The organism is Orlajensenia leifsoniae, assembly GCF_004570845.1.
GTDB lineage: Bacteria > Actinomycetota > Actinomycetes > Actinomycetales > Microbacteriaceae > Orlajensenia > Orlajensenia leifsoniae.
In genome coordinates this window covers 1-57,671 of sequence record NZ_SPQZ01000009.1, presented here as the reverse complement: position 1 = coordinate 57,671, position 57,671 = coordinate 1, and the positions used below count along the sequence as shown (strand labels likewise).

Here is a 57,671-nt window from a genome sequence, read left to right as displayed (position 1 = left end):
CGCAAGCGCTACCAGACATCCAAGCATCGAAAGCTTTAGCCTGCCCTCCCGGCGGGCTATTCGTCGATTAAGAGGAAAGTCAGCATCATCGACCATGGCGCGACTGCCCCAGAACGCATCCTGCGGCAAAACAGGAGAGGCCGGAAGCGAATTTCTTCACTTCCGGCCTCTTCTGAGCGATTTACCGAGAACTGGAAACCAATTCTCCAATCGCGCCATCGTTGCGGGGACAGGATTTGAACCTGCGACCTCTGGGTTATGAGCCCAGCGAGCTACCGAACTGCTCCACCCCGCGGCACAGGAATCAGCTTACGCCACCGATCGAGCCCACTCGACCACGCTCGCTTCCCAACGCGAGACCGGCGGGCCGGGAGAAGACAAGTCGAGCGGGTCCGGGCAAAGAAAAAGACCCCCGGATCCTTGCGGATCCGAGGGTCTTACTGTTGCGGGGACAGGATTTGAACCTGCGACCTCTGGGTTATGAGCCCAGCGAGCTACCGAACTGCTCCACCCCGCGGCACAAGGAATAACTTATCACGGCTTGGCGCAGAGGACGAATCGGGGGGCGTTGAAGGGTGCGCTTCGGCCGCGGACTGCGTCCGGGCCTCAGCGACCCGGATCCGGAGCAGGGTTCGCCGCGACGAGCGAGTACGCCAGCGGCAACCACTGCTGGTCGGCCCAGCCGAACATGCCCGACTCCTTCTCGACCAGCACCGGGAACATGCGCCACGGCACCTGCAGGTGTTCGCGGAACATGTCGATGCGGAGGCCGGCCTCCCGGAGCGACGCCATCACCTCGCCGAGCGGATGCATCCACTCCCAGGTGCGCGCGTTCTCGAGCACCGCCTCGTCATCGGCGTAGTCGCCCGGGTCGTCGATGATGTCGGGCTCATCGCTCACATACGGGTAGGCGAAAGCCGGCATGCCGTCGGCCGCGGAATCCCCGTCGAAGACGAAGGCGGTCGGATGCCCGTCGGCGAAGTAGAACCGCCCTCCCGGCTTCATGAACCAGGCCACGATGCGAGCCCACTCCGCGACATCCGGAAGCCAGCCGATGGTTCCCCATGTCGTGAACACCAGGTCGAACGACTCGGGCTCGGGCAGGATATGCCGGGCGTCGTAGATGTTCGCTTCGATGAAGCGCGCACGATCGGCGACACCGAGCTCTGCGGCCATGCGCCGCGCCTCCTGCACTGCCGGGCGCGAGAAGTCGAGCCCGACGACGGTGGCACCGAGCTTCACGAGCGAGAGCGAGTCCGAGCCGAAGTGGCACTGCAGGTGCAGAACCCTCGTGCCGTCGAGACCGTCGGGGAACAGCTCGGCGATCTCGGCGGCCACGATCGGGTCGAGCACGCTGCCACCGGCACGCAACGGGCTCGAGTCGTAGAACCCGCTGGCCAGGTGCACGGGCACGCGCTCGTTCCAGTTCGCCCGGTTGTCGTCGAGCCAGTCGCCGTCTCGCAGGTCGACCATCAGTCCTCCGCCGATCAGTCGTTCAGCAGCGCGATCATCTTGCCGACGGTCTGGGCGAGCGCGGCGTCGGCGACACCGTACGCGGCCCAGTCGCCTGAGCTGAGGGCGTCCTGCTTGTCCTTCAGCTGCTGCTTGGCCTGGTTGGACAGATCCTTCAGCTGGGCGTCGACGGCGGGGTCACCGGTCGTCGGCGTGGTGCCGGGATCCGTCTCGGTTCCGGTGCCGGGGTCGGTCTCGGGATCGGTCGGAGTCTCACCCGGAGCCTCGGAGCCCTGGTCACCGGCATCGGCACCGGAGTCTCCACCGAAGAGCACGTCGAGCGACTCGTCGAGGGTGTCCTGGAAGGCGATCTTGTCGCCGAACGCCACGAGCACCTTCTGCAGCAGCGGGTAGCCGTCGCCGCCCTTCGACTTGACGTACACGGGCTGCACATAGAGCAGGCCGCCACCGACGGGAAGCGTGAGCAGGTTTCCGTTCAGCACTGTCGTCTGGCCCTGTCGCAGCAGGTTCAACTGCTGCGAGACGCTGGTGTCGGCGTCGAAGTTGGCTTGGACCTGGCCAGGGCCGGGCACGGTATCGTCCTTCGGCAGCGTCAACAGCCTGAGCTTGCCGTAGCCCGAGGCCTTGGTGCCCTTGTCGGCACCGGCGTCAGAGTCGACGGCCAGGTAGCCCGTGAGCACGTTGCGGCTGACCGAACCCTTCGACTCCGGGATGAAGGTCGAGTACAGGGAGTACGCCGGAGCATCCTGGCCGGGCATCTGCATGGTCAGGTAGTACGGCGGCTGCAGGGTGTTCGAGGCCTCGGCGGCTGTCGGGTCGTCCGGCACCACCCACGCGTCGTTGCGCGAGTAGAACGACGACGCGTCTGTCACGTGGTAGCGGCCGAGGGTGGCCCGCTGCAGCTTGAACAGGTCGGACGGGTAGCGCACGTGGCTCATGAGGGCACCCGACATCGCCGTGAGCGGCTTGATCGTCGACGGGTAGATCTTCTGCCAGCTCTTCAGCAGCGGGTCGGTGTCATCCCAGGCGTAGAGCGTGACCTTGCCGTCGTACGCGTCGACGGTGGCCTTCACCGAGTTGCGGATGTAGTTCACGTTGTCGATCGCGAAGGTCGGCGTGGGCGTCTCGGTGTCGGCGATGGCGTCGCTCATGCTGAGCTTCGTCGAGTACGGGTAGTTCTCGCTCGTGGTGTAGCCGTCGACCACCCACACGATGCGTCCGTCTACCACGGTCGGGTAGGTCTCGGAGTCGAGAGTGAGGTACGGGGCGACCTTCTGCACACGCGACTTGGGGTCGCGCTCGTAGAGGATCTGCGAGCTCGTCGTGACCGAGTCGGAGAGGAAGATCTGCTCCGACTGGAACTTGAGTGCGTAGACCAGCTTCTTGAAGACGTTGTCGAGCTTCGGCCCGCCGTCGCCGTCGAAGGTGTTGTACTTCTGGTCGGCGCCTTGGTCGCCCGACGGGTAGTCGAGCTCGACCGGCTTGCCGCCCTTGGGCGCACCCACGATGGAGTACGTCGGCGAGTTGGTGCCGAAGTAGATGCGCGGCTCGAAGTCGCCGAGGTCGCCGGAGGTCGGGATGCCGGACTCGAGGAACACGGGCTGGCCATCGGCCGAGCGCTGGTTGCCGTAGGCGGCCACGAGACCGTAACCGTGGGTGTAGACCAGCGAGGAGTTCACCCAGGTCTGGGCGTCGTCGAGGCCGGCGAGGTTCAGGTCGCGAACCGCCACCACGGTGTCCTGGCTCTTGCCGTCGATCGTGTAGCGGTCGACGTTCAGCTCCTTCGGGAACTGGTAGTACTGCCGGAACTGCTCGAGCTGCGAGAAGGTGTCGCTGACGATGGCGGGGTCGAGGATGCGGATGCTCGCCGTGGTCTCGGCGTCGGAGCGCAGGGCGCCGGGCTCGGCATCCGTCGTCGCGTTGTACGGGATCTCCTCGACGGAGTCGACGCCGAACGCCTGCCGGGTGAGGTCGATGTTGCGCTGGATGTACGGCTCCTCCAACGTCTTCTCGCTCGGGTCGACGGTGAAGCGCTGGGTGACCCACGGGTACAGCGATCCGGCGATGAGCGCGGTCACGATGAGGAGCGCCGTGCCGACGAGGGGAAGGCGCCAGCGGCCGATGAAGGCCGTGATGAAGAACAGGATGGCGACGAACAGCGCCGCGCCGGCGAGGATGGCGCGGCCCGGGATCGTGGCGTGGACGTCGGTGTATGCCGCACCGGTGATATTCGCGTTGGCGTCGGTGAGCGTGGTGTAGCGGTCGAGCCAGACGCTGACGGCCTGGAGCAACAGGTACAGACCGGCCGTGACGGCGATCTGGATGCGGGCAGCCTTGGCGATGAGCACCTCGCGACCGCTGACCCTAATGGCTCCGTAGAGGTAGCTGGTGGCGACGCCGAGGAGGAGGGCGAGCAGCACGACGGCCGAGGCGAAGCCCAGCACGGCGTGGAAGAACGGCAGGTCGAACAGGTAGAACGAGATGTCGAGGTTGAACTGGGGGTCGGTGGTTCCCGTGGGCGTGCGGTTCAGCCAGAGGGCGGTGAGCTCCCAGCGCGATGACGCGGAGACGCCGGCGAAGAGGCCGAGTAGCACCGGGATGCCCCACATGGCGAGGCGGCGCAGCGGCTCGATGACCTGCTGGTAGCGGTCGAGCTGGGAGTTGAGCTTCGCGTAGACGGGTCGCGAACGATAGGCGACCTGGATGGCGACCCAGACAGGGACGGCCATCGCGAAGAACCCGATGAGGAACATCGAGGCCCCGGCGACCCACTGCGTGGTGAGCACCGAGAGGAATCCGAGGTCGTCGAACCACAGAACGTCGGCGTAGACGCCCGCGAACACGAAGAACGCCACCACGAGGGCGGCGACGATCACGATCGTGATGACGAGTGGTGCCCGTCTGCGGCGATCGGAGGGGTCGGAGGTGGCTGATGTCACGAAAGATGCCTCATTGCTCGTCTGTTGAACTGCTTCAAGGACTCATCCTAGGCACTGGCAGATAACGTTTCCCTGAGGTTACGGCCCTACGGCGTATGCCCAGCCGATACTCAGGATGCCGAGGAACAGGACGGCAATGCGCTGGTGTCGCCGCCATTCGCGATGGTGTCGAGCACGGTCATCGAGTCGTCGAGCGTCTTCACGCTGAACACGGTGAGCCCATCGGGCACGTGCCCGACGACCTCGGTGCAGTTCGACGCCGGCGCGAGGAACCAGTCGGCTCCGGCATCCTTGGCCCCGTAGAGCTTCTGACGGATGCCGCCGATGGCCCCGATGGTGCCCGCAGAGTCGATGGTGCCGGTTCCCGCCACGTTCTCTCCCCCGTTGAGCAGACCGGGAGTGAGCTTGTCGATGATGCCGAGCGCGAACATCTGCCCGGCGCTCGGTCCGCCGACGTTGTCGAGCTGGATGTCGACGTCGAACGGGAACTCGTAGTTCATGCGCACGCCGACGCCGATGAGAGCGGTTCCGTCGGCGTCGATCGGCGTGATCTCGGCGGATGCCGCCACGCCATCGCGCTCGTAGTCGACCGTCGCGGGCTTGTCGGTGCCGTTGTCGGCGACGGCGTCACGCAGCGCCTGGGTGTCGTGCACCTCGGCGCCGTTCAGGGCCGTGATGATGTCGCCCTCCTCGAGCACGCCCTCGGCCGGGGACTTCTCCGTGATTCCGGCGACCGTGACCTCGCGCGGGAAGTCGTAACCGAGCTCGACGAGGGCTGCCGCGATGGCGTCCTGCTGGGAGTCGACCATCGCGGCCTGGCTCTGCTGCTGGATCTGGTCGTCGCTGACGTCCTCGGGGAACACTGCATCGATGGGAAGCACGGCACGGGTCGGGTCGAACCACGACGTGGCCACCTCGAACCACCCGGGCTGCTGCTCGCGGTTGCCCTTCTGCGAGACCGTGAGCAGGTCGAGCGAACCCTCGGTCTCGTAGGTCTTCTCGTCGGGGATGCTGATGAGCGGAACCTGCTCACCGTCGTGCTCGGCCGTGCCCAGAGTGTTGTAGACGGGGCCGGGAAGATCGATCACGTACGGCGCCGGCATGGCGCCGAGAACGATGATGGCGACGAGGGCGACGCCGAGGATGATCCAGCCCGGCCTCGTTCGGCGCGGCGGGCGCGCGCCGTCGTCGGTCGCGGCATCCGTGAACAGTGACAACGGGTTCCCTTCATCAGTACGACCCCGCGCTCTCGCTGTTCGCGACGGGCGGACTCCCAGGCCCGCCTGCGGACGCATTTCCCGACAAGTTACCAAGGTTCCGGGGCTAGCGTAGAGATACGCGACTGAGAGGTGCCTGAAGTGGCCGAGAACCCCGAGCGGGACGACGAACCCGGATCCGAGGACGAACTGCGCGACATGCTGCAGCAGTTCCTGGCTGGTGGGTCCGGCTTCGATCCGAGCCAGCTCGCCGGCGCAGCAGGGCTCCCCAACGACCCTGCATCAATCGCCGCCCTGATGAGCCAGCTGCAGGGAGCCCTGCGCAACTCCAGCGAGGGCATCGACTGGAGCATCGCGCTCAAGGCCGGCGAAGACCGTGCAGCGGCCACCCAGCTCTTCCCCACGGACGAGCAGCGCGCGCAGCTCGACGCCGCCTTCAACATCGCGTCGCTGTGGCTCGACGAGGTCGTCTCCGTGAGTGAGCTCTCGGATGCGCCCCAGCTCATCACCCGCAAGCAGTGGGTCACCAGGACTATGCCGGTCTGGACCCAGCTCGCCGAGCCGGTCGCCTCGAGCATCGCCGATGCCCTGACCCGTGCGCTCTCGGAGCAGGCTCCCGAGGAGATGCGCAGCATGGTGGCCAATGCCGGCTCCCTCATGCGCTCGATCGGCGGCACGATGTTCGCCATGCAGCTGGGCCAGGTCGTCGGTCAGCTCGCCAGCGAGGTCGTCTCCGGCGGCGACGTCGGAATCCCCCTGCTCGGCGATGGCGAGGCCGCGCTTCTGCCGCAGAACGTCGCCGGATTCGGCGAGGGCCTCGACGTCGAGGATGACCAGGTGCAGATCTACCTGGCCGTGCGCGAGCTCGCCCACGCCCGACTGTTCCGGCACGCCCGCTGGCTGCGCCTGCACATGATCAGCTCGATCACGGAGTTCTCGCGTGGGCTGCGCATCGACAACGAGCAGCTGCAGGATCTCGCCGAGCAGTTCGACCCGTCGAGCCCCGAGCAGCTGCGCGACGCCCTCACCAACGGCTCGCTGATCCCGCCGAAGACCGACGCCCAGCTGGCCGCGCTCGCCCGTCTCGAGACCATGCTCGCGCTGGTCGAGGGCTGGGTCGACGTCGTGACGGCCGCTGCCACGTCACGTCTGCCCAAGTCCGTCGCGATCGCCGAGATGGTGCGTCGCCGCCGCGCGTCGGGTGGACCGGCCGAGTCGGCGTTCTCCACGCTCGTGGGACTCGAGCTGCGTCCGCGTCGACTCCGAGAGGCCGCTGCCATGTGGCAGGCGGTGACGGATGCCGTCGGCGGCGAAGCGCGTGACGCGCTCTGGGCGCACCCCGACATCCTGCCGACGTCGGAGGACCTCGACGACCCGATGGGCCTCGTCACCCGCCTCACTCAGACGGCCGAGGGCGGCGAGCCCGCTCTCGACGACATCGATCAGGCCCTCGAGGACCTGCTGCGCAACGACGGACCCGAGAGGCCGAGCGAACCGCAGGTCTAGCTGCGCCTGTGGACGATTCGGCGCGCGCCCGCGCAGACCGGAGCACACTGCTGGGATGTCGCTCCGACTCGACCCCCGCATCCCGCTCGTCTGGCGCACTCCCGACACTCTGCAGGTCGGCGTCGACGAGCCCGTCGCCACGATCAGCGGGGTCACGAGCACCGACGAACGCATCATCGCGGCGCTTCAGGCGGGGCTGCCGCGCAGCACCCTCGATGTCGTCGCAACCCTGGTGGGCAGCGACCCGACCCAGGTCGACTCCCTGCTGACGCAGCTCGCCCCGGCGATCCTCGACAGCGACGTCGTGGCGATGCCTCGCGCCGGCGACGTCATCGTCGACGGCGCCGGGGAGACGGCCGACGCCATCGCCGACGTGCTCGCGGCGTTGGGTCACGGCATCCGTCGCACCGATGGCCTCCCGGATGCCGCCGCCTCGCGGAGCGCGCCCGACGTCGTCGTACTGGTCGCCCACCACGTCGTGCGGCCGGTCCGCTACGGCCACTGGCTGCGCCGCGACGTTCCGCACCTCGCCGTCGTGTTCGGCGACACGACCCTCACCGTCGGCCCGTTCGTGCGGCCGGGATCGGAGGGTCCCTGCCTGTGCTGCCTCGACCTCGCCCGCCAGGATGCCGACCCCGCATGGCAGGCCATCGCCACCCAATTGGCCTATCGGGCGCCGTCGTCCGAGGAGCCCGTGGCCCGCCTGCTCGGGGCGGCCGTGACGGGAACGGCGATCGACCGCTGGCTGCGGACCGGCGACTCGGGGTTGGCCGCTGCTGCGATCGTCATCGACGCGCGGACCGGCGCGAGCTCGCTCCGGACGCTCCAGCCGCACGCGGAGTGCGGGTGCCGAGCTCTGTCAGGAATCTCGACGGTTCCCGGGGTGCGCGCTGATGCTGACCGACCTGCGCCCAGCTCAGGGTGAGCGATCGCCTGGCCCGCGTGATTCCGACGTAGAGCAGTCGTCGCTCCTCGTCGATCTGCTCGAACGACTTGGCGTAGCTGATGGGAACGAGCCCCTCGCTGAGACCCACGACGAAGACGTGATCCCACTCGAGGCCCTTGGCCGAGTGGAGCGTGGCGAAGGTGACGGCCGAGACCGTGGGCTCGTGCTGCGAGCGCTGGCGTTCGAGCAGCTCGTCGGTGAAGGCGCGGAAGGTCGTGTCGGGAGCGGCCACGTCGACGAGGCCCATGATCGCGTCGAGTGACTCCCATCGGTCGCGCACAGCTCCACGCGCCTCGGGCGGACTCTGGCTCCACCCGATCGACCGCAGCACGTCGCTGACCGACTTGAACAGCGGCTCTCCGACGATGGAGACCGACGCAGCACGCAGCGCCAGTACGGCCTGCTTGACCTCGGGCAGGTCGAAGAACCGTTTCGAGCCCCGGATGAGGTAACTCAGCCCGGCTTCGACGAAGGCCTGCTCCAGGGCGGCCGACTGCACGTTCACCCTGAAGAGCACCGCGATGTCCTCGGCCTTGGCGCCGGAGTCGAGCAACTCGAGGATGCGTTGGGCGACCCCACGCGCCTCCCCCATGTCGGTCTGGAAGCTCTTCTCTGCGACCTCCGGGCCGGTCACTGCCCCCTCACCGACGGTGGGCAGCAGGGTGAGCGCCCCCGGGCGCCCCCGCATGAGCCGGTTCGCCGTGTCGATCACGGGCGGAGCCGACCTGTAGTTCTGCTCGAGGCGCACGACGGTCGCATCGGGGAACCGGCTCGGGAAGTCGAGGAGGTACTCGGATCGAGCACCTGCGAAGGAGTAGATGGTCTGGCTCGCGTCACCGACGACGCACAGGTCTCGCCTGTCGCCGAGCCAGAGCTTGAGCAGCTGGTACTGGAGCGGCGAGACGTCCTGGAACTCGTCGACCACGAAGAACCTGTACTGCTCGCGCACCTGCATGGCGACAGCGGGCTCCTGCTCGATCATGCCCGCGACGGCCAGAAGCACGTCCTCGAAGTCGAGCTGCCTGCGGGAGTCCTTGAGGTCTTCGTAGGCCTGCTGCAGGGCGATCGTGCGCTCGAGGTCGAGCTGGCCGGGCAACGACCGGGTGTGCGACACGGCCGCGTACTGCTCGATCGACAGCCCGCTGACCTTGCGCCACTCGATCTCGCCGGCCGCGTCGCGCAGGGTGGCGGTGTCGACCTTGAGGTGCACGGTCTCGGCAGCGTGGGCGAGCACGCGAGCCTTGGCGTCGATGATGGCCGGGGCGCTGCCGCCGACGACCTGCGGCCAGAAGAAGCCGAGCTGCGAGAGCGCCGCCGCGTGGAAGGTGCGTGCCGCGACTCCCCCGGCACCGAGCATCCGGAGTCGTCCGCGCAGTTCGGCGGCGGAGCGGGCCGTGAAGGTGAGCGCCATGACCCGGTTCGGCGCGTACGCCCCGGTGGCCACCCCGTAGGCGATGCGGTGAGTGATGGCGCGGGTCTTGCCGGTGCCGGCTCCCGCGAGGATGCTGACGGGTCCGACGAGCGCCTCGGCCGCGACCCGCTGCTGCACGTCGAGCCCGGAGAGCAGGTCGTCGGGGCTCACCAGCGACCCTCGTGGTCGGGGATCGGCCCGCCGTACCAGTCCTCGAGCAGCGCGCGGGCGATGGACGCTGCGCCGGGGAGGAGGACACCGCTGCCCGGCGAGGCGAGCTGCTCCCGGGTGAGCCAGCGCAGATCGACGATCTCGACGCCGTCGGGAACCAGGCTCTCGGGGTCCTGCGCGTCTGACAGACGCGCGTGGAAGCCGAGCATGATCGAGGCCGGGAACGGCCAGGGCTGCGAGCCGCGGTAGACCGGATCGACCACGTCGACGCCGGATTCCTCCTTCATCTCGCGGATGACGGCGTGCTCGAGCGATTCGCCCGGCTCGACGAAGCCGGCCAGGAGCGAGTAGCGACCCGGGGTCCAGGTGGCGTTCGATCCGAGCAGAACGCGGTCGTCGGCATCCGTGATCAACACGATGACGGCGGGATCGGTGCGCGGGAAGATGTCGATGTCGTCCTTCGGGCAGTGACGCACCCAGCCGGCCTGCTGCGGGATGGTCGCGGTTCCGCAGCGGGGGCAGAAGCCGTGGGACGCGTGCCAGTTGGCGACGGAGGCGATCTCGGCGAAGAGTCCGGCATCGCTGTCGGAGAGCAGCGGTGCGGCGGCGCGCAACGTCGCCCAGCGTGCTGGGTCGGGCTCGATGCGAGCGGCGACCTCGTCGCCGACGATGGCGGCGACGAGTGGGGTTCCGGCGCGCGGTCCATCGGTGCTGCGGCCCAGATAGAGGTACTGCTCGGCACCCGTCGCGGCATCCGGATCGAGAAGCGCGAGTGCAGGAGCCGCGACGGCAGCGGCGCCGTCATCAGCGCCCTGATCAGCGCCCTCGCCTTCGCCGGACAGCAGCGCCCGCCCCCTGTGCACCGCGATGACCCGGGTGATCGGATCGGCCAGCAGCGACTCGAGAAGCCCGTCGCGCGAACGGGAATCGGCGTCGCGGTCGAGCAGGTGGCGGGCGAGCGGAATGCTCAGGGGGCCATCACTCACCGGGCATCTCCTCAACTCATGTGCGCGGTACCGATCCTCCGCGCGGCAGTTCGGTTCGTCGTCATCGCACCGGCCGCGAAAGCCGGTCAACGAGGGTCTCGGCGAAGGCGTGGCGATCGGCCGAGCCGAAGCACGAGGACGTACCCTGAAGGCATGGCCCGAACCCATCTCACTCTAGCCGCGCTGGCCACCGCAGCCGTTCCCGGCCTCGACGTGCAGTCGGCACGCAGCCACAGCGGTTCCGGTCATGGCGAGTTCGATTCAGCCGTGGTGACAGACCGCGACGGCCGCGAGGTCATCGTGCGGATGCCGCGCACGCAGGCCGCCGAGACCGAGCAGGCCGCCGACCTCGTGGCGCTGCGTGCGCTCACGACGGGTGTGCGCAGCCGCCTGCCGTTCGACGTGCCCGAGTACCTGGGCCAGGCGCCCATCAACGGCACCCGCGCTCTGGCCTACGGCTTCCTGCCCGGGCATCCCGTCGGCCTCGACCATCTGACCTCGGATGCCGGCCTCGCTGGCAGCGTCGGCCGCGCCATCGCCGCGGTGCACTCCCTGCCCACCTCGTTCATCTCGGACGCCGGGCTGCCCTTGCAGACGGCTCCGGATGCGCGTGCCGCCGCGATCACCCTCGTCGGGCGCGCCGCGGACACGGGGCACCTGCCGGCCGCACTCCTGCGGCGCTGGGAGGAGGCGACCGATGACGACAGCCTCTGGCAGTTCGCCCCCGTCGTGATCAACGGCTCACTGAGCGCCGCGTCCCTGCTGGTCTCCGACGACGCCATCTCGGCGATCATCGGCTGGTCGGGCCTGCGGGTGGGCGACAGCGCGCGCGACCTGCACTGGCTGCTCGCCTCGCGGGGTGAGGCCGCCGAGACCGCGATCGCCGCCTACACGGCTGGTCGAGGTTCGGCATCCGATCGCCTGATCACGCAGCGCGCCATGCTCTACGCCGAGCTCGAACTCGCCCGCTGGCTGCTGCACGGCGTCGAGACCCACGACGAGGCCGTGATTGCCGACGCGGTGGCGATGCTCGACGGCCTGGTCGACAGCGTGCACGCCGACGTCATGAATCCGATCTCCCCGCTCACAGGCCCGGTGATGGCCGTGTCCGACGTCGAGGCGATGCTGCAGGACACCCCGCGCACCGATCTGCGGCGCGGCGGCGGTGCCGAGATGCACACCGACAGCTACGACCAGTCCTCATTCGAGCTCGAGAGCTACGGCGAGCCCGAGAAGCCGGCCTGGCACACGCTGTCGAAGACCGGCGAGCCGTTCGCCTCTCACGACGAGCTGGAGACCGGCCCGATCGAGTTGTTCTCGATGCCTCAGGACGACGCCGAGCCGTCGGATGCCGCATCCGACGGCGACCCTGGCGACGACCCCGACGCGACGGCGGCTTTCGACGCCGAGCTCGAGGCGCGCTCGGGCTCCCGCCGGGTGTCGGACGAGACCGACGACCACAGCTCGAGCAGGTCCTCCTCCTCGTAGAGGCGCTCGGGGCGCACGACCACGTCGTCGGCCACGAAGTAGAACACGGCGTCGACGGTCGACGGATCGACGTCCTTCCATCGCGCGTAGGCGAGACGGTAGAGCGCCAGCTGGGTCTGCTTGAGCTCGAGGTCGCGGGCGTCGGTCGGAGCACGTCCGGTCTTCCAGTCGACGACCTGGTAGCCGGTCTCGGTGCGGTAGACGGCGTCGAGCTTGCAGATGAACACCTGGCCGGCGAGGGCGAGGTGGATCTCGATCTCGACGTCCTCCGGCGCGCGATCCGCCCATTCCGAACGCTCGAAGGTGGCCTGGAGCTGCGCCAGCCGGTCGTTCTCGGGGGTGGCATCGACGACGTCGAACTCGACGGTGGAGTCGGCATCCGACTCGTCGGCCGAGACGTCGAGGAGATCGAACGAGCCGACGCCCGCCGAGCGGTGCTCGACCCAGCTGTGGAACAGCGTGCCGAGACGTGTGGCGCGGTAGGGGCGCTGCGGCAGCGGCCGGCGCAGGCCCTCGGCGACCTCGCCGGGGCGATCGACGTAGTCCTTGAACCGCGACGCCGGGATGCGCGCCGGGAGCGCGACGGGTTCTGGCTGAGCGCGACGCCTGCGCTCGGCGAGCAGCAGGTCGATGTCGCGACTCCACGGCGTCGCGGGTTGCGCGAGGGTTCTCGAACGTTCGCGGGCGGCTGAGCGCACGGCATCCGCCGCCCGCTCGACGCCGACCCGACGCGTTCCGAGGGGATCGAACGGCCACTCCCCCGTGCGCCCGGCGCGATCGGACGGATTCTCCTCGTTCTCGGGGGCCTCGGGGAGCTCAGCGATGATGCGGACCTCGGCGAGCTCGCGCAGGTAGCGGCTGGGCAGCTTCGGCCGGGTGCCGTCGGCCCAGAACGACCCCGTCAACAACAGCTGTTCGCGGGCCCGGGTGACGGCGACGTAGGCGAGTCGGCGCTCCTCGAGCGAGCTGCGCTCGGCGAGCGCGGCCTTGAACGCCACGAATTCATCGCGGAACTGCTGCTGGGTCGACACCGTGCGCCAGGGCAGCACGGGCAGTTCGAGGCGATCGCCGCGGAACTCGTACGGCAACTGGCCGAACGACACCCAGCCGCCGCCCTCGCGCGGAGCACTCGGCAGACCGGCCTCGGTCATACCCGGCACGACGACGTAGTCCCACTCCAGGCCCTTCGACCCGTGGATGGTGAGCAACTGCACGACGCCTCGCTCACCCGGATCGCTGCGGGGTCCGAGATCGTCGGCCTTCTCGGCACGGGCCAGCCAGGCGAGGAAGCTGCCGAGGGTTCCGCGCTCGTCAGCGGCCACGAAGGCGGCGACCTCGTCATGGAACGCGTAGAGGTTCGCCATGCCGCGCTCGTTGCGCTCATTGGCGCTCACCTCGATGTCGAGCCGGAGTTCCTGCTCGACGAGTCGAACGAAATCGGGCAGGGCGAGGCCGACGCGGGAACGCAGGAAGGCGAGGCGCGCACCCGCACCGCGCAGGCGGTAGAGACCGAGGTCGCTGAAGCCTGCGAGCTGGCGGTGCTCGGCCGGAGCGGTCGACACGAAATCGAGCGCGTCGACGATGGACGCGGCGTCGTCGACGGCGACGGATTCGCGCAGCGCCCGCCGCACCTCGTCGCCGACGTCCTTCTGCTGCCAGTCCCGGCTCTGCAACCAGCCGGCAACGCGTGCGAGTTCGGCGAGGTCGCGTGGCCCGATGCGGAACAGGGCGCCGGCGAGGAGACGCAGCAGCGACGAGCCGGCAGCCGGGTCGTGCACCACGCGCAGGGTGGCCACGAGGTCGACCACCTCGGGCGTCGACAGCAGGCCGCCGATGCCCAGGACGTGGCACGGGATGCCGCGGCGCCGGAGCGCCTCGGCGAAGAACTCCATGTGCCGGCGGGCTCGGAACAGCATCGCCGCGGTGGGCTTCTCAGCGTCGGGAAGCGTGGGGTCGAGCCGGCCGGAGAACCACTCGGCGACGGCATCGGCCTCGTCGGCCATCTGCTCATGGAACGATGCCGTCAGCACGCCGGCTGGGGCAGCCGGCCGCGGGGCGAGGGTCGCGACGCCCACCGTGGTGACGGCGGTCAACGGCTCGACGAGGCGGTTGGCCGCATCGAGGACGATCGTGGGGTTGCGCCAGCTCGTCGAGAGGCTGAGAGTCTCGGCGCTGGTGCCCTCGGCGGCGAAGTCGGACGAGAAGCGACTGAGATTGTCGGCACTCGCGCCGCGCCATCCGTAGATCGACTGGTGCGGATCTCCGACGGCCATCACGCCCTGACCGGCGAAGAGGGTCGACAGCAGCCGGGTCTGGCCGACGGAGGTGTCCTGGTACTCGTCGAGGAGGATGACCTTGTACCGCTCGCGGTAGCCGTCGACCACCCGCGGGCTGCGCTCGCACGCGGCCCGCGCGAGAGCGACCTGGTCTGAGAACTCGACGAGGCCGAGCCTGCGCTTCTCGGCGTCGAAGCGGGCGGCGAGGTCGAGGAGCACGTCGAGCGACTCGACGTGGGCGAGGGCGGCCGTCACGTCGGCGTACTGCTTGGCCGCGCCGGTCTTCTCGTTGTACGGCAGCTCGCCGAGACGGCGGAACTCCTGACCGAAGCGGCGCACCTCGGCGCTGTCGGCCTCGTTCTCGGCGAGGGCGCGGCTGACGCGGAGGACGGCATCCGTCACATCGTCGACCCGCTTGCCGATGCGCACCAGGCGGTCGTCCCCGTGCTCGACCGTCACGCGGCGAGCGAGCAGCCAGGCCGACGACTCGCTGAGCAGCTGCGACTCGGGTTCGCGGCCGAGGATGACGGCGTTGTCGTGGAAGATGCTGTTCGCGAACGCGTTGTAGGTCGACACCGTGGGGCGGTCGAACAGGGAGTTCGCGCCGGCATCGCCGCCCGCATCGCCGCCGCTCGCCACGCGTCGCGGGAGCAGGCCGCTCTCATCGAGACGGCCGATGCGCCGCTGGATGCGCTCCGCCAGCTCGCCGGCGGCCTTCCGGGTGAAGGTGAGGCCGAGCACCTGCTCGGGCCGCACACGCCCGGTCGCGAGCAGCCAGATGACGCGGTTCGCCATCGTCTCGGTCTTGCCGCTGCCTGCTCCGGCAATGACCAGCGTGGGTGCGAGGTCGGCGCGGATGACAGCGGACTGCTCGGCTGTGGGCGAGAACGGGTCGCCGATGCGGCGGGCGAGCTCATCGGGAGCGAGGTCGACCCGCGCCGGGTCGAGAGGAGCGAACTCGTCACCGAGGCCCTCGAGGGTGACGTCTGTCATGAGCTCACCGCTCCCACGACATGGATGCGGCAGGAACCGTGGGAGTACGGGTCGACGCAGTGCGATCCGATCTGGGCGATGAACGTGGTTCCCCCCATGCGGCGGGCATCCTCCTCCACCCGCATGCGGAAGGCCGCGAGCTGCTCGTCGTCGAGCGGAGCCTGGGTGGGCTGCCGCCAGGGCTGGGCCCGAGTGCCGCTGGAGACGACCACGAGTCTGGCGCCGCCGAGAGGCGCGTCGGGTAGCTCGCCGAGGGCTCCGGCCGCGTAGGCCAGCTGGTAGGCGCCGAGCTGCGCATGCTCGGCGACAGCGTCGTCGCTCGTCGGCTCGCTGCGCCCGGTCTTCAGGTCGACGATGTAGAGCTCGCCGCCCCGCAGCTCCACCCGGTCGATCTTGCCGTTCAGCACGGCGTCGCCGACGGGGAGCGAGAAGCCGCCCTCGGCCTGCACCAGTTCGCCACCCGCTGCACGGAAATCGCGCAGGTAGGCCGAGAGGCGCTCGGTGAGGTCGGCTGCGCGCGCGGACTCGAGCCCGGACTGCCACTCGGACTCGAACGGGATCTCCTCCCAGCGCTCGCGCACGCTCGCGAGCAGGCCGTCGGGGGTGATGTCGGACTCGGGCGTGGCGTGCTCGGCGACCGAGTGGATGATGCTGCCGAGGCTCGAGGCCGTGTTCGGTGCCGAACCGCCGAGCTGATCGATGAGCCAGTGCAGCTCGCAGGTCTCGAAGGCCTCCATGCGCGAGGGCGAGACCCGCACGGGTCCGTCTCCGCCCTCCGCGTGGTGCAGAGGGAGTTCGGTCGAGGGATCGGCGATTCCGTACCAGTCGACGGGGTCGGCTCCGGCAACGCCCTCTGCGGCCAGGCGGGCGAGGTCGAAGGCCGCCTGGCGGCTGCGCAGCGGATCGGTCTCGGTGGTCAGGGTGCGGCGCAGCCGTGCCGTGAGTCCTCGGAGGGAGAGCGGATGCCGCTCGGGAGGTGTGTCGTCGGGCTCGGGGAGCAGCGAGAAGAACGCCGACGGCGCCTGGTCCTCGTCGCTCACCGCTGTGACAATGAGCTCGCTGCGGGAGCGGGACACGGCCTGCGCGAACAGCCGCAGCTCGTCGTGCAGCACGGCGGTGCGGGCATCGGTGGTGTCGGCGGATGCTCCCGTGGCCGCGGCGGCGAGATCGCCGGAGCCGAGCAGGGAGCCGCGCACCCGCATGTCGGGCCAGACGTTCTCCTGCACTCCGGCGACGACCACGATCTCGAAGTCGCGGCCGACCACGCCTGTCGGCGTTGAGACCGTGACCGACTGGGCGACGGCGCGCGGGGCGAGGGTGTCCTCGGCGACGTCTCGCGCCGTGAGCTCGTCGAGGAACAGCGCCGGGGGCGCCAGCGGCGCACGCTCGACGAATCGCTGGGCCGAGGTGAACAGGGCGACGACGACGTCGAGGTGGCGGTCGGCCTCATCGGCGGCGATGCCCGGCTCCTTCGCCTGGGCGGTCCAGGTGCGTTCGAGCCCGCTGCGCTGCCACAGGCCCCACAGCAGCTCCTCGATCGTGGCTCCGGCTGCGGCTTCGGCCGAGGCCGCGCGCACGCTCTCGGCCAGCCGGGTCGCACGCCGCGCCGTCGCCGTGTCGATGGTGGTGAGCACGCCGGGCCTGTCGAGCGCCTCGACGAGAAGGTCGTCTGCACCGCGCGTTCCTCCGGCGGCGAGCTCCTCGCGGCGGAGCGCGGAACGCAGACGTCGGAGGGAGATGGGGTCGAGACCGCCGAGCACCCCGGACAGCAGCTCGACGGCCGCAAGGGCGTCGAGCTGTCGACGCCCCATGGCGACGTCGAGGGCGAGCACGAAGGCGCGCACGACCTGCTCGTCGCGGAGCGCGGATCCGGCCGTGGTGACGGTCGTGGGCACCTCGAGGGCCGCCAGCCCCCGGGAGAGCGGCTCGACGAGCGAACCGCTGCGCACGATCACGGCCATTTCTCCCCAGGCGACGCCGTCGAAGACGTGGCGCTCGCGCAGGGACCGGGCTATGAGTTCGAGCTGCTGCGCCGGGCTGCCGGCGATGCGCGCACGCACGGCCGGCGGGGAGGCGGGGGCCGGACCGGCGGCGGCATCCACGGCATCGGCAACGGCATCCGCGGCACCGGCCCGGCGGTGTCGCCCGGTGGTGCCCGCCGTTCCGATGCGACCCGATACTGCGGCCACGATGCCGCGGATGTCGGATCCGTGCCGGTGAACCGTGTCGAGAACGATGGTGTCGACGGAGTCGAGCGCGAGATGCTGCGCGAGCCTGCCGAGAGCGTCGGGATGGGAGCCGCGGAACGATCCCGTGCTCACGTCGGGGTCGCCGACGGCCACGATGGCGACGCCGCGCTCGGCGAACCGGCGCAGGAGGGCGAGGGTCGACCGGGTGAGCTCCTGCGCGTCGTCGACGACCAGCAGTTTCAGCGTGGCGAGGGAGCCGAGGGTGACGGATGCCGCGGCACCGGCGGGCGCCTCTCGCACCGTGGCGGCAGCCTCCTGGGCGAGCGACGCGGAGTCGAAGGCCCGCGATCGATAGGCATCGGTGACGGCCTCGTACTCGTGCAGGAACTCGGCAGCTGCCTCCCACTCGGGGCGGCCGAGCTCCCGGCCCAGCGCTGCGAGACGGTGCGGCGAGACGCCGTACTCGGTGCAGCGAGCCATCAGGTCGCGGAGTTCCGTGCGGAAGCCGCGGAGGCCGCGCACCTCGGGAGTCAGCGGATCGGGCCAGCTCGGACCCGTGCCCTCCTCGAGATGACCGGCCAGCAGTTCGGCGATGATCTGGTCCTGTTCGCCACCTGTCAGCAGCACGGGATTGTCGGCATCCGTCGACGCCCCGCGCACGATCTGGAAGGCGAGCGAGTTGCCGGTGCGGGCCAGGGGGCCGTTCGTGGGAACACCGACGCGCAGCCCGATGCGATCGCGCAGCCGGGTTGCCGATGCACGCGTCGCCGCGAGCACGAGCACCTCGCCGGGTGCGTAGCCGCGCCGACGGATGCGGTCGCGCACGAGCTCGACGACCAGGGTGGTCTTGCCCGAGCCCGGGGCTCCGACGACGGCGGCCGATCGCCCGTCGGGGAGCGCGAGAACGGCGAGCTGGGCGGGATCGAGATCCACATCGTCGGTCGCCGGGACCACTGCGGCTGCGAACGCGGTACTCGCGGCGGTGCTCTGGAATCCCGTGATCGTCACGCTCACAACGCTAAGCGGTTCCGCCGACAGTGAACCCGCGCAGCGCCGTGGTCGATCTGTCGTAACCTGAGCGAAGAACGCAACGAAAGGCGCTTACCTGTGGAAATCCGCATCGGCATCCAGAACTCCCCTCGTGAGATCAGCTTCGAGACCAGCCAGCCGGCTGCAGAACTCGAGGCGGCGGTCGCGTCCGCCCTCGCAGAGAAGACCGGCTACCTGAAGCTGCTCGATTCCAAGGGCACCACGTACATCGTTCCGACGGCGACCATCGCCTATGTCGAACTCGGAAGCGACGAGGCCCGTCGCATCGGATTCGTCGGCTGACATGGAGCTGCTCTTCGTCTTCCTCGGCGGAGCCATCTTCGGCACCATCGCCCGCTACACCCTGCCGCACCGCGATGAGCACGGTTCCGTGCTCGTCCCGGCCATCGGCGCCGTCGTGGCCTCGGTCGTCTGGGTCGCGCTGACCTGGCTGGGCTGGGCGTGGGACGGCGGCTGGATCTGGTGGGTGAGCCTCGGCGCCTCCGTCGTCGCCGTCATCGTGGCCGACCTGGCCATCGGTCGCCATCGCGTGCAGACGGATGCCGCCCTGCTGACGAAGCTCACGGGCTCGGCCGCCACGGCGACAACGCACTGACGCTCACCCGAGACGTAACGGCTGTCCCACCGACCGGTGGGACAGCCGTTCGCGTCTGAGTAGGCCGGAGTCTGAGGAGTCCGGCGCCTCAGGCCGTGAGGCCGAGGCTGTCCATGCGGCGCGTGTGAGCGGCGATGAGATCGGTGAACGCCGGCTCGATGCTCTGGTCGACGGGGCCGCGGGCATTCGCGTCGCGCAGCGCCGAACGTGCCACGAGCAGGGTGTCGCCGACGAGTCGGCGGCCCCACATGGCCAGCGGTGATGCCAGCTGGGGATCGGCGACGATCGCCGCCGCGAGGGCGTCGGCGACGACATCCGTTCGCGGACGACGCGACAGGATCGCCGCGACCCGGGATCCGACGCCGTCGGGGAGCGATCCCGACAGGCTGATGAAGAAGTCGTCGAGCATGCCCGCCGTGATGAGGTTCGTGATCATGAGCTCGTGCCAGGTCGCGCCCGTCGTCGCCGCGCGGAATGCGTCGATGGCCGGGGCGAATGGCGCCATGACGAGCGCCGGCTCCTCGTCGAGGGCGCGGATCTCCTCCGCCAGGCGGTGGTGCTTGCGCAGCGTGAAGCGGGCGGCCGTGCTGAGGCTCGCCTTGTCGGCCAGCGTCGGTGCCGTGGCCATGGCGCGGGCAAGATTCTCGAACAACTCGAGCTGGATGTAGGCAGCCTGCCCGAGGAAGGGAAGGGTCTCGGGGGTGAGCTCGCCGAACTCCACCTTCGTCGTCGCGACAGCGGCCACGCGGGGCTGCCGTCGAGGTGCCTCCGTGCGCCGTCGACCCTGCGGGAACCACTTCATCACGCTGACAGCCTAGTCAGGTGCGCCCGGATAGACTGATCGGGCTGCGGGCGATGGATCCCAGCCGTGCGCCTCTCATGAAAGGGCGCATTCCTCTTCAAGTACTGACAGGCACACGTGACTTTCGCAGATCTCCAGATCGACCAGGACATGGTCGACGCCCTCGCCACCCAGGGCATCATCGAACCGTTCCCCATCCAGGAACAGACCATCCCCCTCGGCCTCAGCGGCCAGGACATCATCGGCCAGGCGAAGACCGGAACGGGCAAGACCCTCGGCTTCGGACTGCCCATCATCCAGCGCATCGGCCTCAACCCCGAGCCGGGCGTGCAGGTTCTCGTCGTCGTTCCGACGCGCGAGCTGTGCGTGCAGGTCGCAGAGGACCTCGAGCTCGCCACCAGCAACCGCGCCACCTCGGTCGTCGCCATCTACGGCGGCAAGGCCTACGAGGGTCAGGTCGAGCAGCTCAAGGCCGGCGCCCAGATCGTCGTCGGTACCCCGGGCCGTCTCCTCGACCTCGCGCAGCAGCGCCTGCTCAACCTCGGCAACGTGACCGAGATGGTGCTCGACGAGGCCGACAAGATGCTCGACCTCGGCTTCCTCGCCGACATCGAGAAGCTCTTCGCCAAGACTCCGCCCACGCGCCACACCATGCTGTTCTCGGCCACGATGCCCGGCCCGATCGTGGCTCTGGCGCGCCGCTTCATGTCGAAGCCCATCCACATCCGTGCGACGGACCCCGACGAGGGCCTCACGCAGGCGAATATCAAGCACGTGGTCTACCGCGCGCACTCGATGGACAAGGACGAGGTCGTCTCGCGCATCCTGCAGGCCGAGGGTCGCGGCAAGACCGTCATCTTCACGCGCACCAAGCGCGCAGCGGCCAAGCTGGTTGAGGAGCTCAACGATCGCGGCTTCAACGCCGCTGCCGTGCACGGCGACCTCAACCAGGACCAGCGCGAGCGCGCCATGGCCGCATTCAAGGCCGGCAAGAAGGACGTCCTGATCGCCACGGATGTCGCAGCCCGCGGCATCGACGTCAACGATGTCACGCACGTGATCAACCACACGGTGCCCGACGACCACGACACCTACCTGCACCGCGCCGGTCGTACCGGCCGCGCAGGCAAGACCGGCATCGCCGTCACGTTCGTCGACTGGGACGACATGCACAAGTGGGCGCTCATCAACCGCGCGCTCGAGATGAACCAGCCCGAGCCCGTCGAGACCTACTCCTCGTCGCCGCACCTCTACAGCGACCTCGACATCCCCGCAGGCTCGAAGGGCCGCCTCAAGGCGACCCCGGTGAAGGAGACGGCGCCCCGCGCCGCAGCCGAGAACCGCGGATCGGGTCGACAGGGCTCCGGCTCGCAGGGTTCCGGCTCCGGCTCCTCCGAGGGCACGAGCAACCGCAACCGTCGTCGCACCCGCGGCGGCCAGGGCGCTTCGGGCCCGGGCGCATCGACCACGGCTCCTGCTTCAGTGTCGTCAGAGGCGACGTCGGATGCCGCATCCGTCGAGACGAATGTCGCAGCGGGCACCCACGACGGCCAGGGTCACGAGCACCACGACGGCAACAGCGCACCGCGCCGTCGTCGTCGTCGCGGCCCGCGTCCGACGTCGGCCCCGCAGTAGCGGTCACACCCGCTTCCACCCCGCCGCTCGCTGAGGCCCGGACGACGTCCGCGGCCGAAGCGCGCCGGGTGGGACGCTTCGGCCGCGCGCTGCGCGCGGGCCTCAGCGACCGGAGGATTCCGGATACACCGGCGCCCACCCCGTCGCCTCGGCGATGAGCTTCTCGAGCACCTCGGGAGCCGTCGTGTTCTCTCCGAGCATGTTCGGCTTTCCCGAGCCGTGCCAGTCGCTCGAGCCGGTGATCTCGAGGCCGAACCGCTTGGCCAACTCGCGCAGCCGCACCTTCGCATCGGGCATGTTCTCGCGGTGGTCGATCTCGAGGCCGAACAGGCCGTCGTCGACGAGTACCCGCAGCCGTGCTGCCGGGATCACGGCCTCCGCCCCTCGGGTTCCGGGATGGGCGAGCACGGGCACTCCCCCGGCCTCGCGCACCAGGCGCACGCCTTCGCGGGGGTCCGGCGCGTAGTGCGGCTGGTAGTACCCGCGTCGCCAGTGCAGGATGCCGGCGAAGGCATCCGACCGGTTCGGCGCATGCCCGCGTGCCACGAGGGCGTCGGCGATGTGCGGTCGTCCGACGGTGGCGTTCGGGGTGGTCTGAGCCAGGACGTCGTCCCAGGTGAGGTCGTAGTCCCGGGAGATGCGCCGCACGATCTCCTCGGCCCGCGTGAGCCTGGCGGCACGGATGCGCGCGGTCTCGATCTGCAGGGCCTCGTTCGCCGGATCGAAGAGGTAGGCCAGCATGTGCACGCTGGAGAACTGCACCTGCGTCGACAGCTCCATCCCGGGGATGAGAGTGATGCCGACCCGGCGGGCCTCATCGGAGGCTGCAGCCCATCCCGACGTCGCGTCGTGGTCGGTGATCGCCACCGTGCCGAGACCGGCCTCGGCCGCCTGCCGCACGAGCTGGGTGGGCGACTCGGTTCCGTCCGACACGCTCGAGTGGGCGTGCAGGTCGATCGGACCCCGGAAGAGCTGCATCCCCCCATGCTAGGACCGGGCCGTCGCCTCGCCCGACGCGGGTCACGAACTCCGGCTCACGGCACCCAGCCGACTAACATTCGGGGATGACGAATTCAGCCCCACCCGACGACGTCCCGATCGGCGGTGAGGTCATCCGCCTCGGACAGTTCCTGAAGTTCGCCGGGCTCCTCGACTCCGGAGGAGACGTGAAAGAAGCGATCGCCAACGGCTATGTCGCTGTGAACGGCGAGGTGGATCGCCGACGCGGACGCCAGCTCCAGTTCGGAGACGTCGTCAGCTTCGATGGACGCAGGGTCCGCGTCTGCCCGTGATGTCTCGAGACAGGGATACCCGCCCCGCTCTCGGAGACCCTGTCGGTAGCGCGGTATAGGTTCACACCATGGCCACCCTCCATGACCTGCGCAGGACAGCCATCGGATTGCCCGGCAGCGAGGAGCGCACGACGACGGGCGGCGCCGCCTGGTTCGTTCGCGGCAAGGTGTACGCGTGGGAGTGCCATCCGTGGCCGAGCATCCCCACAGACATACGAGAGATCATCGCGACCGAGCTCGTCGTCGGGGTGAAGGTCGCCGACAGCCTGGACGCGCTCGCCCTCGTCGAGATGGCACCCGATGTGTTCCTGCGCACGACGACCGCGTGGGGAGAGCCGAAGGTCGCGTTCCGCATGGCCGGCATCGACGACGATCATCTCGCCGAGCTCGTGACGGAGGCGTGGCGCGTGCAGGCGCCGAAGTACCTGCGGCGCGAGTTCGACGACCTCGGCCGTTGAGCCGATCCACGAACAGGTCAGTCGCGTGCCAGTTCGTCTTGGATCATCCGAATGTTGGAAGCGAGATCTCCTGAGGCCAACAGTCCAGGGCCGAGCGGACCTGCCGAGTCCTCACCCAGCGGGGGAAGCTTCTTGAGCGCAGCTCGGACAGCATCGCTCATGTGCGCAATCTGCCAGCGTGTCTCGTCTGCGGTCGCTGCCGCCTGATCCGAATCGGCCAGGCCGGCCGCTCTCGCGGCATAAGTAGCCGCGCCCAATGCGTGCGCACCCATGTGAGCCACGCCGGCAGCCTGTGCTGCAGCGCGAGCCGCTGCCACCGCCGCCGGCACCGTGGCCGCTGTGGCAGCCCGACCCGCGACGAATCGTCGTGTGATCTCACCGGCGGCATCGAGTTCACCGCGAGCGAAGGCGCGCGTGCGAGCGATGGCATCGCGGGGCCGGTCGTCTGCGGGAGCCTCGCTCTCGAAGATGGCGAGAACCCGTTCCGCACAGTCCGCTGCCCACCTCGCGACGAGCCGACGGTCGGCTTCACTCAGAGATTGCGGCGAAATCATGCCTCTACATTCCCATACGGCCGTGACAGGCATCCCTCCACCGCCTAACGTGTGCCTCATGGGCGATGGGGATGCCGGTGGCGCCGCGAGTGCGGCAAACCGACTCGGTGCGGCAAGCCGACTCGGTATGGCATATCGGCGCTGGGCGAGTGGTCGGCGATTGACTGACGTTACCGAGGTGTACGCCTGGGCGATGAGGAGCATCCGCCGACGGCGATATTGCATCGTGGTGACAGTGTCAGGCGGGATCAGCAGTGCGCGGGTCGTCGAGCCGTTCCGTCCCGACCGCCACGGGATCGTGAGATTCGGAACCGACCCGAGCAGCCGGAAGGTAAACGACATTCGAGAGGATGGGACGTGCCTGCTCGTCTACCAAGACAACCGACGCAGGTCCTGCGTGAGCATCGAATGCTCGGCCAGCATCGAGCCGCAGACGGCGCGGCCCAGGTTCAAGCCACTGTGGACTGCTTTCTGGCCGGATGGCCCCGGCCGCGACTACGTCGTCATCAGCTGCATCCCTCAGGCAATGGAGATCTGGGCCGGCTACGCGGTGATCGCCCCCGATCCGTTCGGACGCCGCTCACTGCGACTCGAGCGCCGTGACGGTGAATGGGTAGCGGCCACTCGGGACGGGTAGGGCCGCAGCAGGCCTGCCACCCGCTCGCGCGTGGCTGAGGCATCCGTCCAGCCTTCTCGCCTAGGGTGAGCTGGCCATGGTCGCCCGTCTCGTCGCCCCCGTCGTCGCCTTCGTCGCAGCCCTCGTGGCTCTCGTGCTGGTGTGGCCGGCACTGTTCGGCCTGCAGGATCAGCTCGTCATCGCCCAGCTCATCGCCTTCCGAGCCCTGATGGCCATCGGCGCGATCGGCGCCGTGGTCGTCCTGGCCCTGTTGGCCCTGGTGCCTGTGCTCCGCCGCACGGCCGTGCTGCTCGGCGTCGTGCTGCTGGCCTTCGCCATCGCGAATGCCGGCATCCTCGGTGCGCGCGGCTTCGCCCAGCAGCCGGCATCCGCCGCCCAAGCGTCGTCGGCCGACACCGTCACCGTGCTCAGCTGGAACACCCTCGGCGGATCCCCGGGCGCCGACCAGGTGGCCAAGCTCGCCCTCGATCATGGCGCCGACATCGTGTCGCTTCCGGAGACGACCGACGCCTTCGCCACCGAGGTCGCCGAACTCATGCGCGCAGGTGGCAGCCCGATGTGGGCGCTCGGCCTGTCATTCAGCGAGATCTACGAGGCCCGCTCGACCGCGGTGCTCATCAGCCCCGACCTCGGCGAGTACACGGTCGAGTCGGCCGGCGGCACCGGTCCGCCCGGAAACACCAACGTGTCGCCGACGGTGGTCGCCACGCCAGACTCAGGCGAGGGCCCGACGATCGTGGCCGTGCACGCCGTCTCGCCCCTGCGCGGCGAGATGACGAATTGGCGCAGCGACCTCGACTGGCTTGCGGCCCAGTGCGCCTCCGGCAGCGACGTGATCATGGCCGGAGACTTCAACGCCACCCTCGACCACATGATCGGACGGGGAACGGATGGCGGCGAGCTCGGCGCCTGCCAGGACGCCGCCGCCGCGAACAGTGCCGCCGCCCTCGGCACCTGGCCGAGCGAGATCCCCATGCCCCTCGGCGCACCCATCGACCACATCATGGCGACCTCGGGATGGACGGCGACCTCCTTCGAGGTGATCACGAGCCTCGATGCGCTGGGCAGCGACCACAGGCCGGTCGTGTCGACGCTCACCCGCTCCTGAGCAGGACAGCGCCAGCGGGTTCCCCTCCCCACGCGCCCAGCGAGCGGTGCGAGAATGGACGCATGGCCACGAGCACCGACACCTCTGTATCCGCCCGCCCCGAGACCGGCCTCGCCGAGACACCCGACGCGACCACCGAAACGCCCCGCGCCACGTCGAACCGGTCGACGACGCCGGGTTCCGAGGGATTCAAGGCGTACATCGGCGGCCAGTGGGCCGAACGCGTCGAGTCGGTGCCGCCGGCGCGCGAACAGGCCTCCTTCGCTGCAGAACGCCGTGCGCGCGTCTCGGCCGCCTTCCCCGGGCAGCGCCTGATCATTCCGGCCGGCAGCCCCAAGCAGCGCTCGAACGACACCGACTACGCCTTCCGGGCGCACTCGGCCTTCTCCTACCTCACCGGCTGGGGCTCCGACTCCGAGCCCGGCGCCGTGCTGGTCTTCGAGCCCATCTCCGACGGACACGACGTCACCCTCTACTTCCGGGAGCGCGCCGGGCGCGACTCCGACGAGTTCTACGCGAACCCCGAGATCGGCGAGTTCTGGATCGGCCCCCGCCCCTCCCTCGCCCAGGTCTCCGGCGACCTCGCCGTGAGCACGAGCGGCATCGCGGCCTTCGACGCCGTCATCCGTTCGGTCGACACCGCCACCCTCGTGGTGCGCGAGGCGGATGCCGCCATCGCAGAGCACGTGGACGACGCACGTCTGCGCTTCGCCGCGGAGCAGGCTCTCTCCACGAACGCCTCGGACAGCGCGTTCAGCATCGAGGTCGGCTCCGAGCACGCTCCCGACGCCAAGCTCGCCGAGGTGCTCAGCGAGATGCGGCTCGTGAAGGACTCCTACGAGATCGAGCAGATGCGCCTCGCCGTCGATGCCACGCAGCGCGGCTTCGAGGACGTGCTGGGCGAGCTCGAGCGCGCCACCTCGGTACAGCGCGGCGAGCGCATCGTCGAGGGAGTCTTCAACACCCGGGCACGGCTCGACGGCAACACCGTCGGCTACGACACGATCGCGGCATCCGGAGCCCACGCGACGATCCTGCACTGGACCCGCAACGACGGCGCCGTGAAGCCGGGCGAACTCATCCTCCTCGACGCCGGCGTCGAGGTCGACAGCCTCTACACCGCCGACATCACCCGCACCCTGCCGATCAGCGGCGAGTTCAGCGCCGAGCAGCGCCTCGTCTACGAGGCCGTGCGCGAGGCAGCGGATGCCGCCTTCGCCATCGTGCGCCCCGGCATCATCTTCCGTGACGTGCACGCCGCGGCCATGGAGGTCATCGCCAAGCGCACCGCCGAGTGGGGCTTCCTGCCCGTGAGCGCCGAGGAGGCGCTGAAGCCCGACAACGAGCACCACCGCCGGTACATGGTCCACGGCACCAGCCACCACCTCGGCATCGACGTGCACGACTGCGCACAGGCCCGACGTGAGATGTACAAGGACGGCGTGGTCGAGGAGGGCATGGTCTTCACGATCGAACCCGGCCTCTACTTCCAGACCGACGACCTCACCGTTCCGGCCGAGTTCCGCGGCATCGGCGTGCGCATCGAGGACGACATCCTGGTCACGGCGGACGGCGCCGAGAACCTCTCGGCGGGCATCCCGCGCACGGCCGACGAGGTCGAGGCGTGGATGGCGGCCAAGCGCGGCTGAATCAGGCCGGGCGCCACTGAGTCAGCTCGGGCGCTGCTGGATCAGGTCGGGCGCGGCTCGTCCACGCCCGGGTCCACCGGCACGGGGTCGCCGAACCCCGGCTCGGGCTGCGTCTCGACGACGGCTTCGGTGGCTGCGGCATCCGCGGCCCCCGAGAGCACGTTGCGAGCACGGTTGACCAGCTCGCCGTCGACGATCACCTGGTAGTTCGAGGCGATCACCTGCATGGTCGAGGTGAAGTCCCGGCGCCGGCGATTGACGCTGTAGGTCACGATGCCGAACAGCATGCCGAATCCGGCGCCGATGAGCACCGCGGCCACCACCAGCGCGAGGTTGACGCCGGTCGCCACGAAGATGAACATCAGGAGACCGAAGAACACGCCGAGCCAGGCTCCGGATGCCGCTCCTGCGAGCGCCGCTCGCGCGTACGTCATGCGTCCGGTGACGTTCTCGACCGTCTTCAGGTCGTTCCCGACGATGGAGAGGGACTTCACCGGGAAGTCGGCGCGCGCCAGCACGGCGACGGCGTTCTGGGCCTCGGCGTAGGTGTCGTACGTCGCCACGATCTCGCCGCGCGGCAGCACGGGCGACGCGGCCGGTCGGCGACCAGCGAAGGGGTTCTGGTTGCTCATGCTCTCGATTCTCCCACGCGTCACGACGGCGAGCCGGGAGCACGAACGAGAGCGGCGGCGGCCGAGGAGGGCTCGAGGGCATAGATTTGTCTCGTGAGTGCCACGAGAGTGTTCGTCGCCCGGCTCGCCGGGTGCGCCGTCTTCGACCCCGCAGGCGACAGGGTCGGCAAGGTTCGCGACGTCCTCGTGGTCTATCGACGGGCCGATGCCCCCACCGTCGTCGGCCTGATCGTCGAGATCCCGGGCAAGCGCCGCGTCTTCGTCTCCATCGGCCGCGTCACCAGCATCAGCGCCGGCCAGATCATCACCACCGGACTCATCAACGTGCGCCGCTTCGAACAGCGCGGTGGCGAGGTGCGCGTGATCGCCGAGATGCTCGGCCGTCGCGTGCTGTTCGCCGACGGTTCGGGCGAGGCGATCGTCGAGGACGTGGCCATCGAGGAGGCGGCTCCGAACGAGTGGCAGGTCAGTCAGCTCTTCGTGCGCCGCCCCAAGAGCGGCGGCTCCCCCTTCGCCAAGGGCACCACCGCGTTCGTCAGCTGGCGCGAGGTGCGCGAGAGCGCCGTCGTCGGCGAGGCGCAGTCCGCCGAGCAGCTCATCGCCACGTACTCCGAGATGAAGCCGGCCGACCTCGCGAACACCCTGCTCGACCTTCCGCAGGAACGCCGCCACGAGGTCGCCGAGGAGCTCTCCGACGGCAGGCTCGCCGACGTCCTCGAGGAGATGCCCGAGAGCGACCAGGTCGAGATCATCGGCCGCCTCGACGACGACCGCGCCGCCGACGTGCTCGACCAGATGCAGCCCGACGACGCGGCAGACCTCATCGCGCAGCTGCCGGAGGAGCGCGGCGAGCACCTGCTCGAGCTCATGGAGCCCGAAGAGGCCGACGACGTGCGCATGCTGCTGAGCTACGCGCCCGACACGGCGGGTGGCCTCATGACCACCGAGCCGATCATCGTGTCGGCCGATGCGACCGTGGCGGAGGGGCTCGCGCTCATCCGTCGCCACGAACTCGCTCCGGCCATCGGCGCTGCCGTCTGCGTGACGCTGCCGCCGTTCGAGCCTCCGACGGGCCGCTTCCTCGGCATGGTGCACTTCCAACGGATGCTGCGCTATCCGCCGCACGAACGCCTCGGCACGCTGCTCGACCAGGGTCTCGACCCCGTCACCGTCGACGCATCCGCCGCGGAAGTCTCGCGCATCCTGGCGAGCTACAACCTCGTGTCGGTTCCGGTTGTCGACGACAGCCATCGCCTCGTCGGGGTGGTGACCATTGACGACATCCTCGACTACCTGCTCCCTGACGACTGGCGGTCTCACGCCGACGACGACCACGTCTCGAGACGCGCGGCCGCCCGAGCGCAGCTGAAGACAGGCAGCATCCCGATCCAGGGCCAGCCTCAGAAGAACGGAAGGAGGAACGCCAATGGCACGCGCTAACCGATCCGACCAGCGTCTCGACGCCCCGAAGGGCCTGCGCAACTCTGCGAAGCGCAACCGCGCCTCCAAGGACCGCTTCGGGCGCTTCACCGAGGGCGTCGCCCGCGGCATGGGCACTCCCTGGTTCCTCCTCGGACTCTCCCTCTTCGTCATCGCCTGGATGGCGTGGAACACGCTCGCCCCTGAGGCCTGGCGCTTCGACTCCATCTCGCTCGGCTTCATCGCCCTGACGCTCGTGCTCTCACTGCAGGCCTCGTACGCCGCTCCCCTCATCCTGCTGGCGCAGAACCGCCAGGACGACCGCGACCGTGTGCAGATCGAGCAGGACCGTCAGCGGTCCGAGCGCAACCTCGCCGACACCGAGTACCTCGCCCGCGAGGTGGTCGCCCTGAGGCTCGCCATGCGCGACATGGCGTCGAAGGACTTCATCCGCTCCGAACTCCGCGTGCTGCTCGAGCAGCTCGACGAGCGCTCGGACGACCGCGACGACGAGACCATGAACGCCGAGCCGGATGCCCGCTGACCCGTCGACCGGAGCAGCTCTCGAGGGCCGCGTGCTGGCCGCGCTCGCGAGTGTCATCGACCCCGAGATCCGCAAGCCCATCACCGAGCTCGACATGGTGGGCGGTGTCGCTGCACGGGCTGACGGCGGCGTCGACGTCGGCATCAAGCTGACCATCGTCGGCTGCCCGGCCGCCGACCGCATCGAGCGCGACGTGATCGCGGCCGCCGAGGCCGTGGTGGGCACCGGGCTCGCATCCGTCGACGTCACGATCATGACCCGCGAGGAGCGGACGGCTCTCACCGAGAAGCTGCGCGGCGGCAAGGCGAAGCGCGGCATCCCGTTCACGGCGGAATCGCTCACCAGGGTCTACCTCGTGACGAGCGGCAAGGGCGGGGTCGGCAAGTCGACCCTCACGGCCAACCTGGCCGTCGCCCTCGCCGAGTCGGGCCTGCGGGTCGGCATCGTCGACGCCGACGTGCACGGCTTCTCGATTCCGGGCATCCTCGGGCTCGTCGAGACGGATGCCGCCACGGGAGTGCTGCGCGCGACGCGTCCGACGCAGGTGGGCGAGATGATCCTGCCGCCCGTCGCGCACGGCGTGAAGGTCATCTCCATCGGCATGTTCGTCGAGCCCGGAGCCGACGGCGCCGGTGTCGCAGTCGCTTGGCGTGGGCCGATGCTGCACCGCACCATCCAGCAGTTCCTCACCGACGTCTACTTCGGCGACCTCGACGTGCTGCTGCTCGACCTTCCGCCCGGGACCGGCGACGTGGCCATCTCCATCGGGCAGCTGCTGCCGCACGCCGAGGTGATCGTCGTGACGACCCCGCAGCCGGCCGCTGCCGACGTCGCCGAGCGCAGCGCCCTCGTCGCCCGCCAGACGGGTCAGCACGTCTACGGAGTGATCGAGAACATGTCGGGACTGCCCCAGCCCGACGGGAGCGTACTCGAGCTGTTCGGTTCCGGTGGCGGAGCCGAGGTCGCCCGACGCCTCTCGTCGACCGGAACCGACGTGCCGCTGCTCGCGCAGATCCCGCTCAGCATCGCGCTGCGGAGCGGCGGCGACACCGGCGAGCCTGTCGTGCTCGCCCATCCGGAGGAGCCGGCGAGCCTCGCCATCCGAGCCGTCGCCGACTCCCTGGCCACTCGCTCACGCAACCTGGCCGGGCGCCAGCTCCCCTTCTCGCCGCGGTAGCAGCATGGCTCGAGAGCGCATCCGACCCGCACCTGCCCTCGCGGCGGCGGTCGCGCTCGTCGCCGTGGCGGCAGGTGCAAGCCTCGCCGGGTGCTCCGGCGCCGGGCCGACGCCGTCTGCAGCAGCCTCTGCGGCTGCGGTGTCCTCGTTCAGCGTCGAGGCCGCCGTCGTGCAGGGACGCACCGACTACACGCGCGGGGTGTTCTCGATGGCGATCACCAACACCGGGGCCGAGCCTCTCACCATCCTCGACGCCGTGTACTCGTCTCCGCGGTTCGCAGAGGCCGCCGAGCGCACGGGCGACCCCGTCACCCTGGTCTCCGGGCAGCGCATCGACCTGCGGGCGCCCATCCCGCCCCTCGCCTGCGACGCCGCAGCGGCCGACGGCACCGGCGAGATCGGAACCATCGATCTGACGGTGACGGATGGCTCCCCCGACGCCGCGCCGACAGAGCTGTCGCTCGTCCCGACCGACCCGAACGAGACCGTGGACAGGCTGCTGCGTGAAGGCTGCCTCGTGCACGATGTCGACGCCGTCGTGACAGTCGCCCCGCCCCCAGCACTCCGCGTGGAGGGGACCGGCGCCGAGGGCCAGGCCTTCATCGACCTGACGTTCACGCCGACAGGTGCCGACGGGAGCGCCACCTTCACGGGCGTGCGGTCGACCACCCTGATGTCACCGGCCGACGGCGCGGACGGCTGGCCGCTCGGTTTCACCGTCGATGCCGCATCCGGGGTGCGCGACGTCACCCTGCCGATGCGGCCGACCCGCTGCGATCCGCACGCCCTGGCCGACGACAAGGTCGGCACGGTACTCGTGATCGACGCGACGACCTCGACGGGTCGAGAGGGTCGCTACCTGCTGCCGCTGCCCCCAGCCGTTAAGGCGCAGGTCTACGAGTACATCACGGTGGTCTGCGGCGACTGAGGGCGACCCCCTCGCTGCGGTGAAGCGGAGGAGACGCAGCCGTCTCCCCGCTCGCAGAGCCACAGACGCGCAGCAGCTGCCGCGTCCCACCCGCTCGCAGAGCCACAGACGCGCAGCGGCTGCGGCGAAGCGGAGGGAGACACGCTCCCGTCGCTCTGCGAGCGGAATCGTGGGCGCACCCTGGTGTCAGCCGATCAGACAGGCTCCACCAACCGCGCCAGCAGCTCGGTGAGCAGGCGCTCGGCCAGCGCCGGCGGCAGCGCCTCGATGAGGGCGAGCAGCGGCGCCAGCGCAGACGGGAGGCCGGCGCCATCAGCGCCGATGCCGACCGCGGCGAGCAGCCCGGCGGCCTGCTCCGAGTCCGGCAGCGCGCCACCGAAATTCTCGAGCACCGGGCCGAGCGCCTCGATGATGCCGTCGGCCGAGGCCTGCGGCACACCGCGCACCTCGTCAGCGGCTTCGACGAGGGCGGCCGTGAGGGCCGGCAGCTGCGCCTCGGTCACCGGTGTGATCGTCAGGTGCGTCGTGTGGGGTACCCGAGTGCCGTCGGCCTGGCTGAGGCCCGGCTGCAGCTGGATGATGAAGCCATGCCCGCGAACGGCATCCGCCCACTGGTGCGGGTCGACCCGACGGTCCGCCGGAACGCTCTCGTCGACAGCGGCGGCGAACAGCGGGCCGACCGGGTCTCCGACCACGCGCAGTCCCTCGATGCCGTTCACGACGGCGACGAGAGCGTCCGTGGCGCGCTCGGCCTGCGCGGTGAGCTCGGCGAAACCGGCCGTGCCCAGCGCATTCACGATGGCCCAGGCCGCCGCGAGCGGTGCGGCCGACTTGGAGCCGAGCATGGTCGGGTTCACGACCGGGTAGCCCATCCAGCGCGTCGTGGCGAAGTACTGCATGCGCTGCCTGTCGCGTCCGCGCTGCAGCAGCACCGACGCACCCTTGGGCGCGTAACCGTACTTGTGCAGGTCGGCCGAGATGCTGGTGACGCCGGGCAGCCTGAAGTCCCATGCCGGCAGATCTCCCCCGCGCCACCACGGCAGCGCGAAGCCGCCGATGCAGGCGTCGACGTGGCAGGCGACACCGCGCTCGGCGGCGAGGGCCGCGACCTCGGCGATGGGATCGAAGGTGGCGGTCGGGTACGAGGGCGCACTCACGACCACGAGGGCGACGGATGCATCCAGTCGGGCGGCGATCGCATCGACGGCCGGAGCCCCCGTCGCCGGGTCGACGGGCACCAGGTCGAGCTCGAGGCCGAAGTAGTGCGCCGCCTTGTGGAACGCCGCGTGCACGGTCGTCGCGGCGAGCAGCCGGGGAACCCCGGTGCCCCCGGCCGCACGCCAGACGTCGCGAGCGGTCTTCACGGCGAGCAGGCAGCTCTCGGTGCCACCGGTGGTGATGGTTCCGACGACGTCGGTGTCACCGTGCAGCACCTCGCGGGCGAAGCCGATGAGCTCGCGCTCCATCACCCCGATCGAGGTGAAGGTGGTGGGGTCGAGGCCGTTCAGCGGCTGCACGGCTCGGATCGCGGCTGCTGCGAGCTCGTCGAGCTCGGCCAGCCCCGAGTCGTAGACGTAGGAGAGCACGCGCCCACCGTGGGTCGGGGCATCCGCCCGACGGAGTTCAGCCAGTCGGTCGAGGATCTCTGTCGGGTTCTGGGCGAAGGCGGTCACGCTTCACTGTCCTGTCTGTGGTGCGAGTTCATCGGAGCTCGACGAACCGAGGAGGTCGATGTCTTCCCGGCGCAGGCGGTAGCCGCGCAGGGTCACGAGGCTCGTGAGGATGATGACGGCCGGAACGACGCTGAAGCTCACGACGATTCCGGCGACGGCGGATGCGGGTTGGGTGACGACCTCGGCGCCCGACGACTGCACATAGCCCGTCACCGCGAGCACGATCGACAGTGCCGTCGCGCCGAGAGCCATTCCCGTGGTCTCACCGGCCGTCCACATGCCGCCGAAGGTGCCTGCTCGCCCCGGCCCGGCCGTCGCCGCGTCGTGCGAGATGACATCGGGGAGCATCGCCATCGGAAGCGACTGCATCCCGGCGTAGCCGGCTCCGGCCAGTGCGACGGGAACGTAGACCCAGCTGCCCGGCGCCCACAGCATGCCGATCAGCGAGAAGGCCGCGATGCCGTAGAGGATGCTCGCGTAGAGGTAACTGCGCTCCTTGCCAATCCGGCGTGCGATCACGCCCCAGAGCGGCGCGAACAGCAGCGCCGGGGCGATGAGGGCGACGAAGAGGAACGTCAGGGCGTCTTCGGAATCGAGCACCCAGACCGCCACGTAGTTGGCCGCGGCGAGCATGAGTCCGGTCGCGAGGCCCTGCAGCAGGAAGGTGGCGAGCAGCGCGCGGAACGGCTGGCTCCGACGCAGGGCGCCGAAGCCCTCGGCGTAGTACCGGCGGAGCGAGACCTTGTCGGGCGAGGTTCCGGATGCCGCATCCGTCGCCGATGCACTCGTCGCCGTATCCGTCACCGATGCTGCGCCGACAGATCCCCTGGACCGCCGCGGAACCGACACGAACACGGCGACGAGCATGCCGAGGCCGATCACGACGCCCGCGACGACGGCCATCACGATGTAACCGACGTACTCGTCCTCGGTGACGGTGCGGAGTGCCGGTCCCCCGGCCCCGAACAGCAGGATGGCCAGGGTGAGCACGACGACGCGCCAGGTCAGCAGACGCGTGCGCTGGTCGTAGCTGTCGGCGATCTCGGCCGGGAGCGCGATGTACGGCACCTGGAACAGGCTGAACGAGGTGGCTGTGAGCAGGAAGGCGACGAACACCCAGATGCCGGCGGCGAGCGGCGGAAGCGAGGCCGGCACCGAGAACGTGAGTATGAAGAACAGCGGGAGCGTGCATGCCCCGAGCAGCATGAATCCGCGGCGGCTCCCCGTGCGCAGCAGCCAGCGGTCGCTCCACGCTCCGATGAGGGGGTCGATGAGCACGTCCCACACCTTGGCGAGGGTGACGAGCAGACCGGCCAGCAGGGCGGCGACTCCGAGCGTGTCCGTGAGGTAGAACACCAGCACGAGTCCTGGCAGCGTGGCGAAGCCTCCGGTCCCCAGGGATCCGGCGGCATACCCGGCGACAGTGGTGCGCGTGAGCACCCGCGGCGTTGCGATCATTGCGGCAGTGTATCCGCCAGTTCGGGCGCTCACCGACACCCCGGCGAACGTGAGTGAAGCTCGTGGCGGATGCGCCGCATCCCAGCGCTCGACCCCCGGCGGATTCGACCCGCGCAGAGGGGCCGATGAAGTGGGACAGTTGTCCTAGAATGGCGCAATGCCCGCAACGATGCCGGATCTCGCGATCCTGAACGACCTCGACGCCGACGTCTGCTCGACCTCTGGCGCCTCGACGACAGTGATCGCCCCTCTCACCGGGGCAGTGCTCCACGAGCTTCCGGTCAGCACGCCCGAGGACGTGGCGGATGCCTTCGCCCGCGCTCGTCTCGCACAGCTGGAGTGGGCCCGTGCCGGCTTCGCAGCCCGCCGCGCCGTGCTGCTGCGCGCACACGACCTCATCCTCGAGCGTCGCGAGGAACTCCTCGACATCCTCCAGTCCGAGACGGGCAAGACCCGCGGTCAGGCGTTCGAGGAGGTCTTCCAGTCGGCCACCGTCACCCGCTACAACGCGCTCTCCGCCGCCAAGGCCCTGCGCGGCGGACGCCGACGCTCCGCCCTCCCCCTCATCGTCGACACCACGGTGCGCTACAGGGCCAAGGGCGTCGTCGGCATCATCACTCCGTGGAACTTCCCGCTCAGCCTCGCGGCCATGGACGTCGTGCCGGCTCTGGCCGCCGGCTGCGGCGTCGTGCAGAAGGCCGACGACCAGGGCGCGCTCAGCGTGCTCGCGCTCCGCCGCGCGTTCGTCGACGCCGGCCTCCCGCCCGAGCTCTGGTCTGTCGTCACGGGTGACGGACCCGTCATCGGTGGTGCCGTCACGGGCAACGCCGACTACATCTGCTTCACCGGCTCGACCGCCACCGGACGCAGCGTCGCCGTCGCCGCGGCCGAGCGTCTCGTGGGGGCTTCTCTCGAACTCGGCGGCAAGAACGCCATGATCGTGCTCGACGACGTCGACCCCCTGAAGGCTGCGGCCGATGCGGCCTACGGATGCTTCGCCTCCGCCGGACAGCTCTGCGTCTCCGTCGAGCGCATCTACGTGCAGCGGGGTGTCGCCCGCGCCTTCACCGAGGCCTTCGCGGCACGGGTGGAGTCGCTGCGGCTGGGCTCGGCCTTCGACTACTCCACCGACGTCGGATCGCTCACCAGCGCGACCCAGCTCGCTCGGGTTCAGGCTCACGTCGATGATGCCGTCGCCAAGGGCGCCACAGTCCTCGCCGGAGGCAGGGCACGCCCCGACCTCGGCCCGTTCTTCTACGAGCCCACGGTGCTGACCGATGTGACCAGCGACATGGACTGTGCTGCAGGCGAGACCTTCGGTCCCGTCGTCTCGGTCTACACGGTCGACACCGACGACGAGGCCGTGATCGCCGTCAACGACTCCGACTACGGCCTGAACGCCTCAGTCATGAGCGGATCCACCGCCCGCGCCCGCGCCGTCGCCTCGGTGATCGACGCCGGCAGCGTCAACATCAACGAGGGCTACCGAGGGTCGTTCTCGACAGTCGACGCCCCCATGGGCGGTATCAAGCAGTCGGGCCTCGGCCGCCGCAACGGCCGAGAGGGCCTCCTGCGGTTCGTCGACGCCGTCACCGTGTCACGGTCGACCGGCTTGATGCAGCTCCCCCGCACGGGCACGGAGTTCTCCTCGATGGCCGGCCCGATGATCCTCCTCGCCCGCGTCATGAAGGGCGCCCGCCAGCGCTGATCGGGCGAGTGGGCCAGGCCGGGTGCGTGTGGGGCGGCACGCTGAAGATTCGCGAGTAGATCTCGTCGATGACATCGTTCTTGGCCAGGTTGTACGAATCAGGGTCGTCAGCAGTGGCAGCGGCCAAGCGCTTCTTCGTCGACCCATACAGGTCCCGATCGTCGGTGTGGGTGCGCAGCCAGTCTCGAAACAAGAGGTGGCGCAACGGTTCCGGTGACCCGGCAGGGAAGACGTGCAGGTTGATCCGCCCATCGTCTCTGACGAGCATCCGGTGGCCATTCCACCACGGCTCGCGAAGCACGTGCGTATAGCCCACTCGCTCGAGCGCGGGGATGTACGCCTGCTCTGCATCGGAGTCGAGGACCTGCAGGTCGATGTCGATGATCGGCTTGGCGGGTAGACCGGGCACCGAGGTGGACCCGACGTGTTCTATCCGGACGACCTCGTCACCCAGTACAGCCACGACACGATCGGCCTCCCTGCGGTATGACTCCGGCCAGGTCGGATCCGACTCCATCATCACGATGGCGTCCGTCGGCGGTGCCGCGTCCCCCACCCAGCGTGCGCTCTGCTGGTCGGCATTCCCGACGGACCGTTCGGTGATGTTGCGTGGATATGCCGACATGGGTGTCTCCTCGGGCACAACAAAGTCCATCAGACTAAATGGCGGTGATGCTGTCGTCAAGCAATAGAGCCTCCAGGACGTGGGTGCATTTCGGTCGCAGACTGCGTCCAGGCCTCAGCGAATGGGAGTCTCACTCTCGCAACCGTCTGCGGAGGGCATCGGCCTGTCGGGCTCGGGATGCTCGGGCTGGCCGCCACACATGTGGTCCGAGGGCGGGTGGGGGCTTGATCTCCGGGTGGCCGTGGACCATGCGGATCTGCCATCCGCTGGTGGTGATGGTGCGGTGGTGGTACCAGCAGAGCAGCACCCCGTTGGATACGTGCGTGGCCTTCACCATCGCCCACGGGACGACGTGGTGCGCTTCGGTGTACTGGGGTGGGATGCCGCAGATGACACAGCCGCCGTCACGGGCGGCGAGGGCGCGGCGTTGTGCTCGGTTGAAGCATCTCTCCGTGGTTCCCAACCGCAGGATGGCTCCGTGGGCGCTGAGAGCGACGGGTTGGATGCCGTTCGCGCAGCAGAGTTGCTCCACCGCACCGGCCGATATCGGCACGTCGAGGCCGTCGACGTGTCCGGGACCGGTGACGGCACCGGTGGCCGCGTCGAGGTCGGTGGCCAGCACATGGGTGACCATCGTCGCTGACGCCCCGTTCAGGGTGGGCAGTTCGTCGGAGCGACCGGCCAACGCGAACACGGCGGCGAGAGCATCGTGCTGGCGTTGCGCCCGGCTGCGTGGATCCCGCGGTCCCTCGGCTGCCTCGAGTGCGGCACGTTCCTCGTCGGTGAGGAATGTGAGTGAGGAGCGCTGGTTGCACATCGCGTCGAAAACCGCCTGCAGGTGTCCGGCGACTTCGGGGAGCAGGGATCCGCTGACCGGGATCATCCCGTTGCGGGGCCGGTGCAGACGGAACGCCCGCGATTCGAACTGCGTCACCGACGGTTCGGCACCATCAGGATTCACCGCCAGCACCCAGACCGACGCCTGCACCTCGGTCTCGGACGGAGTCACCGGCGGCAGCGCCGGAGCATCAGCCGACGGGGCCGCGCCGATCGCCGAGCACACCAACTCGTGCTCGGCGGGCAGGAACCTCGACAGAGTATCCGTCGGCAGACCCACCATCGCCTTCGACAGGGCGGACGTGATGATCGTGGCCGAGTCCACGCCCAATCGACCGGTGGCCAGGCCGCGGCGGACGACATCGAACGGGGCCGGCAACGCCTCCCCGGTCAGAGACAGCTCCGGCCTGGTCTGGGTACCCAACGCGAGCCGTGCCCGAGCAGTCTGCGGGGAGACCCGGGCGACACGTTCCAGAAGTTCCACCGGGGTGGCGCATCCGAACCGGTCGGGCAGCGCCTGCGGGCCCAGGATCTTCCGAGACCTGTCAGCGATCTCCCCGGCGTACGCGATTCGGCTGGCATCGACCAGACGCCCGAGCTCCTCCATGAGCGCCGCCCCGGCGAGCAGCTCCTCGTCCGTCGCGGCCGGCAGCACTCCCACCGCGGTGGTCTCGGCCAGGAGCGGCGTCGCCGCAGCGATCGCCTCCTGCATCCGGGACTGGAGTTTCTCCATACCTCGACACTACGAACACCCACCGACACTGAGGATCGAAATACACACCCTGACCGGGATATTTCCATCCACAGGCTGTGGAAACCCGCACGTGCGTTGGAGGGTGTGGAGGAGTGGCACTCGCGTGCAGGCGAGCTCGGCGTGCGCGGGCGGGAGGTGGTCTCGATACGCGTCCTCGCTTCGCTCGGTCGCTACTCGACCAGCGCAGACCCGCATCCGCCACTCAGCGGTAGCGCCTAGGTCGCCTCGGAGTCGAACGGAGTGGGAACGGCCGCCATCTCGGCCGACCGCTTCTTCTGCAGGTACGCGGAGTTCGGATTCACCCCGATGGTCCCGGATGCTCCAGCGACCCCAGCAATCCCGGCGGCGCCGGCAGCAACCCCGGCGGCCCCGGCCGTGGCGACGACGGATGCGCCCGAACGCGACACCGTCGGCGTAGCGGGCTCTTCGTCGAGCAGGGCCTCGCGGATGATGCGGCGCGGGTCGTACTGGCGCGGGTCGAGCTTCTTCCAGTCGACGTCGTCGAAGTCGGGGCCCATCTCGTCGCGCATGCGATCTTTGGCGCCGTTCGCCATGTCGCGGAGCTGACGGACCAGCCGTCCGAGCTGGGCCGCATAGTGCGGCAGGCGCTCGGGCCCGAGCAGGAACACAGCGATGACCCCGATGATGAGGAGTTTCTCGAAGGTCAGCCCGAACATGCCATCAGGATAACCCGCGGCGAGGCATCCTCCCGTCGCTCGGGGCCGGCTCTAGGCTGGGATCGATCATCTTGGGAGCTAACGTGTCTGACAAAGACCTCAACTGGAAGTACGTCGACGACATCGTCGGCGAGCCCGAATCCATCGCGAAGGCGCGTCAGCAGTCGCTGGAGTTGGGCATCGAACCGATCTCCCCCGCCATCGGAGCGCAGGCAGCGGTCATCGCCGCGGCTCACTCGGCTTCGGCGATCGTCGAGATCGGCACCGGCGTCGGCGTCTCAGGGCTGTGGCTTCTGCGTGGGGCGCCCGATGCGACCCTCACGTCCATCGACTCCGAGGTCGACCACCAGCAGCACGCCCGCACGAATCTGCTCGATGCCGGGATCGCCGCCAACCGCATCCGCCTGATCGCGGGCCGCGCCGGCGAAGTGCTCCCCCGCATGAACGAGAACTCCTACGACGTGGTCTTCGTCGACGCCGATCCCCAGTCGGTCATCGAGTACGTCGAGCACGGCCTGCGCCTGGCGAAGCCCGGCGGCACCGTGCTGGTTCCGCACGCCCTCTGGCGCGGACGCGTCGCCGACCCTGCTCAGCGCGACGAGGTGGCCAGCGGCTTCCGCTCGTTGATCACCGAGATCTCGGGCTCGAGCGCAGTGCTGAGCGCCTTGTCGCCGGCCGGCGACGGGCTCCTGCAGATCTCGAAGCTGCTCTCCTAGCCGGAGCAGGCCCGGAGCACGCCCAGCCGCGGGCAGCCCGACGAGGGCGGCATCCGTCGACGCGATATGCCGACATGGCTCCGGATGCGGGCACTCGCGCGAACCCGGTATCGCGCTGCGCACCCGAAGGCGTCCGCAGCGCGGATGAGACGCAAAGAGCTGGCCCGGTGCCTCTCGGCTCCGGACCAGCTTCACATGTGCGCAGGCTAGACCGGCGCGACGACCTTCTCGAGAGCGTCGTGCAGTTCCTTCGCCTCAGCGTCGTTGACGGAGACGACCAGTCGTCCCCCGCCTTCCAGTGGAACGCGAACGATGATGAGACGACCCTCCTTCACGGCCTCCATCGGTCCGTCACCAGTACGTGGCTTCATCGCCGCCATTGAGTTCCCCTTTCGTGGCAAGACTGCTTCTATTATCCCCTGCTGGGAGTACTATCCGAAATCACGACCGTGCCCCCAGTACGACCCGGCCGTCGCGGTGCCGTCACGGCGGGCTCCAGTCGTAGCCGATATAGGCCCAGCAGATGTAGAGCCACCCCCACTGCAGAGCGATGAAGACGAGCACCAGGGCCGTCCTGTAGAGCCGCGAGCGCGGCTGCGCGAGGGCTCCCAGCAGAGGGAACAACGGTGTCAGCAGTCGGAAGGTGCTCGACTGCGGGAAGAACACGGCGAGCAGGTACAGTGCGTAGCTCGCCACCCAGAACCGCAGGTCGACGCCCAGCCGCCGCACCGCGGGAAGGAACAGCGCGGCTCCGAATCCCACGATGAGAGCCGAGACCACGATGTAGCCGGTCGGCGACCCGAGCCACCAGGCTCCGCTCTGGAACCACGCCGTGAACGGAATGAGCTCCTGATAGCCGATGTAGGGCGCACGCCAGGCCAGCTCGGTGTCGGTGTAGGCCGTGATGCTGCCCGTCACGATCCAGGCGGCTGCCGGCCAGGCCAGCCCCATCAGCCCGGTGAAGATCGTGACGGAGACGGATGCGACGATCTCGCGTGCCGGGAACGGGTCGCGCGAGCGGGTGAACCAGCGGTGGACGACGTGCAGTCCGAGAGCGAGGGCGAACGCCAGGCCACTCGGACGGGTGAGCGCCATGACGGTGACCACGGGGAAGAGCAGCCAGTAGCGCCGCCGCACGAGAAGCAGCAGGGCGAGGGTGAGGAGGAAGAGGTACATCGACTCCGCGTATCCCACCTGCAGCATCGGCGACAGCGGCGCGAAGCAGAACAGGGTGACGGCGAACAGCGTCGTCGATGCGTCGAGGCGGGTGCGCAGCAGGCGGTGGAACAGCAGCGCGGCCCCCAGCCCGAACGCCACGGAGACGAACACCGCGAGGCCGCTCCACTGCAGGCCGGTGACCTCCATGAGCACGCGCACGAGCGCGGGGTAGCCGGGCATGAACGCCCAGGCGTTCTCGCCGATGTGGCCGTCATCCGTCACCGGGAGCTCTCTCGGATAGCCGTAGCCGGCGATGATCTCGTACCAGCGGCCGTCCCAGATGTTGGCGAAGGCGGCGTACGCGGGGTGCGCCCCTGTCCACGGGTTCGCCTCCTGCATGCCGGCGAGCACCAGCATGAGAGCCGTCGTGACCACGCGCGACGCGGCGTAAACGATGACGACCCGCAGCCACCACGGCATGATCCGCCAGCGCACGACCACGGCGATGGGCAGCACCCGCCTCTGCGGTCGTTCCGAGTCGCGCCGCTCGGAACCGCGGGTCAGCGCCCGTTCAGCCATGTACGCAGCGCCCGGGCGCACTCGGTGATCTCGTCGACGGGCACACGCTCCTGGTCGTGGTGGGCCAGCAGCGGGTTGCCGGGACCGAAGTTGACGGCGGGAATGCCGAGGGCACTGAAGCGTGCCACGTCGGTCCACCCGTACTTGGGCTTCGCCTCGGCTCCCACAGCGGCGAGGAACTGCTGGGCGAGTTCGGCGTCGAGGCCGGGCCTGGCGCCCTCGGCCTGGTCGACGACCGTGAGCTCGTACTCGGGGAACAGCTCGCGCAGGTGCTCGATGGCCTCGGCCGCCGTGCGGCTCGGCGCGAATCGGTAGTTCACATGCACCATCACCTCATCGGGGATGACGTTGCCGGCGACCCCGCCCGTGATGCCGACGGCGTTGAGGCCCTCCCGGTAGACGAGCCCCTCGACCTCGACCGAACGCGGCTCGTAGGCCGCCAGGCGATCGAGCAGCGGGCCGACCTTGTGGATGGCGTTGTCGCCGACCCAGGACCGCGCCGAGTGCGCGCGCTGCCCGAAGGCCCGCAGCTCCACCCGCAGGGTGCCGTTGCAGCCTCCCTCGACCGAGGCGTTGCTCGGCTCTCCGAGGATCGCGAAGTCGCCCTCGAGCAGCTCGGGACTGTTGCGGGCGAGGCGTCCCAGGCTGTTCTTGTCGGATGAGACCTCCTCGCCGTCGTAGAACAGCCAGGTGATGTCGACTACAGGGTCTGTGAGTTCGGGGGCGAGGGCGAGTTGCACGGCCACTCCGCCCTTCATGTCGACGGTTCCCCGGCCCCAGAGGTAGTCCACGCCATCCTCGGTCTCGAACCGGGTCGGCAGGTTGTCCTTGAGCGGAACGGTGTCGATGTGGCCGGCGATGACCACGCGCTTGTCTCGACCGAGATTCGTACGGGCCACGATGGTGTCGCCGTCGCGGATGACCTCGAGGTGCGCGTAGCCCGCGAGCGCGGTGGCGATGGCATCCGCCAGCGGGGTCTCGTTCCCGGAGACCGACTCGATGTCGCAGATGGCCCTGGTGATGGCGACGACGTCAGCCGACAGGTCGAGCACGGGCGTGGAGACGTCGTTCACCGGCATGCCTCCAGTCTATTGATCGCGATGCTGCGCCTCCCGCCGCCGTTACGCTGGAGGGCATGCCTGAGACCGACGCCTCCGCACCCTCGTCCGCCCGCGCAGCCTGGGGCCACGGCCTCGCCACCATCTCCGGCGACCGCACGGTGCTCGACACCTGGTTCCCGGCGCCGCAGCTCGGCACGCGGCCGGATGCGGCATCCGTGCCCCTCGATCTCGAGAACGCCGGCGGCCCCGACGATCGCAGGAACGTGCGCACAGAGGTCGTCACAGTCGAGATCGACCTGGATGCGGCACCGGCATCGACTCCCGACGCGTACCTGCGGCTGCACCTGCTCTCGCACCTGCTCGTCGCCCCCAACACCCTCAATCTCGACGGCATCTTCGGACACCTCCCGAACGTGGCCTGGACGACGGCCGGCCCCGTGCACCCCGATGACTTCGCGCGCCTGCGCCCGACGCTGCAGCGCGCCGGAATCAGCGCCCTCGGCCTCGACAAGTTCCCGCGTCTCATCGACTACGTCGTGCCCGAGCGGGTGCGGATCGCGGATGCCTCCCGTGTGCGCCTCGGTGCGCACCTCTCCCCCGGCACCACCGTGATGCACGAGGGGTTCGTGAACTTCAACGCGGGAACCCTCGGCACCTCCATGGTGGAGGGCCGCATCTCGCAGGGCGTTGTCGTGGGCGACGGCAGCGACATCGGCGGCGGCGCCTCGATCATGGGCACCCTCTCGGGCGGCGGCACCCAGCGCGTCAGCATCGGCGAGCGCGCCCTGCTCGGGGCGAACTCGGGCATCGGCATCTCGATCGGCGACGACACCGTGGTGGAGGCCGGCCTCTACGTCACCGCGGGCACCAAGGTCGTCGTGGTGGACCCGTCGAACCCGATCCAGCGCAGCGTGAAGGCGGCGACCCTCTCGGGAGTGCCCAACCTGCTCTTCCGCCGCAACTCGGTGTCCGGCGCCGTCGAGGTGCTCGCGCGCAGTGGTCGCGGCATCCTGCTGAACGAGGCCCTGCACGCCTGACTCCCCGCTGGGGCGAGACTCATCGGATCGCCTCCCCGGCGGCACCACGGTGAACGGATAGGCTGCCCAGACTGCATAGGCGATGATCACGAAGGAGTGACGTGGGCACCGACTCCCCCCGCACGAGCAGGCACCGCGGTATCAAGGTGCTGATCGGCCTCCTCGTCAGCGTACTCGTGCTCGCCCTCATCGCCGCGGGCGTCGGCGTCTGGACCGTGCAACGGTCCTTCCCGACGATGTCGGGTCGTGTCGACCTCTCCGAGCTGCACCGCGACGTCACCGTCTACCGCGACTCCGCCGGCATCCCGCAGATCGTCGCCGAGACGGCGACCGACCTGTTCATGGCCCAGGGCTACGTGACGGCCCAGGACCGCTTCTGGGAGATGGACTTCCGCCGCCACGTGACCAGCGGGCGGCTCGCGGAACTCTTCGGTGAGAGCCAGGTGCCCACCGACACCTTCATCCGCACCCTCGGCTGGCGCGCCGTCGCCGAGAAGGAGGTCGAGCTCCTCGACGAGACCACGCTGAGCTACTACGAGGCGTACGCCGACGGCGTGAACGCCTACCTGAAGTCGCACTCCGGCGCCGACATCTCGCTCGAGTACGCCGTGCTCGGCCTGCAGAACCCCGGCTACACGCCCTACAAGTGGACCGTGGCCGATTCGCTCGCCTGGCTGAAGGCCATGGCCTGGGACCTGCGCTCCAACCTCGAGGACGAGATCGACCGCGCCCTGCTCTCCACCGCCCTCAGCCCGGCCGAGGTGGCGCAACTGCACCCTGAGTACCCCTTCGCCACGCACCCGACGATCGTGGGCGGCGCCGTCGCGGCTCCGGCATCCGTCTCGTCGACTCCCCTCTCGAACACTCCCCTGTCGAACACGGAGACGACGGATGCCGCCACGGCAGCAGCGCCCGTCCTCCGCCAGCTGCAGAGCACTCTCGCGGCCCTCCCCGAGCTCATCGGACCGGCCGGCAACGAGATCGGCTCCAACTCGTGGGTCGCATCCGGCGCCCTCACCGACACCGAGGCGCCGATCCTCGCCAACGACCCCCACCTCGGTGCCGTGATGCCCTCGGTCTGGTACCAGGTGGGCCTGCGCTGCGTCGAGGTGACCGCGGAGTGTCCGTTCGCCGTCGCCGGGTACAGCTTCTCCGGCGTTCCCGGCGTGATCATCGGGCACAACGACAAGGTCGCGTGGGGCTTCACCAATCTCGGGCCCGACGTCGCCGATCTCTACCTGGAGAAGGTCTCGGGCGATGAGTACGAGCTCGACGGAGCCCAGGTCGCCCTGCGCTCCCACACCGAGACCATCAACGTGGCCGGCGGCGACCCCGTCGACATCGAGATCCGCTCGACCGAGCGCGGCCCGCTCATCACCGGGATCACGGACGCCTTCGGCACGATCGCGGCCGAGTATCCGGCCTCCGCCGACCTGCCGGAGGGCGACTACCAGCTGTCGCTGCAGTGGACCGCCCTGACCCCCGGCCGAACGGCCTCATCCATCTTCGCCCTCGACAGAGCCAGGAGTTGGGACGACTTCCGGGCTGCGGCCGCGGTGTTCGACGTGCCGTCGCAGAACCTGCTCTACGCCGATGTCGACGGCAACATCGGCTATCAGGCTCCCGGGCTCATCCCCGTGCGCAAGTCCGGAGACGGAACCCTTCCGTTGCCCGGCTGGACGAGCAAGAACGGCTGGAGCGGATACATCCCGTTCGCTTCGCTGCCGAGCCTGCTGAATCCGGCCAGCGGCCTGATCGTGACGGCGAACAACGCCGCCGTGGGCCAGGACTACCCCTCGCTCATCACGAAGGACTGGGACCTGGGCTACAGGGCCCAGCAGATCACGACCCGCCTGCAGGACGTCGTGGCGGCGAAGAAGAAGATCACGATGAAGACGATGGCCTCGATCCAGGCCGACAACACCGACCTGAACGCCGTGGCTCTCGCCCCGATCATCGCGAAACTGAAGCTGTCGGGCGACGCGAAGAAGGGCGCGGCTCTGCTCGAGAAGTGGGACCACCGCGACGACGTCGACAGCGCGGCAGCCGCCTACTTCAACATGACCTGGCGGCACCTCCTCGGCGCCATGTTCGACGACAACCTGCCGGAGGGCACGAAGCCAGGCGGCGGCGACAGGTGGTTCGGCGTCGTCGGATCGCTGCTCGACGAGCCGGAGTCGCCGTGGTGGACGAACGAGAAGCTCGGCATCGAGGGACGCGACGCCATGCTCGCCTACGCGGCGGAGCAGGCCTACGACGAGGGCGTCGAGTCGATGGGCACGGATCCGAAGCGCTGGTCGTGGGGCAGCCTGCACACCCTCGAACTCACCCACGCCAGCTTCGGCGAGTCGGGCATCGCTCCCATCGAATGGCTGTTCAACCGCGGTCCATACCCCGTGGGCGGCAGCTCGTCGGTCGTGAACGCCGTCGGCTGGGATGCCCAGGAGAGCAGTTACGACGTGCACTGGGTTCCGTCGATGCGCCAGGTGATCAGCCTGGCCGACTTCAATGATTCGACCTGGGTCAACCTGACCGGGGCATCGGGCCACGCCTTCCACCCGAACTACGACGATCAGACCCCGCTCTGGCAGACCAACCGCACCCGCCCGTGGAAGTTCACGGTGTCGGCCGTCGAGAAATCAGCCAAGGACACTCTGGTTCTGAAGGCGAAGCAGTAGCAGCGCCCCGCTCGTGACGACGCGCGGTTCTCCGCTGTCACCCGACGCGTGCTGCGCTGCCATACTGACCGGGAGCGCCAGCTCGGGAAGCCAGGTGGGTTCGTGAAGAAGTGGTCCGTCGTGATCATCCTCGGTGCTGCACAGTTCGTCATGGTGCTCGACGGCACGGTCATGAACGTCTCCATCTCCACTGTCGTGGAGGACCTCGACACCACGGTCTCGGCCATGCAGGCCGCCATCACGTTCTACACGCTCACCATGGCATCCGTCATGCTGCTGGGTGCCAAGCTCGGTGACGTCTGGGGTCGTCGACGGGCGTTCGTGGTGGGCTCGATCATCTACGCCACCGGCTCACTCATGACGGCGCTCGCGCCGAACATCGGTGTCCTGTTCCTCGGCTGGTCGGTGATCGAGGGTCTCGGTGCGGTACTCGTCATTCCCGCCATCGCCGCGCTCATCGCCGACAACTACACCGGCTCGGCTCGCGCGACCGCCTACGCCATCATCGGTGCCGTCTCCGGCGCGGCCGTCGCGGCGGGTCCGCTCATCGGCGGTTTCGTCACGACCTACTTCAGCTGGCGCTACGTCTTCGTGGCCGAGGTGGTCATCATGGCCGTCGTCGTGCTGTTCGCGCGGGTGATCACGGATGCCACGCCGCCGCGTGCCGTACGCATAGACGTCCCGAGCGTGCTGCTCTCCGCCGCCGGCCTCGTGCTGCTCGTCTTCGGCATGCTCCAGAGCAAGGTCTGGGGCTGGATCATCCCGCTCGCTCCCCCGGAGATCAACGGCGTCCCGATCGCGCCGTTCGGCATCTCTCCCACCGCCTGGCTCATCCTCATCGCCACGCTGCTGCTCTGGATCTTCTTCATCCGTCAGCGGCACCTCGTCGACGCCGGCCGGCCCCCACTGCTGCTGGTGTCAATGTTCTCGATCACCCAGTTGCGCAGCGGTCTCTCGGTGCTCGGCGCCCAGTACGCCATCACGGCCGGCCTGTTCTTCATGGTGCCCGTCTACCTGCAGATGACGCTCGGCCTCGACGCACTCGAGACCGGGATCAAGATCTTCCCGCTGTCGGTTTCGCTCATCCTCTTCTCGTTCGTCGGCACCCTGCTCTCGAAGCGCTGGTCTCCGCGGCGCATCGTGCGTACCGGCCAGGCGATCCTCGTCGGCAGCGCCGTCATCCTGCTCGCCTCGGTCTCCGACGACCTCCGCAGCGTCATCTTCGGCATCGGAATGTTCACGGCAGGCTCGGCCCTCGGCCTGCTCGCGTCGCAGCTCGGAAACGTCAACATGTCGAGCGTGCCGTCCGAGCAGACCAGCGAGGTGGGCGGGCTGCAGGGAGTGTTCCAGAACCTCGGCTCATCGCTCGGAACCGCGCTCATCGGCTCGGTACTCATCGGTGCCCTGTCGACGTCGTTCGCGGCGGGTGTCGTCGGCAGCGACCTGCCGGACGACGTGAAGGGCACCATTTCGGAGCGGACCGAGGGCGGTGTGGAGATCATCCCGGCCTCCACTGTGGAGACCGTGGCCGAGGAGGCGGGCCTGTCGACGACGGATGCCGCGAGCCTCACGACGATCTACAGCCAGGCCCAGGTGTCGTCGCTCCGCGTCGCCTTCTTCGGGCTGATCGTCATAGCGTTCCTGTCGCTGCTGTTCTCGCGGGGAATCCCGTCGACGGTGCCGGAGCGCACGCCGAAGGCAGCGCGCGCGGGCTGAGCCGGAGGAGTCGCCCGAGAACCGGCCGTGCCCAGGGGGCCGACCTCGTAGGAGGGGAGCTCAGTCCTCGGTGAACCGCTCGAGCTGCTGGTCGAAGTCGTCGAGCGGCAGACCGAGGTCGCGACGCAGCATGGAGCGGCTGATGAGAAGCCCCAGGTACTCCGGGTCGTCGGTGTTCTCGGTGCTCGCCATCATCTCGAGGCCGAGGGTGTACCAGCGCTCGGCGGTGATCTCGTCGCCGTTGTCCTCGTAGGACTCGCCGATCATCGTGTAGAAGGCCAGATCGACGGGGCGGGCATCGAGCACCTCGGCCGCGAGGGCCGCAGCCGTCTCGCCGTCGCCGGCCACGAGGGCGAACTCGATGAAGGTCGGGTGCGCCTCGAAGGGCTCGGCATCGGCGTGGTCGCGTGCCTGGCCGGCCAGCCTGTGCGCGTGCTCGGTGTCGCCGGCTGCGTGCCGGTGCTCGGCCGCGATGAGCAGCAGCAGCGGAGCAGTGAGCTCGCCGCCGAGAGTGTAGGCGGCGGTGTCCGTGGCCCACGCCTCGATGACGTCGGCCATCTCGCGGTGCTCGTCGGGAGAGAGCGGGATCTCGTCGCCGGCCTCGGCGAGGTCGTCGGGAAGGTCCACGATCTCCTCGTAGCTCTCGTCGAGCTTCTGGAGGTCGTCCTCGGTGATCAGCTGGGGCATGGTGTTCTCGTCTCCTGGCCTGGCGAGTGGATCAGCGGACGGGCCAGTCGCGCTCGACCGAACCCGTGTAGAGCTGCTGCGGGCGGCCGATCTTGGTCTGCGGGTCCTCGTTCATCTCGCGCCAGTGGCCGATCCAGCCGGGAAGGCGACCGATGGCGAACAGCACCGTGAACATCCGCGTCGGGAAGCCCATCGCCTTGTAGATGACGCCGGTGTAGAAGTCGACGTTGGGGTAGAGCTTCCGCTCCTTGAAGTAGTCGTCCTCGAGCGCGATCTGCTCGAGCTCCTTGGCGATGTCGAGCAGCGGGTCCTGCACTCCGAGAGCTTCGAGCACGGCATCCGCGCTCTCCTTGACGAGCTTGGCGCGCGGGTCGTAGTTCTTGTACACGCGGTGGCCGAAGCCCATGAGGCGCACTCCGGCCTCCTTGTTCTTCACCCGCTCCACGTACCGTGCCACTCCCTCGCCGGAGTCGCGGATCTCGGCCAGCATCGTGAGGACCGCCTCGTTGGCGCCTCCGTGCAGGGGGCCGAAGAGGGCGTTGATGCCTGCGGACACCGAGGCGAACAGGTTGGCCTCGGTCGAGCCGACCAGGCGCACCGTCGACGTCGAGGCGTTCTGCTCGTGGTCCTCGTGCAGGATGAGCAGCCGCTCGAGGGCCTGCGAGACCACGGGGTTCACCTCGTAGATCTCGGCGAGGTTGCCGAAGTTGAGCTTGAGGAAGTTGTCGACGAAGCTCAGCGAGTTGTCGGGGTACAGGAAGGCCTGGCCGATCGACTTCTTGTGGGCGTACGCCGCCATCACCGGGAGCTTCGCAAGCAGGCGCACCGTGGCGAGCTCGACGTGCTCGGGGTTCTTCGGGTTCAGCGAGTCCTGGTAGTAGGTCGACAGCGCCGAGACGCCGCTCGACAGCACCGACATCGGGTGAGCGTCGTGCGGGAGCGCGCCGAAGAACTTCTTCAGGTCCTCGTGCAGGAGCGTGTGGCGACGGATGCGGTTGTCGAAGTCGCTCAGCTCGCTCGCCGTCGGCAGCTCTCCGTAGATGAGGAGCCAGGCCGTCTCGAGGAAGGTGGCGTTCTTCGCGACCTGCTCGATCGGGTAACCGCGGTAGCGGAGGATGCCGGCGTCACCGTCGATGTAGGTGATCGCCGACTTCGTGGCAGCCGTGTTCACGAACCCGTAGTCGAGGCTCGTCAGGCCGGTCTGCTTCGTCAGCGTCGAGAAGTCGATGCTCGATGCCCCGTCTGCACTCGGCAGGATCGGGAACTCGGCCTGACCGCCCGGGTAGCTGAGTACAGCCTTCTGTGACTGGCCGTCCAGTGCCTCGTTGCCCACATCGCCTCCTGAGCGCTTGAAGATCATGGCGGGGAACACGGCAGTGCTCTGTGAAGCACCCGTGAGAACCCCGCATACAGCCTAATCGGCACGGCGGCATACTGTCGCATCGGCCAAAGCGGGGCGGCATCCGTTGACGGATGCGACAGGTCGGGCCCTCAGCGAGCAGAGAGGCGCCGGGCCGCAGCCGCGATGCGCTCATCCGTCGCCGTGAGCGAGAAGCGCACGTGCTCGGGGTAGATGTCGCCGTAGAAGTGTCCCGGACCGGCCAGGATGCCGAGGTCGGCGAGCCTGTCGATGCTCTCCCACGCATCGCGGCCCTCGGTCGCCCAGAGGTAGAGGCCGGCCTCGCTGGCGTCGACGCGGAAGCCCGCGGCCTGCACCGCCGGCAGCAGCACGGCCCGACGGGCCCGATAGAGCTCGCGCTGGTGGTCGACGTGCTCGTCGTCTCCGAGGGCGGCCACCATCGCCTCCTGAAGGGGTGCCGGCACCATGAGGCCCGCGTGCTTGCGCACGGTGGTGAGCTGGGCGACGATGTCGCCGCATCCTGCCACGAAGGCAGCTCGATAGCCGGCCATGTTGGACTGTTTGCTGAGCGAGTAGATGGCGAGGGTTCCGCGGCGGTTCTGCCCGATCACCCGGGGGTCGAGGATGCTCGAGATGCGCTCCTCGCTCCACGGGGCGTCCCAACCGAGCTCGGCGTAGCACTCGTCGCTCACGATCACGGCGCCGAGCTCACGCGCCCGGGCGACGGCGACCTGCAGGGCGTCGACGGTGAGCACACGGCCGTCGGGGTTGCCCGGGGAGTTGAGCCAGATGAGCTTCGTGCCCTCCGGCCACTCGGCCGGGTCGTCGGAGGCGAGAGCCTCGGCCCCCGCCAGCGCGGCGCCGATGGCGTAGGTCGGGTAAGCGGCCCGCGGGTGCACCACCACATCGCCCTCGGAGACCCCGAGCATGAACGGCAGCAGCGCGACGAGCTCTTTCGAACCGATCGTCGGCAGGACATTGCGTTCGGTCAGTCCGGTGACCCCACGGCGACGCTCGAACCAGTCGACGATGGCCTGACGCAGCACCGGGGTGCCGACCGTGAGCGGGTAGGCGTGGGCATCCGTCGCCGCGGAGAGGGCATCGCGGATGACGGCGGGCGTCGGATCGACCGGTGATCCGATCGACAGGTCGACGATCCCGTCGGCATGACGACGAGCGCGTTCGGCGAACGGCGCCATGGACTCCCAGGGGTAGTCGGGCAGCGGCTTCAGCACGCGGACGCCGGCTCTAGTGGGCCTGGGGCGGCAGCGCCATGATGACCGGGTGGTCCTTCGGGATCACGCCGATCTTGGCCGCTCCACCGGGGGATCCGATGTCGTCGAAGAACTCGACGTTGGCCTTGTAGTAGTCAGCCCACTGCTCGGGCAGGTCGTCCTCGTAGTAGATCGCCTCGACGGGGCAGACCGGCTCGCAGGCTCCGCAGTCCACGCACTCATCGGGGTGGATGTACAGCGAGCGTTCGCCCTCGTAGATGCAGTCGACGGGGCATTCGTCGATGCAGGCGCGGTCTTTGACGTCCACGCAGGGAAGAGCGATCACATAGGTCACGGTGCAGGAGTCCCTTCAACGGCGTACTGGCAAGTCTACGCAACCCGAACGGGAGTCGCGGCAGGGCCGGCGTCCCGCGCGAGGCGGCGCGTCACGCTGTCGCGCGATGCTGACGCTCGGCGCGCGGTGGCAGCGACGGCCAGGCCAGCACCAGCGCCGCGGTGAACGCCGGTGTCACGGTCCAGATGACGCTCGCGATCCCCTGCGGGATGAGGACGGAACCGCCGGTGCTCGGAAGCGTGAACAGGGCCACGATGCCGATGACCCCGACGGCGCAGGCACCGACCACGAGCTTGTCGTGGATCACGAGCCGCAGACCCACGAGCAGCGAGACCACCGCGATGACGGAGAGGATCAACCCGATGGGGATGTCGATGCCTGCGATGGAGACCGACGTCGTGTGGGCGACGGTTCCGATGGCTCCGAACACGACGCCGATGACGAGGGCGAGAGCGGCCGTGCCAAGACGGTTGCCGAGGGTGCTGGTCTCGGTGACGGATGCCGCTCGCCCTGGCGCAGCGCTCGGCCCCGACGTGCGCTCCTCGACCCTCTCGAAGCTCTCGGTGGGGGCGCCGGCGGCCGCGGTGGTGGCTGCCGTCGCGCCACCCAGCACGGCCAGGGCGTCGAGCTTGGCGTCGCGCTGCAGTCCGACGTCGATGCGGCGGGCGGGTGGGCTGTCATCGGGGACCGGGCCGTCGGGGGCAGCGGCATCCGTCACCCGGTACAGGGGAACCCCGAGGAGCAGCGCGGCGTCTCCGGCCGCGCGCGCCACGGCGGAGGCGGCCGGCGTCGCGACCCCGGGCGCGATCAGCACCGTCGCGGCACGGCTCTCCGCCACGTCGACGACGTCGCTCGGACCCGTCGCGACGACGTGGTCGCCCCCGGTGAGGCGGGCGAGAGCGTCGAGTTCGCCCGCCGAGAGAGGCAGGGCCGTGATGAGCGTGGACGTGCCGCCCTCCTCGACCACCCGGGCCATGGTCCCGCCCGCGACGGCGACGGCGGAGCGGGCGTCGGGGAAGACGAACACGGCTCGATCCGCTCGATTCGCCATCGCTGCCCCGTTCCCCTGGAAGTTCATCGTGGGCGTGCACCCAGGATGGATTCTAGGCCGGGTGGACAGCACTCGGGCTGGACACCATCGGGAGCGCGGGTTAGAGTCGAAGCCGGTTAGGTAAGCCTTACCATCGCTCCCCCTCTCTCCTGCTCCCCTCGGAATCAGCGTGCTCGCAAACTTTCTCATCGGCCTGCGTGAAGGCCTCGAAGCCGGACTCATCGTCGGCATCCTCGTGGCGTACCTCTCTAAGCTCGGCCGTCGCGACGTGCTCCCGAGGCTCTGGTTCGGGATCGGCTTCGCCATCGTGCTGTCGCTCGGCGTCGGCGCCATCCTCACGTGGGGCCCGTACGGACTCAGCTTCCAGGCCCAGGAGATCCTCGGCGGCACACTGTCGATCCTCGCGGTCGCCCTCGTCACCTGGATGATCTTCTGGATGGGCAACCACGCCCGCGGCCTGAAGCACGACCTGCAGTCCAAGCTCGACGTCGCCCTCACCGGCGCGGCATCCGGCATCGTCGTCCTCGGCTTCCTCAGCGTCGGCCGCGAGGGCATCGAGACCGCCCTGTTCGTGTGGGCGACCGTGAACTCTAGCGGCGACGCCGGAATCGCCACGATCGGGGCCGTGCTCGGCATCATCACGGCCGTGGCCATCTCGTACCTGATCTACCGCGGACTCATCCGCATCAACCTGTCGCGCTTCTTCACCTGGACCGGCCTGTTCCTCATCCTCGTCGCCGCCGGCGTCTTCGCCTACGGCATCGGCGATCTGCAGGAGGCGGGCGTCATCCCCGGGTGGGGGCAGCCCGCGTACAGCCTGGCCGGCGCCATCCCGCCCTCGAGCTGGTACGGCACCCTCCTCGGCGGCGTGTTCAATTTCACGCCCGAGCCCACCTGGGCCCAGGTCATCGGCTGGGTCGGGTACGCCACGGTCGTCACCGCACTCTTCCTGCGGCAGGTCTTCACCCGCACGGCACCGGCAGCCCCGGCACCCTCGGCACCGACGGCCCTCCGCACTCCGGAGGCCGCCCTCGCCGACAGCGGCGCCGCACCTCGCTCGGCCTGATCCCTTTCCACAGCAGCACGTCCATCACAGGAGACCATCCATGAAGAGAACTCTGTCCGTCGGCCTGGCCGGCGCTGGGCTGATCGCCCTCACCCTCACGGGCTGCGTGCCCAACAACGCAGGGGGCTCCGCGGTCGCCGTCGCCATCACCGACGACGCCTGCGATGTCGCGACGGACACGACGGCATCCGGAGCCGTCACGTTCGAGCTCAGCAACACCGGCACCGATGTGAACGAGTTCGAGATCCTCGCCGAGGACAAGCTGCGCATCGTCGGCGAGAAGGAGAACGTGACGCCGGGCCAGACGGTCTCCTATGTCGCCCAGCTCGAGCCGGGCACCTACTACACCGCGTGCAAGTTCCAACTCATCGGCTCCCCCATTGGCCTGGCCGAGTTCACCGTCACCGGTGACGCGACCGCCGTCGACGCTGATGCAGCAGAGCTCAACGACGCCGCCGTGACCAACTACATCGCCTACATCCGCTCGCAGGTCGGCGAGCTCATCCCCGCCGTCGCCGCCTTCACGACGGCGTACGCCTCGGGCGACGACGAGACGGCGCGTGGGCTGTTCGCCCAGACCCGCGCCTTCTACGAGCGCATCGAGCCCACCGCGGAGGCGTTCGGCGATCTCGACCCGAAGATCGACTACCGCGAGGTCGACGCCGTGGCCGAGGGCCTCGACTGGACCGGCTTCCACCGCATCGAGAAGGACCTCTGGCCGCCGGCGCAGGGCGACCTCAACTCCGACGGCACCAGCGCCTTCCTCGACTGGGCACCGTCGACGACGGCCGAGCGCACAGCATTCGCGGCCGGGCTCGTCACCGACACGCAGCAGCTGCACGACCTCGTGAACGCCGACGACTTCACGGTGAGCGTCGCCGACATCAGCAACGGCTCGATCGGCCTGCTCGACGAGGTCGCCAGCGGCAAGATCAGCGGCGAGGAGGACTGGTGGTCGGGAACCGACCTCACGGACTTCCAGGCCAACGTGCAGGGCGCCGAGGTGGCCTTCGGCAACGTCGAGGCCATCGCCCGCAGCAAGGGCGACGACGGCGAGAAGCTCGTCGACGACATCCAGAGCGAGTTCGACGCCCTCGATGCGCTGCTCGCGCAGTACGGCAGCATCGACGACGGCTTCGTCGACTACACGACGGTGACGGATGCGCAGCGCAAGGAGCTCTCCGACCAGGTGAACGCCCTCTCCGAGCCGCTCTCGCAGCTCACGGCGCTGGTGCTCGGCGCGTAACCCGACCACCCTGAAGCGGGCCGGTCCGCGGAGAGCATCCGCAGTCCGGCCCGTCAGGCTTTTCCACGGCAACAGGAAGTACCATGAGCGGGATGAATCCTGACGCCGGCCCCGATTCGGCGCCCGAGAACACGAGCGCTGCCGAGCCGGCGGAGAGTGCTGCCGACGCGACCGGTGGCCGCCCGTCCGGCCTCTCCCGCCGCGGACTCTTCGGCCTCGTCGGCGCCGGAGCCGCCGGGCTCGTCGTCGGCGGAGCAGCAGGGGCCGCGGCCGGAACAGCTGCCGCATCCGCCTCATCGCAGCGCAATGCGATCTACCCCTTCTACGGCACCAGGCAGGCCGGCATCACGACACCGGCCCAGGACCGCCTGCACTTCGCCTCGTACGACATGGCTGCAGGAGCCGGCCGCGACGACCTCATCGAGCTGTTGCAGGACTGGACCTACGCCGCCGCCCGCATGACTCAAGGGCTCGAGGTGACGGATGGCGGAGCCGTCGGCGGCTCGCCGCTGGCGCCGCCCGCAGACACCGGCGAGGCCCTCGGGCTTCCGGCGGCGGGCCTCACGATCACGTTCGGCTTCGGCCCGACGCTGTTCTCGACCGAGGACGGCGAGGACCGCTTCGGCATCGCCGCTCAGCGCCCCGAGCTGCTCACCAGGCTTCCGCGATTCTCCGGCGATTCGCTCCGGCCGGAGCTCGGCGGGGGCGACCTCTGCATCCAGGCCTGCGCCGACGACCCGCAGGTGGCCGTTCACGCCATCCGCAACCTCAGCCGCATCGCCTTCGGCCGCGCCTCCATCCGGTGGTCGCAGCTCGGCTTCGGCCGCACCTCCTCGACGTCGACGTCTCAGCTCACCCCCCGCAACCTGTTCGGATTCAAGGACGGCACGGCGAACGTGAAGTCGGAGGACACGAAGCTGGTCGACGACCAGGTCTTCGTGGGATCGACGGACTCCCCAGCCTGGCTGGCCGGCGGCAGCTATCTCGTCACCCGCAAGATCCGCATGATCATCGAGACCTGGGACCGCACCAGACTCGAGGAACAGGAGCGCGTGATCGGACGCGACAAGGGCGAGGGCGCGCCGCTCTCGGGTGGCACCGAGTTCACGGAGCCCGACTTCGAGGCCGAGACCGGAGCGGGCACGCCGGCGATCGACACCGACGCTCACGTGCGCCTGGCCCATCCGACCGTCAACAAGGGCGCCAGCCTGCTGCGCCGCGGCTACAACTTCGTCGACGGCAACGACGAGCTCGGACGCCTCGACGCCGGCCTGTTCTTCATGTCGTACCAGCGCTCACCGGAGCAGTTCATCGGCATCCAGCGCAGCCTGGCGGCCGATGCCCTCAACGAGTACATCAAGCATGTCGGTTCGGCGATCTTCGCGATCCCGCCCGGGGCCCGTGAGGGTTCGTACGTGGGCGCGCCGCTGTTCGCCTGAGGGCGGTCGCTGCGGACCGAGCTCAGCCAGCCGGCAGGGGCGTCACGGTGTAGAGCAGGCCATCCTTGGTGCCCGCCACCAGCACGCTGTAGTTCTCGTTCTTCATGGCGACGAAGCCGCCGTCGTCCGTCGAGGCCTCGGCGTCGCTGTCGACGCTGAAGCCGGCGTTCTCGAGCTGCGTGGTGGCCTCCGCGATGGGATCCGCCGCCGCAGCGTCGACGGTCACGATCCATCCGCTGCCACCGTCGCCCTGTCCGCCGGCACCCACCAGGATCTTCCCGTCGACGATGGGAACCTCCTCGGGCCAGCCCTTCGGCAGCTTGCCGCCCACGCTCACCTGCCCTCCGGTGGCCTGGTCGACGGCCGACTCGACGACGCCGCAGCCGGCGAGGGCCGGCGTCAGCAGGAGGGCGACCGCGATGGCGGGCACGGCGAGGCGGGTGCGGAACGGCATGATCACTCCAAGGCTCGGGTCGCTCCAGCGTACTCGCGGCACCCGAG

45 protein-coding genes, 2 tRNA genes and 2 pseudogenes are annotated in these 57,671 nt (G+C 69.3%); 22 read left to right on the top strand and 27 right to left on the bottom strand.

Annotated features, from left to right (window positions below; translation table 11 throughout):
- Window positions 1-221 precede the first annotated feature (221 nt).
- The 5 genes from E4M00_RS16985 to E4M00_RS16965 form a co-directional block, all read right to left on the bottom strand.
- Window positions 222-295 (bottom strand) — tRNA-Met (locus E4M00_RS16985).
- A gap of 148 nt (window positions 296-443) precedes the next feature.
- Window positions 444-517 (bottom strand) — tRNA-Met (locus E4M00_RS16980).
- An 89-nt stretch (window positions 518-606) separates the two neighbouring features.
- Window positions 607-1,473, bottom strand: a complete 867-nt coding sequence (locus E4M00_RS16975; protein WP_135121659.1) for a class I SAM-dependent methyltransferase — start codon at window positions 1,471-1,473, stop codon at window positions 607-609.
- A 14-nt stretch (window positions 1,474-1,487) separates the two neighbouring features.
- Window positions 1,488-4,412 carry a UPF0182 family membrane protein gene (locus tag E4M00_RS16970; protein WP_193555608.1) on the bottom strand — a complete coding sequence of 975 codons (2,925 nt, stop codon included), beginning with the start codon at window positions 4,410-4,412 and terminating at the stop codon, window positions 1,488-1,490.
- 110 nt (window positions 4,413-4,522) lie between these two features.
- Window positions 4,523-5,629 carry a YlbL family protein gene (locus E4M00_RS16965; protein ID WP_240037259.1) on the bottom strand — a complete coding sequence of 369 codons (1,107 nt, stop codon included), beginning with the start codon at window positions 5,627-5,629 and terminating at the stop codon, window positions 4,523-4,525.
- Window positions 5,630-5,770: 141 nt separating this feature from the next.
- Here E4M00_RS16965 and E4M00_RS16960 point away from each other — a divergent pair, with 141 nt between their 5' ends.
- Together E4M00_RS16960 and E4M00_RS18115 are read left to right on the top strand one after the other, a co-directional pair.
- Entirely contained in the window at window positions 5,771-7,135 is a 1,365-nt protein-coding gene (locus E4M00_RS16960; protein WP_167756944.1) for a zinc-dependent metalloprotease, read from the top strand.
- Between the two features lie 55 nt (window positions 7,136-7,190).
- Window positions 7,191-7,982: pseudogene (locus E4M00_RS18115) on the top strand (TOMM precursor leader peptide-binding protein); the annotation flags it as partial.
- Here the strand turns inward: E4M00_RS18115 and E4M00_RS16950 are convergent.
- Both E4M00_RS16950 and nudC read right to left on the bottom strand, forming a co-directional pair.
- On the bottom strand, window positions 7,921-9,663 hold the full coding sequence (locus tag E4M00_RS16950; RefSeq protein ID WP_135121656.1) for an ATP-dependent helicase: 1,743 nt from the start codon (window positions 9,661-9,663) through the stop codon (window positions 7,921-7,923). The pseudogene E4M00_RS18115 and the gene E4M00_RS16950 sit on opposite strands and share 62 nt — an antisense overlap.
- Window positions 9,660-10,649, bottom strand: a complete 990-nt coding sequence (gene nudC, locus E4M00_RS16945) for an NAD(+) diphosphatase (RefSeq protein WP_240037257.1) — start codon at window positions 10,647-10,649, stop codon at window positions 9,660-9,662. The genes E4M00_RS16950 and nudC overlap by 4 nt, the downstream gene beginning before the upstream one ends.
- An 18-nt stretch (window positions 10,650-10,667) precedes the next feature.
- Between nudC and E4M00_RS18230 the strand changes: the two are divergent.
- Window positions 10,668-11,543 (top strand): annotated as a pseudogene (locus E4M00_RS18230) (phosphotransferase); the annotation flags it as partial.
- A gap of 431 nt (window positions 11,544-11,974) precedes the next feature.
- Here the strand turns inward: E4M00_RS18230 and E4M00_RS16935 are convergent.
- Together E4M00_RS16935 and E4M00_RS16930 are read right to left on the bottom strand one after the other, a co-directional pair.
- Window positions 11,975-15,406, bottom strand: coding sequence for an ATP-dependent DNA helicase (locus E4M00_RS16935; RefSeq protein WP_135121654.1), 3,432 nt, complete (start codon window positions 15,404-15,406; stop codon window positions 11,975-11,977).
- The gene (locus tag E4M00_RS16930; protein ID WP_240037255.1) at window positions 15,403-18,603 is read right to left on the bottom strand and encodes an ATP-dependent helicase; all 3,201 of its coding nucleotides are present in this window, start codon (window positions 18,601-18,603) and stop codon (window positions 15,403-15,405) included. The genes E4M00_RS16935 and E4M00_RS16930 overlap by 4 nt, the downstream gene beginning before the upstream one ends.
- 99 nt (window positions 18,604-18,702) lie before the next feature.
- Here E4M00_RS16930 and E4M00_RS16925 point away from each other — a divergent pair, with 99 nt between their 5' ends.
- Both E4M00_RS16925 and E4M00_RS16920 read left to right on the top strand, forming a co-directional pair.
- On the top strand, window positions 18,703-18,927 hold the full coding sequence (locus E4M00_RS16925) for a DUF3107 domain-containing protein (protein ID WP_056167140.1): 225 nt from the start codon (window positions 18,703-18,705) through the stop codon (window positions 18,925-18,927).
- A 1-nt stretch (window position 18,928) separates the two neighbouring features.
- Window positions 18,929-19,240: a hypothetical protein gene (locus E4M00_RS16920; protein ID WP_193555607.1), complete on the top strand. Its 312-nt coding sequence runs from the start codon at window positions 18,929-18,931 to the stop codon at window positions 19,238-19,240.
- 88 nt (window positions 19,241-19,328) lie between these two features.
- Here the strand turns inward: E4M00_RS16920 and E4M00_RS16915 are convergent, their stop codons facing one another.
- Window positions 19,329-20,042, bottom strand: coding sequence for a ferritin-like fold-containing protein (locus E4M00_RS16915; protein ID WP_235483399.1), 714 nt, complete (start codon window positions 20,040-20,042; stop codon window positions 19,329-19,331).
- Window positions 20,043-20,159: 117 nt separating this feature from the next.
- On the opposite strand from E4M00_RS16915, the gene E4M00_RS16910 reads away from it, so the two are divergent.
- A complete protein-coding gene (locus E4M00_RS16910) occupies window positions 20,160-21,677 on the top strand; it encodes a DEAD/DEAH box helicase (RefSeq protein WP_135121653.1) in 1,518 nt (505 codons plus the stop codon).
- A gap of 102 nt (window positions 21,678-21,779) precedes the next feature.
- On the opposite strand, the gene E4M00_RS16905 is transcribed toward E4M00_RS16910, so the two are convergent.
- The gene (locus tag E4M00_RS16905; protein ID WP_135121652.1) at window positions 21,780-22,655 is read right to left on the bottom strand and encodes a PHP domain-containing protein; all 876 of its coding nucleotides are present in this window, start codon (window positions 22,653-22,655) and stop codon (window positions 21,780-21,782) included.
- A gap of 86 nt (window positions 22,656-22,741) precedes the next feature.
- Between E4M00_RS16905 and E4M00_RS16900 the strand changes: the two genes are divergently transcribed.
- Together E4M00_RS16900 and E4M00_RS16895 are read left to right on the top strand one after the other, a co-directional pair.
- Window positions 22,742-22,969 (top strand): RNA-binding S4 domain-containing protein, encoded by a 228-nt coding sequence (locus E4M00_RS16900; protein WP_135121651.1) that lies wholly within the window; start codon window positions 22,742-22,744, stop codon window positions 22,967-22,969.
- Window positions 22,970-23,037: 68 nt separating this feature from the next.
- Window positions 23,038-23,427 carry an MmcQ/YjbR family DNA-binding protein gene (locus tag E4M00_RS16895; protein ID WP_135121650.1) on the top strand — a complete coding sequence of 130 codons (390 nt, stop codon included), beginning with the start codon at window positions 23,038-23,040 and terminating at the stop codon, window positions 23,425-23,427.
- A gap of 17 nt (window positions 23,428-23,444) precedes the next feature.
- Here E4M00_RS16895 and E4M00_RS16890 read toward each other — a convergent pair whose 3' ends face one another.
- Complete coding sequence (locus E4M00_RS16890) at window positions 23,445-24,014, bottom strand: putative immunity protein (RefSeq protein ID WP_338033200.1); 570 nt, start codon at window positions 24,012-24,014, stop codon at window positions 23,445-23,447.
- A gap of 680 nt (window positions 24,015-24,694) precedes the next feature.
- On the opposite strand from E4M00_RS16890, the gene E4M00_RS16880 reads away from it, so the two are divergent.
- Both E4M00_RS16880 and E4M00_RS16875 read left to right on the top strand, forming a co-directional pair.
- Window positions 24,695-25,726, top strand: a complete 1,032-nt coding sequence (locus tag E4M00_RS16880) for an endonuclease/exonuclease/phosphatase family protein (RefSeq protein WP_135121647.1) — start codon at window positions 24,695-24,697, stop codon at window positions 25,724-25,726.
- A gap of 62 nt (window positions 25,727-25,788) precedes the next feature.
- The gene (locus tag E4M00_RS16875; protein WP_135121646.1) at window positions 25,789-27,375 is read left to right on the top strand and encodes an aminopeptidase P family protein; all 1,587 of its coding nucleotides are present in this window, start codon (window positions 25,789-25,791) and stop codon (window positions 27,373-27,375) included.
- A gap of 41 nt (window positions 27,376-27,416) precedes the next feature.
- Here E4M00_RS16875 and E4M00_RS16870 read toward each other — a convergent pair whose 3' ends face one another.
- Window positions 27,417-28,007 (bottom strand): YflT domain-containing protein, encoded by a 591-nt coding sequence (locus E4M00_RS16870; protein ID WP_240037253.1) that lies wholly within the window; start codon window positions 28,005-28,007, stop codon window positions 27,417-27,419.
- 93 nt (window positions 28,008-28,100) lie between these two features.
- Between E4M00_RS16870 and E4M00_RS16865 the strand changes: the two genes are divergently transcribed.
- Genes E4M00_RS16865 through E4M00_RS16850 form a run of 4 tightly spaced genes read left to right on the top strand, consistent with a single transcriptional unit; the run spans window position 28,101 to window position 32,075 of the window.
- A complete protein-coding gene (locus E4M00_RS16865) occupies window positions 28,101-29,447 on the top strand; it encodes a magnesium transporter MgtE N-terminal domain-containing protein (protein WP_135121645.1) in 1,347 nt (448 codons plus the stop codon).
- Window positions 29,434-29,970 (top strand): DUF1003 domain-containing protein, encoded by a 537-nt coding sequence (locus tag E4M00_RS16860; RefSeq protein WP_135121644.1) that lies wholly within the window; start codon window positions 29,434-29,436, stop codon window positions 29,968-29,970. Before E4M00_RS16865 ends, E4M00_RS16860 begins: the two co-directional genes overlap by 14 nt.
- Window positions 29,960-31,147 carry an Mrp/NBP35 family ATP-binding protein gene (locus E4M00_RS16855; RefSeq protein WP_135121643.1) on the top strand — a complete coding sequence of 396 codons (1,188 nt, stop codon included), beginning with the start codon at window positions 29,960-29,962 and terminating at the stop codon, window positions 31,145-31,147. Before E4M00_RS16860 ends, E4M00_RS16855 begins: the two co-directional genes overlap by 11 nt.
- A 4-nt stretch (window positions 31,148-31,151) precedes the next feature.
- A complete protein-coding gene (locus tag E4M00_RS16850) occupies window positions 31,152-32,075 on the top strand; it encodes a hypothetical protein (RefSeq protein WP_135121642.1) in 924 nt (307 codons plus the stop codon).
- 194 nt (window positions 32,076-32,269) lie between these two features.
- On the opposite strand, the gene E4M00_RS16845 is transcribed toward E4M00_RS16850, so the two are convergent.
- Window positions 32,270-33,748, bottom strand: a complete 1,479-nt coding sequence (locus E4M00_RS16845; protein ID WP_135121641.1) for a pyridoxal phosphate-dependent decarboxylase family protein — start codon at window positions 33,746-33,748, stop codon at window positions 32,270-32,272.
- Window positions 33,749-33,751: 3 nt separating this feature from the next.
- Entirely contained in the window at window positions 33,752-35,206 is a 1,455-nt protein-coding gene (locus tag E4M00_RS16840; protein WP_135121640.1) for an MFS transporter, read from the bottom strand.
- Window positions 35,207-35,363: 157 nt separating this feature from the next.
- On the opposite strand from E4M00_RS16840, the gene E4M00_RS16835 reads away from it, so the two are divergent.
- Window positions 35,364-36,914 (top strand): succinic semialdehyde dehydrogenase, encoded by a 1,551-nt coding sequence (locus E4M00_RS16835; RefSeq protein ID WP_135121639.1) that lies wholly within the window; start codon window positions 35,364-35,366, stop codon window positions 36,912-36,914.
- Here E4M00_RS16835 and E4M00_RS16830 read toward each other — a convergent pair.
- From E4M00_RS16830 to E4M00_RS16820, 3 genes are all read right to left on the bottom strand, one after another.
- Window positions 36,889-37,599: a GrpB family protein gene (locus tag E4M00_RS16830; protein WP_204773033.1), complete on the bottom strand. Its 711-nt coding sequence runs from the start codon at window positions 37,597-37,599 to the stop codon at window positions 36,889-36,891. The two genes, E4M00_RS16835 and E4M00_RS16830, sit on opposite strands and share 26 nt — an antisense overlap.
- A gap of 70 nt (window positions 37,600-37,669) precedes the next feature.
- Entirely contained in the window at window positions 37,670-39,109 is a 1,440-nt protein-coding gene (locus E4M00_RS16825) for an HNH endonuclease signature motif containing protein (RefSeq protein ID WP_135121638.1), read from the bottom strand.
- Between the two features lie 236 nt (window positions 39,110-39,345).
- Window positions 39,346-39,807 (bottom strand): twin-arginine translocase TatA/TatE family subunit, encoded by a 462-nt coding sequence (locus E4M00_RS16820; RefSeq protein WP_135121637.1) that lies wholly within the window; start codon window positions 39,805-39,807, stop codon window positions 39,346-39,348.
- 83 nt (window positions 39,808-39,890) lie between these two features.
- Here E4M00_RS16820 and E4M00_RS16815 point away from each other — a divergent pair, with 83 nt between their 5' ends.
- A complete protein-coding gene (locus E4M00_RS16815; protein ID WP_056167097.1) occupies window positions 39,891-40,523 on the top strand; it encodes an O-methyltransferase in 633 nt (210 codons plus the stop codon).
- Window positions 40,524-40,729: 206 nt separating this feature from the next.
- On the opposite strand, the gene E4M00_RS16810 is transcribed toward E4M00_RS16815, so the two are convergent.
- The 3 genes from E4M00_RS16810 to dapE form a co-directional block, all read right to left on the bottom strand.
- A complete protein-coding gene (locus tag E4M00_RS16810; protein WP_082467399.1) occupies window positions 40,730-40,903 on the bottom strand; it encodes a DUF3117 domain-containing protein in 174 nt (57 codons plus the stop codon).
- Window positions 40,904-41,006: 103 nt separating this feature from the next.
- On the bottom strand, window positions 41,007-42,260 hold the full coding sequence (locus E4M00_RS16805; protein ID WP_135121636.1) for a hypothetical protein: 1,254 nt from the start codon (window positions 42,258-42,260) through the stop codon (window positions 41,007-41,009).
- Window positions 42,242-43,339, bottom strand: a complete 1,098-nt coding sequence (gene dapE, locus E4M00_RS16800) for a succinyl-diaminopimelate desuccinylase (protein ID WP_135121635.1) — start codon at window positions 43,337-43,339, stop codon at window positions 42,242-42,244. Before dapE ends, E4M00_RS16805 begins: the two co-directional genes overlap by 19 nt.
- A gap of 56 nt (window positions 43,340-43,395) precedes the next feature.
- Between dapE and dapD the strand changes: the two genes are divergently transcribed.
- The 3 genes from dapD (at window position 43,396) to E4M00_RS16785 (ending at window position 48,752) form a co-directional block, all read left to right on the top strand.
- Window positions 43,396-44,358, top strand: coding sequence for a 2,3,4,5-tetrahydropyridine-2,6-dicarboxylate N-succinyltransferase (gene dapD / locus E4M00_RS16795; protein WP_135121634.1), 963 nt, complete (start codon window positions 43,396-43,398; stop codon window positions 44,356-44,358).
- Between the two features lie 101 nt (window positions 44,359-44,459).
- On the top strand, window positions 44,460-47,036 hold the full coding sequence (locus E4M00_RS16790) for a penicillin acylase family protein (RefSeq protein ID WP_240037251.1): 2,577 nt from the start codon (window positions 44,460-44,462) through the stop codon (window positions 47,034-47,036).
- Window positions 47,037-47,138: 102 nt separating this feature from the next.
- Window positions 47,139-48,752, top strand: a complete 1,614-nt coding sequence (locus E4M00_RS16785) for an MFS transporter (protein ID WP_193555606.1) — start codon at window positions 47,139-47,141, stop codon at window positions 48,750-48,752.
- Between the two features lie 60 nt (window positions 48,753-48,812).
- Here E4M00_RS16785 and E4M00_RS16780 read toward each other — a convergent pair whose 3' ends face one another.
- The 5 genes from E4M00_RS16780 to E4M00_RS16760 all read right to left on the bottom strand — a co-directional run bounded on the left by E4M00_RS16780 (window position 48,813) and on the right by E4M00_RS16760 (window position 53,419).
- Window positions 48,813-49,439 (bottom strand): hypothetical protein, encoded by a 627-nt coding sequence (locus E4M00_RS16780; protein ID WP_135121633.1) that lies wholly within the window; start codon window positions 49,437-49,439, stop codon window positions 48,813-48,815.
- Window positions 49,440-49,470: 31 nt separating this feature from the next.
- Window positions 49,471-50,799, bottom strand: coding sequence for a citrate synthase (locus E4M00_RS16775; protein ID WP_135121696.1), 1,329 nt, complete (start codon window positions 50,797-50,799; stop codon window positions 49,471-49,473).
- Between the two features lie 131 nt (window positions 50,800-50,930).
- The gene (gene dapC, locus E4M00_RS16770) at window positions 50,931-52,034 is read right to left on the bottom strand and encodes a succinyldiaminopimelate transaminase (protein WP_275668226.1); all 1,104 of its coding nucleotides are present in this window, start codon (window positions 52,032-52,034) and stop codon (window positions 50,931-50,933) included.
- A gap of 13 nt (window positions 52,035-52,047) precedes the next feature.
- Window positions 52,048-52,368 carry a ferredoxin gene (gene fdxA / locus E4M00_RS16765; RefSeq protein WP_056167084.1) on the bottom strand — a complete coding sequence of 107 codons (321 nt, stop codon included), beginning with the start codon at window positions 52,366-52,368 and terminating at the stop codon, window positions 52,048-52,050.
- A gap of 91 nt (window positions 52,369-52,459) precedes the next feature.
- Window positions 52,460-53,419 carry a hypothetical protein gene (locus E4M00_RS16760; RefSeq protein ID WP_135121632.1) on the bottom strand — a complete coding sequence of 320 codons (960 nt, stop codon included), beginning with the start codon at window positions 53,417-53,419 and terminating at the stop codon, window positions 52,460-52,462.
- 169 nt (window positions 53,420-53,588) lie between these two features.
- Here E4M00_RS16760 and efeU point away from each other — a divergent pair, with 169 nt between their 5' ends.
- The 3 genes from efeU (at window position 53,589) to efeB (ending at window position 57,170) form a co-directional block, all read left to right on the top strand.
- Window positions 53,589-54,485, top strand: a complete 897-nt coding sequence (efeU, locus tag E4M00_RS16755) for an iron uptake transporter permease EfeU (protein ID WP_135121631.1) — start codon at window positions 53,589-53,591, stop codon at window positions 54,483-54,485.
- A gap of 40 nt (window positions 54,486-54,525) precedes the next feature.
- A complete protein-coding gene (efeO, locus tag E4M00_RS16750) occupies window positions 54,526-55,731 on the top strand; it encodes an iron uptake system protein EfeO (RefSeq protein WP_135121630.1) in 1,206 nt (401 codons plus the stop codon).
- Window positions 55,732-55,814: 83 nt separating this feature from the next.
- Window positions 55,815-57,170 carry an iron uptake transporter deferrochelatase/peroxidase subunit gene (gene efeB, locus E4M00_RS16745; RefSeq protein WP_420813460.1) on the top strand — a complete coding sequence of 452 codons (1,356 nt, stop codon included), beginning with the start codon at window positions 55,815-55,817 and terminating at the stop codon, window positions 57,168-57,170.
- 22 nt (window positions 57,171-57,192) lie between these two features.
- On the opposite strand, the gene E4M00_RS16740 is transcribed toward efeB, so the two are convergent.
- A partial coding sequence (locus tag E4M00_RS16740) for a hypothetical protein (protein ID WP_204773032.1) occupies window positions 57,193-57,671 on the bottom strand: 479 nt, incomplete at its 5' end.

Bases quoted from the DNA above. Each gene is read 5' to 3' on its own strand.
- E4M00_RS16935 (WP_135121654.1), bottom strand. From the start codon at position 15,406: ATGACAGACGTCACCCTCGAGGGCCTCGGTGACGAGTTCGCTCCTCTC.
- E4M00_RS16880 (WP_135121647.1), top strand. From the start codon at position 24,695: ATGGTCGCCCGTCTCGTCGCCCCCGTCGTCGCCTTCGTCGCAGCCCTC.
- E4M00_RS16905 (WP_135121652.1), bottom strand. From the start codon at position 22,655: ATGCAGCTCTTCCGGGGTCCGATCGACCTGCACGCCCACTCGAGCGTG.
- dapE (WP_135121635.1), bottom strand. From the start codon at position 43,339: ATGCCGGTGAACGACGTCTCCACGCCCGTGCTCGACCTGTCGGCTGAC.
- efeO (WP_135121630.1), top strand. From the start codon at position 54,526: ATGAAGAGAACTCTGTCCGTCGGCCTGGCCGGCGCTGGGCTGATCGCC.
- E4M00_RS16890 (WP_338033200.1), bottom strand. From the start codon at position 24,014: ATGCCTGTCACGGCCGTATGGGAATGTAGAGGCATGATTTCGCCGCAA.
- E4M00_RS16805 (WP_135121636.1), bottom strand. From the start codon at position 42,260: ATGGCTGAACGGGCGCTGACCCGCGGTTCCGAGCGGCGCGACTCGGAA.
- dapD (WP_135121634.1), top strand. From the start codon at position 43,396: ATGCCTGAGACCGACGCCTCCGCACCCTCGTCCGCCCGCGCAGCCTGG.
- E4M00_RS16915 (WP_235483399.1), bottom strand. From the start codon at position 20,042: ATGAAGTGGTTCCCGCAGGGTCGACGGCGCACGGAGGCACCTCGACGG.
- E4M00_RS16780 (WP_135121633.1), bottom strand. From the start codon at position 49,439: ATGCCCCAGCTGATCACCGAGGACGACCTCCAGAAGCTCGACGAGAGC.
- E4M00_RS16860 (WP_135121644.1), top strand. From the start codon at position 29,434: ATGGCACGCGCTAACCGATCCGACCAGCGTCTCGACGCCCCGAAGGGC.
- E4M00_RS16840 (WP_135121640.1), bottom strand. From the start codon at position 35,206: ATGATCGCAACGCCGCGGGTGCTCACGCGCACCACTGTCGCCGGGTAT.
- E4M00_RS16775 (WP_135121696.1), bottom strand. From the start codon at position 50,799: ATGATCTTCAAGCGCTCAGGAGGCGATGTGGGCAACGAGGCACTGGAC.
- E4M00_RS16835 (WP_135121639.1), top strand. From the start codon at position 35,364: ATGCCCGCAACGATGCCGGATCTCGCGATCCTGAACGACCTCGACGCC.
- E4M00_RS16760 (WP_135121632.1), bottom strand. From the start codon at position 53,419: ATGGCGAATCGAGCGGATCGAGCCGTGTTCGTCTTCCCCGACGCCCGC.
- E4M00_RS16825 (WP_135121638.1), bottom strand. From the start codon at position 39,109: ATGGAGAAACTCCAGTCCCGGATGCAGGAGGCGATCGCTGCGGCGACG.
- E4M00_RS16850 (WP_135121642.1), top strand. From the start codon at position 31,152: ATGGCTCGAGAGCGCATCCGACCCGCACCTGCCCTCGCGGCGGCGGTC.
- E4M00_RS16900 (WP_135121651.1), top strand. From the start codon at position 22,742: ATGACGAATTCAGCCCCACCCGACGACGTCCCGATCGGCGGTGAGGTC.
- E4M00_RS16855 (WP_135121643.1), top strand. From the start codon at position 29,960: ATGCCCGCTGACCCGTCGACCGGAGCAGCTCTCGAGGGCCGCGTGCTG.
- E4M00_RS16920 (WP_193555607.1), top strand. From the start codon at position 18,929: ATGGAGCTGCTCTTCGTCTTCCTCGGCGGAGCCATCTTCGGCACCATC.
- E4M00_RS16810 (WP_082467399.1), bottom strand. From the start codon at position 40,903: ATGGCGGCGATGAAGCCACGTACTGGTGACGGACCGATGGAGGCCGTG.
- E4M00_RS16875 (WP_135121646.1), top strand. From the start codon at position 25,789: ATGGCCACGAGCACCGACACCTCTGTATCCGCCCGCCCCGAGACCGGC.
- E4M00_RS16895 (WP_135121650.1), top strand. From the start codon at position 23,038: ATGGCCACCCTCCATGACCTGCGCAGGACAGCCATCGGATTGCCCGGC.
- E4M00_RS16870 (WP_240037253.1), bottom strand. From the start codon at position 28,007: ATGAGCAACCAGAACCCCTTCGCTGGTCGCCGACCGGCCGCGTCGCCC.
- efeB (WP_420813460.1), top strand. From the start codon at position 55,815: ATGAGCGGGATGAATCCTGACGCCGGCCCCGATTCGGCGCCCGAGAAC.
- E4M00_RS16820 (WP_135121637.1), bottom strand. From the start codon at position 39,807: ATGTTCGGGCTGACCTTCGAGAAACTCCTCATCATCGGGGTCATCGCT.
- E4M00_RS16975 (WP_135121659.1), bottom strand. From the start codon at position 1,473: ATGGTCGACCTGCGAGACGGCGACTGGCTCGACGACAACCGGGCGAAC.